Source organism: Rhodococcus sp. 14-2496-1d, assembly GCF_002259365.1.
In the GTDB taxonomy this organism is placed as follows: domain Bacteria; phylum Actinomycetota; class Actinomycetes; order Mycobacteriales; family Mycobacteriaceae; genus Rhodococcoides.
In genome coordinates, this window is record NZ_NPFV01000003.1 from 1 (window position 1) to 57,671 (window position 57,671).

52 protein-coding genes and 1 pseudogene (1 of these 53 running past the window's edge) are annotated in these 57,671 nt (G+C 66.0%); 13 read left to right on the forward strand and 40 right to left on the reverse strand.

Annotated features, from left to right (window positions below; all coding sequences use genetic code 11):
• Positions 1-1,872, forward strand: a pseudogene (locus CH296_RS00805) (hypothetical protein); the annotation flags it as partial.
• 171 nt (positions 1,873-2,043) lie between these two features.
• Positions 2,044-2,997 (forward strand): HAMP domain-containing protein, encoded by a 954-nt coding sequence (locus CH296_RS00810; RefSeq protein WP_094683798.1) that lies wholly within the window; start codon positions 2,044-2,046, stop codon positions 2,995-2,997.
• Positions 2,998-3,012: 15 nt separating this feature from the next.
• On the opposite strand, the gene CH296_RS00815 is transcribed toward CH296_RS00810, so the two are convergent.
• Both CH296_RS00815 and CH296_RS00820 read right to left on the reverse strand, forming a co-directional pair.
• The gene (locus CH296_RS00815) at positions 3,013-3,942 is read right to left on the reverse strand and encodes an SDR family oxidoreductase (RefSeq protein WP_094683799.1); all 930 of its coding nucleotides are present in this window, start codon (positions 3,940-3,942) and stop codon (positions 3,013-3,015) included.
• A 122-nt stretch (positions 3,943-4,064) separates the two neighbouring features.
• Positions 4,065-4,904 (reverse strand): helix-turn-helix transcriptional regulator, encoded by an 840-nt coding sequence (locus CH296_RS00820; protein WP_032397483.1) that lies wholly within the window; start codon positions 4,902-4,904, stop codon positions 4,065-4,067.
• Positions 4,905-4,979: 75 nt separating this feature from the next.
• Between CH296_RS00820 and CH296_RS00825 the strand changes: the two genes are divergently transcribed.
• Positions 4,980-5,705, forward strand: coding sequence for an SDR family NAD(P)-dependent oxidoreductase (locus tag CH296_RS00825; protein WP_094629812.1), 726 nt, complete (start codon positions 4,980-4,982; stop codon positions 5,703-5,705).
• Between the two features lie 15 nt (positions 5,706-5,720).
• Here CH296_RS00825 and CH296_RS00830 read toward each other — a convergent pair whose 3' ends face one another.
• Together CH296_RS00830 and CH296_RS00835 are read right to left on the reverse strand one after the other, a co-directional pair.
• Entirely contained in the window at positions 5,721-6,221 is a 501-nt protein-coding gene (locus CH296_RS00830) for a metallophosphoesterase (protein ID WP_094683863.1), read from the reverse strand.
• Between the two features lie 23 nt (positions 6,222-6,244).
• On the reverse strand, positions 6,245-9,520 hold the full coding sequence (locus CH296_RS00835) for an error-prone DNA polymerase (protein WP_094683864.1): 3,276 nt from the start codon (positions 9,518-9,520) through the stop codon (positions 6,245-6,247).
• Positions 9,521-9,660: 140 nt separating this feature from the next.
• Here CH296_RS00835 and CH296_RS00840 point away from each other — a divergent pair, with 140 nt between their 5' ends.
• Positions 9,661-11,790 carry an MMPL family transporter gene (locus tag CH296_RS00840; RefSeq protein ID WP_094658288.1) on the forward strand — a complete coding sequence of 710 codons (2,130 nt, stop codon included), beginning with the start codon at positions 9,661-9,663 and terminating at the stop codon, positions 11,788-11,790.
• A gap of 34 nt (positions 11,791-11,824) precedes the next feature.
• On the forward strand, positions 11,825-13,825 hold the full coding sequence (locus tag CH296_RS00845) for an SDR family oxidoreductase (RefSeq protein WP_094683800.1): 2,001 nt from the start codon (positions 11,825-11,827) through the stop codon (positions 13,823-13,825).
• 10 nt (positions 13,826-13,835) lie between these two features.
• On the opposite strand, the gene CH296_RS00850 is transcribed toward CH296_RS00845, so the two are convergent.
• From CH296_RS00850 to CH296_RS00865, 4 genes are read right to left on the reverse strand one after another with little or no spacing between them, the layout of a single operon-like run.
• Positions 13,836-14,345: a hypothetical protein gene (locus tag CH296_RS00850; RefSeq protein WP_094683801.1), complete on the reverse strand. Its 510-nt coding sequence runs from the start codon at positions 14,343-14,345 to the stop codon at positions 13,836-13,838.
• A gap of 9 nt (positions 14,346-14,354) precedes the next feature.
• The gene (locus CH296_RS00855) at positions 14,355-15,119 is read right to left on the reverse strand and encodes an alpha/beta fold hydrolase (RefSeq protein ID WP_373557262.1); all 765 of its coding nucleotides are present in this window, start codon (positions 15,117-15,119) and stop codon (positions 14,355-14,357) included.
• Between the two features lie 22 nt (positions 15,120-15,141).
• The gene (locus CH296_RS00860; protein ID WP_094629814.1) at positions 15,142-16,716 is read right to left on the reverse strand and encodes a DNA polymerase Y family protein; all 1,575 of its coding nucleotides are present in this window, start codon (positions 16,714-16,716) and stop codon (positions 15,142-15,144) included.
• The gene (locus tag CH296_RS00865) at positions 16,713-17,525 is read right to left on the reverse strand and encodes a hypothetical protein (protein WP_179277596.1); all 813 of its coding nucleotides are present in this window, start codon (positions 17,523-17,525) and stop codon (positions 16,713-16,715) included. Before CH296_RS00865 ends, CH296_RS00860 begins: the two co-directional genes overlap by 4 nt.
• A 205-nt stretch (positions 17,526-17,730) precedes the next feature.
• Between CH296_RS00865 and CH296_RS00870 the strand changes: the two genes are divergently transcribed.
• Complete coding sequence (locus CH296_RS00870; protein WP_254924055.1) at positions 17,731-18,954, forward strand: serine/threonine-protein kinase; 1,224 nt, start codon at positions 17,731-17,733, stop codon at positions 18,952-18,954.
• A gap of 8 nt (positions 18,955-18,962) precedes the next feature.
• On the opposite strand, the gene CH296_RS00875 is transcribed toward CH296_RS00870, so the two are convergent.
• The 6 genes from CH296_RS00875 to CH296_RS00900 all read right to left on the reverse strand — a co-directional run bounded on the left by CH296_RS00875 (position 18,963) and on the right by CH296_RS00900 (position 24,573).
• Positions 18,963-19,652, reverse strand: a complete 690-nt coding sequence (locus tag CH296_RS00875) for a response regulator (protein ID WP_373557263.1) — start codon at positions 19,650-19,652, stop codon at positions 18,963-18,965.
• The gene (locus CH296_RS00880) at positions 19,631-20,767 is read right to left on the reverse strand and encodes a sensor histidine kinase (RefSeq protein ID WP_179277597.1); all 1,137 of its coding nucleotides are present in this window, start codon (positions 20,765-20,767) and stop codon (positions 19,631-19,633) included. Before CH296_RS00880 ends, CH296_RS00875 begins: the two co-directional genes overlap by 22 nt.
• 7 nt (positions 20,768-20,774) lie before the next feature.
• Positions 20,775-21,476, reverse strand: a complete 702-nt coding sequence (locus tag CH296_RS00885; protein WP_256980287.1) for a hypothetical protein — start codon at positions 21,474-21,476, stop codon at positions 20,775-20,777.
• Positions 21,477-21,565: 89 nt separating this feature from the next.
• The gene (locus tag CH296_RS00890; RefSeq protein WP_094683803.1) at positions 21,566-22,573 is read right to left on the reverse strand and encodes a MerR family transcriptional regulator; all 1,008 of its coding nucleotides are present in this window, start codon (positions 22,571-22,573) and stop codon (positions 21,566-21,568) included.
• 66 nt (positions 22,574-22,639) lie between these two features.
• A complete protein-coding gene (locus CH296_RS00895; RefSeq protein ID WP_032397495.1) occupies positions 22,640-23,287 on the reverse strand; it encodes a response regulator transcription factor in 648 nt (215 codons plus the stop codon).
• Positions 23,284-24,573, reverse strand: coding sequence for a sensor histidine kinase (locus CH296_RS00900; RefSeq protein WP_373557266.1), 1,290 nt, complete (start codon positions 24,571-24,573; stop codon positions 23,284-23,286). Before CH296_RS00900 ends, CH296_RS00895 begins: the two co-directional genes overlap by 4 nt.
• A gap of 264 nt (positions 24,574-24,837) precedes the next feature.
• On the opposite strand from CH296_RS00900, the gene CH296_RS00905 reads away from it, so the two are divergent.
• A complete protein-coding gene (locus CH296_RS00905; RefSeq protein WP_256980288.1) occupies positions 24,838-26,220 on the forward strand; it encodes a PspC domain-containing protein in 1,383 nt (460 codons plus the stop codon).
• The gene (locus CH296_RS00910) at positions 26,217-26,468 is read left to right on the forward strand and encodes a hypothetical protein (RefSeq protein ID WP_094683806.1); all 252 of its coding nucleotides are present in this window, start codon (positions 26,217-26,219) and stop codon (positions 26,466-26,468) included. The genes CH296_RS00905 and CH296_RS00910 overlap by 4 nt, the downstream gene beginning before the upstream one ends.
• A 5-nt stretch (positions 26,469-26,473) precedes the next feature.
• Here the strand turns inward: CH296_RS00910 and guaA are convergent, their stop codons facing one another.
• From guaA to guaB, 4 genes are all read right to left on the reverse strand, one after another.
• On the reverse strand, positions 26,474-28,063 hold the full coding sequence (gene guaA / locus CH296_RS00915) for a glutamine-hydrolyzing GMP synthase (protein ID WP_032397497.1): 1,590 nt from the start codon (positions 28,061-28,063) through the stop codon (positions 26,474-26,476).
• 30 nt (positions 28,064-28,093) lie between these two features.
• A complete protein-coding gene (locus tag CH296_RS00920) occupies positions 28,094-29,848 on the reverse strand; it encodes an FAD-dependent oxidoreductase (RefSeq protein WP_032397498.1) in 1,755 nt (584 codons plus the stop codon).
• 186 nt (positions 29,849-30,034) lie between these two features.
• Positions 30,035-31,174 carry a GuaB3 family IMP dehydrogenase-related protein gene (locus tag CH296_RS00925; protein WP_032397499.1) on the reverse strand — a complete coding sequence of 380 codons (1,140 nt, stop codon included), beginning with the start codon at positions 31,172-31,174 and terminating at the stop codon, positions 30,035-30,037.
• Between the two features lie 57 nt (positions 31,175-31,231).
• On the reverse strand, positions 31,232-32,755 hold the full coding sequence (guaB, locus tag CH296_RS00930; protein WP_176459332.1) for an IMP dehydrogenase: 1,524 nt from the start codon (positions 32,753-32,755) through the stop codon (positions 31,232-31,234).
• A 298-nt stretch (positions 32,756-33,053) separates the two neighbouring features.
• On the opposite strand from guaB, the gene CH296_RS00935 reads away from it, so the two are divergent.
• Positions 33,054-33,458 (forward strand): DUF5319 domain-containing protein, encoded by a 405-nt coding sequence (locus CH296_RS00935; RefSeq protein WP_032378069.1) that lies wholly within the window; start codon positions 33,054-33,056, stop codon positions 33,456-33,458.
• Between the two features lie 84 nt (positions 33,459-33,542).
• Here the strand turns inward: CH296_RS00935 and CH296_RS00940 are convergent, their stop codons facing one another.
• From CH296_RS00940 to CH296_RS00950, 3 genes are all read right to left on the reverse strand, one after another.
• A complete protein-coding gene (locus tag CH296_RS00940; RefSeq protein ID WP_052050144.1) occupies positions 33,543-34,553 on the reverse strand; it encodes an anti-sigma-D factor RsdA in 1,011 nt (336 codons plus the stop codon).
• Positions 34,546-35,124 carry a sigma-70 family RNA polymerase sigma factor gene (locus CH296_RS00945; RefSeq protein ID WP_032397500.1) on the reverse strand — a complete coding sequence of 193 codons (579 nt, stop codon included), beginning with the start codon at positions 35,122-35,124 and terminating at the stop codon, positions 34,546-34,548. Before CH296_RS00945 ends, CH296_RS00940 begins: the two co-directional genes overlap by 8 nt.
• Before the next feature lie 136 nt (positions 35,125-35,260).
• The gene (locus CH296_RS00950; RefSeq protein ID WP_052050147.1) at positions 35,261-36,088 is read right to left on the reverse strand and encodes a hypothetical protein; all 828 of its coding nucleotides are present in this window, start codon (positions 36,086-36,088) and stop codon (positions 35,261-35,263) included.
• 718 nt (positions 36,089-36,806) lie between these two features.
• Here CH296_RS00950 and CH296_RS00960 point away from each other — a divergent pair.
• The gene (locus CH296_RS00960) at positions 36,807-37,100 is read left to right on the forward strand and encodes a WhiB family transcriptional regulator (protein WP_027496361.1); all 294 of its coding nucleotides are present in this window, start codon (positions 36,807-36,809) and stop codon (positions 37,098-37,100) included.
• 65 nt (positions 37,101-37,165) lie between these two features.
• Here CH296_RS00960 and groL read toward each other — a convergent pair whose 3' ends face one another.
• The gene (groL, locus tag CH296_RS00965) at positions 37,166-38,779 is read right to left on the reverse strand and encodes a chaperonin GroEL (RefSeq protein WP_032397502.1); all 1,614 of its coding nucleotides are present in this window, start codon (positions 38,777-38,779) and stop codon (positions 37,166-37,168) included.
• A 97-nt stretch (positions 38,780-38,876) separates the two neighbouring features.
• On the reverse strand, positions 38,877-39,176 hold the full coding sequence (gene groES / locus CH296_RS00970) for a co-chaperone GroES (protein ID WP_008718149.1): 300 nt from the start codon (positions 39,174-39,176) through the stop codon (positions 38,877-38,879).
• 533 nt (positions 39,177-39,709) lie between these two features.
• Here groES and CH296_RS00975 point away from each other — a divergent pair.
• Positions 39,710-41,338 (forward strand): Hsp70 family protein, encoded by a 1,629-nt coding sequence (locus CH296_RS00975; RefSeq protein WP_094683808.1) that lies wholly within the window; start codon positions 39,710-39,712, stop codon positions 41,336-41,338.
• Here CH296_RS00975 and tsaD read toward each other — a convergent pair.
• The 8 genes from tsaD to glmS form a co-directional block, all read right to left on the reverse strand.
• On the reverse strand, positions 41,323-42,360 hold the full coding sequence (tsaD, locus tag CH296_RS00980; protein WP_032397503.1) for a tRNA (adenosine(37)-N6)-threonylcarbamoyltransferase complex transferase subunit TsaD: 1,038 nt from the start codon (positions 42,358-42,360) through the stop codon (positions 41,323-41,325). The genes CH296_RS00975 and tsaD overlap by 16 nt on opposite strands.
• Positions 42,357-42,848: a ribosomal protein S18-alanine N-acetyltransferase gene (rimI, locus tag CH296_RS00985; RefSeq protein WP_032397504.1), complete on the reverse strand. Its 492-nt coding sequence runs from the start codon at positions 42,846-42,848 to the stop codon at positions 42,357-42,359. Before rimI ends, tsaD begins: the two co-directional genes overlap by 4 nt.
• Positions 42,845-43,516: a tRNA (adenosine(37)-N6)-threonylcarbamoyltransferase complex dimerization subunit type 1 TsaB gene (tsaB, locus tag CH296_RS00990; RefSeq protein ID WP_094645369.1), complete on the reverse strand. Its 672-nt coding sequence runs from the start codon at positions 43,514-43,516 to the stop codon at positions 42,845-42,847. The genes rimI and tsaB overlap by 4 nt, the downstream gene beginning before the upstream one ends.
• 52 nt (positions 43,517-43,568) lie before the next feature.
• The gene (tsaE, locus tag CH296_RS00995; protein WP_094645370.1) at positions 43,569-44,078 is read right to left on the reverse strand and encodes a tRNA (adenosine(37)-N6)-threonylcarbamoyltransferase complex ATPase subunit type 1 TsaE; all 510 of its coding nucleotides are present in this window, start codon (positions 44,076-44,078) and stop codon (positions 43,569-43,571) included.
• Positions 44,071-45,090 (reverse strand): alpha/beta fold hydrolase, encoded by a 1,020-nt coding sequence (locus CH296_RS01000; protein ID WP_032397507.1) that lies wholly within the window; start codon positions 45,088-45,090, stop codon positions 44,071-44,073. Before CH296_RS01000 ends, tsaE begins: the two co-directional genes overlap by 8 nt.
• Positions 45,091-45,093: 3 nt before the next feature.
• On the reverse strand, positions 45,094-46,296 hold the full coding sequence (alr, locus tag CH296_RS01005) for an alanine racemase (RefSeq protein WP_094683809.1): 1,203 nt from the start codon (positions 46,294-46,296) through the stop codon (positions 45,094-45,096).
• Positions 46,297-46,376: 80 nt separating this feature from the next.
• Positions 46,377-47,810 (reverse strand): NAD(P)H-hydrate dehydratase, encoded by a 1,434-nt coding sequence (locus CH296_RS01010; RefSeq protein ID WP_094683810.1) that lies wholly within the window; start codon positions 47,808-47,810, stop codon positions 46,377-46,379.
• 8 nt (positions 47,811-47,818) lie between these two features.
• On the reverse strand, positions 47,819-49,681 hold the full coding sequence (gene glmS, locus CH296_RS01015; protein ID WP_032397509.1) for a glutamine--fructose-6-phosphate transaminase (isomerizing): 1,863 nt from the start codon (positions 49,679-49,681) through the stop codon (positions 47,819-47,821).
• Positions 49,682-49,779: 98 nt separating this feature from the next.
• Here glmS and CH296_RS01020 point away from each other — a divergent pair, with 98 nt between their 5' ends.
• The gene (locus CH296_RS01020) at positions 49,780-50,640 is read left to right on the forward strand and encodes a dienelactone hydrolase family protein (protein WP_032397510.1); all 861 of its coding nucleotides are present in this window, start codon (positions 49,780-49,782) and stop codon (positions 50,638-50,640) included.
• A 22-nt stretch (positions 50,641-50,662) separates the two neighbouring features.
• Here the strand turns inward: CH296_RS01020 and CH296_RS01025 are convergent, their stop codons facing one another.
• Genes CH296_RS01025 through CH296_RS01055 form a run of 4 tightly spaced genes read right to left on the reverse strand, consistent with a single transcriptional unit; the run spans position 50,663 to position 53,113 of the window.
• Positions 50,663-50,932: a hypothetical protein gene (locus CH296_RS01025; protein ID WP_143546293.1), complete on the reverse strand. Its 270-nt coding sequence runs from the start codon at positions 50,930-50,932 to the stop codon at positions 50,663-50,665.
• The gene (locus tag CH296_RS28725; RefSeq protein WP_179277598.1) at positions 50,929-52,386 is read right to left on the reverse strand and encodes a hypothetical protein; all 1,458 of its coding nucleotides are present in this window, start codon (positions 52,384-52,386) and stop codon (positions 50,929-50,931) included. Before CH296_RS28725 ends, CH296_RS01025 begins: the two co-directional genes overlap by 4 nt.
• Entirely contained in the window at positions 52,383-52,811 is a 429-nt protein-coding gene (locus CH296_RS01050; RefSeq protein WP_094683816.1) for a hypothetical protein, read from the reverse strand. Before CH296_RS01050 ends, CH296_RS28725 begins: the two co-directional genes overlap by 4 nt.
• Positions 52,808-53,113 (reverse strand): type VII secretion target, encoded by a 306-nt coding sequence (locus tag CH296_RS01055; RefSeq protein WP_094683817.1) that lies wholly within the window; start codon positions 53,111-53,113, stop codon positions 52,808-52,810. The genes CH296_RS01050 and CH296_RS01055 overlap by 4 nt, the downstream gene beginning before the upstream one ends.
• Before the next feature lie 151 nt (positions 53,114-53,264).
• On the opposite strand from CH296_RS01055, the gene CH296_RS01060 reads away from it, so the two are divergent.
• Positions 53,265-54,305 (forward strand): LLM class F420-dependent oxidoreductase, encoded by a 1,041-nt coding sequence (locus CH296_RS01060; RefSeq protein ID WP_032397514.1) that lies wholly within the window; start codon positions 53,265-53,267, stop codon positions 54,303-54,305.
• 4 nt (positions 54,306-54,309) lie between these two features.
• Here the strand turns inward: CH296_RS01060 and glmM are convergent, their stop codons facing one another.
• From glmM to CH296_RS01085, 5 genes are all read right to left on the reverse strand, one after another.
• A complete protein-coding gene (glmM, locus tag CH296_RS01065) occupies positions 54,310-55,665 on the reverse strand; it encodes a phosphoglucosamine mutase (protein WP_094683818.1) in 1,356 nt (451 codons plus the stop codon).
• 106 nt (positions 55,666-55,771) lie between these two features.
• Positions 55,772-56,296: a 30S ribosomal protein S9 gene (rpsI, locus tag CH296_RS01070; RefSeq protein WP_032397516.1), complete on the reverse strand. Its 525-nt coding sequence runs from the start codon at positions 56,294-56,296 to the stop codon at positions 55,772-55,774.
• Positions 56,293-56,736 carry a 50S ribosomal protein L13 gene (rplM, locus tag CH296_RS01075; RefSeq protein WP_032397517.1) on the reverse strand — a complete coding sequence of 148 codons (444 nt, stop codon included), beginning with the start codon at positions 56,734-56,736 and terminating at the stop codon, positions 56,293-56,295. The genes rpsI and rplM overlap by 4 nt, the downstream gene beginning before the upstream one ends.
• Before the next feature lie 199 nt (positions 56,737-56,935).
• Positions 56,936-57,277: a TraR/DksA C4-type zinc finger protein gene (locus CH296_RS01080; protein ID WP_052050160.1), complete on the reverse strand. Its 342-nt coding sequence runs from the start codon at positions 57,275-57,277 to the stop codon at positions 56,936-56,938.
• 124 nt (positions 57,278-57,401) lie between these two features.
• Positions 57,402-57,671, reverse strand: the 3' portion of a protein-coding gene (locus CH296_RS01085; protein ID WP_032397518.1) for a WXG100 family type VII secretion target. Its footprint extends 12 nt past the window's final position; only the last 270 of its 282 coding nucleotides appear in the window; its start codon lies off the right edge, out of view; it ends in the stop codon at positions 57,402-57,404.

Consider the following 57,671-nt stretch of genomic DNA (forward strand, 5'->3'; position numbering starts at 1 on the left):
GCGGAGTTGACCGCCCCGGAAGCTGCCGCTGCGTGGCAGTTGCTCGAGGAGATGGCCGACACCTTGTGCCCGAAAGATCCGCGCGGGAAGAAGGAACGCCTGTGTGATGCATTCATGGCCCGGATGCACGGTGAACCCCGCTTGGCATGCCTGTGCCGACGGGAGGACTGCCCCAAAGCGGGAGCAGCATTGCCCGATCGGCGGGTGCCGTTGACGATGGTCACCGTCGACATCGCCACCCTGATCGGGTTGCTCGCGAACCCGGCGTATCTGGCCGGGCACGGTTCGATCGATCCTGATCTCGCTCGGGAGTTGGCGCGCAGCAGTCAGTGGCAGATCCTGCTCACCGAAGCGGTCACCCTCGCCGAGAAACTCGGACTGGCCGTGCAGAACCCGGAAACCGGGGAATGGGAACGAACACCGAAAAAGCAGACGCAGGAACAGGACCCAGGGTCGGCAGCGACAGCGGACACGGGCACGGACGCCGACTCAGGGACAAACACCGCGTCGGGAACACGCGCTACCGAGACCCACAGCCGCACCGACAGCAACCCGGAACCCGAGTCCGAGTCCGAGACCGAGACCGAGACCGAGACCGAGACCGAGACCGAAACTTGCACGACCACATGTGCTCCCGTCGACGTCGACACCGATGCGACCACTGCCCCGGAGGTGGAACCGGCGAACGGATCCGTCACCGCTGCATCGCCGACACCCTCGCCATCTCCGACCAGCACGCCGGTAACGAACACGACCACCTCGCCCTCACTCTCACCTTCGCCCTCGCCCTCGCCCTCGCCCGCATCAGCACCACCGACAGCGGCGGGATCTGCGTCCGACCCGGAAACAGATCCCGACCGTGACTCAGATCCAGCAGTCGTGCATGCAGCATCGGCACGAGGTGCGGTCGGCACATCGAGTTCGACACCCGTCCCGACCGGAGAACCACCTCGAACACCGGATCCGGCACCTGCACCAACACCGATGCCGCCCAGCACTGCACCCGATCGAACCCGAACTCCTTCTGCTTCGGATCGACCCGAGCAACTCAGGACGGTCCCGCCGACACCTGGACTACCGCCGGCGACGAACAACGCAGCGACCACTCCAGGCGCAGACACATCCTCACCTGTACCCGACGGCGGCGACAACCAGCGACGGACGCAATCACTGACCTCCGCCGCAGCGCTGTTCTGTACCCACACTCCCGTCGGCCGGGGCACACGGCACAGCTCTGCCCTCGGTCTGCCCGCCAGCGACCCGGGCTCGACACTCCGGCCGAACCGAACCGTCCACAGAGCAGGCCACACACCCGGGGGCCTCTATCTCGGCAACGCCTCCCTTGCCGCCGCACTCGAAGCCGCCATCGCCGCAGACCCCACCCTCGGAAACTCGGTACCCCGCGACCCACTCACCGACCGCGCCCTGATCTACCGACCCGACGCCCTCACCACCGCAGCCGTCCGCCTTCGCGACAAACACTGCCGCTTCCCCGGCTGCCACCGCCCCGCCGCCCGCTGCCAACTCGACCACATCAACCCGTTCGACCACAGCAACCCCGTCGGCGGCGGCTGGACCACCGTCAACAATCTGCAGTGCCTCTGCGACTACCACCACGCCGTCAAGACCGCCGGCTACTGGAAAGCCGTCATGCTCCCCGGCGGAGCGATCCTGTGGACGTCGACATCGAAGACCACCCGAATCACCCTGCCCGCCAACGGCACCGCCGTCCCGATCCTCGGTAACGACCTCAGACCACACATCCCCACCCAACCGAGAAACTCCGGCATCATCGCCTACCCCCACCCACCCGACCACCGGAAGTCGGAATCACCGTCGGACAGTCAGGACACCGAAACCCCGCCCTTCTGAAGATCGAACTTTCGTGAAGGCCTTGGGGACCCGTGCCGGCGCTCGCCTCGAGGTCAGGAACCCGAACCCACGTGCACGAACACGATGAACCGTCGGCCCCTGGCCGAACGACGACATCGGTCCGTGCGGCCTGCAGAATGGTCGGCGCTCGTCGACCGGCATACTCGAGAAATGAGCAATTCACGTGCAAGAGCTCGCCCCCGGGCACTGTCGTTGCACGGCCGCATCAGAGTGTTGACGATGAGCGTGGCAGCACTGGCAGTCGCAGTGAGTGCTCTCGCGATCTATCTCGTCGCAGAACAGGCCCTCCGCTCACAGATCGTGGACCGCGTCGAACGCAACAGCGACGCTCTCATTGCCAGCGCCGCATCCGGCGTTCCGGCGGGTCTCTTCGGCTTCGGTATAGAAGACACCGAAGGCACCGCGGTGAAAGCAGCGCTGGTGACGCCCGACGGCACGTTGGTGACGTCGACGACTGGCACCGAGCCCTTCACCAATTCCGACGGAGTTCTGGACGACGCGGAGAAATCTGTCGTGGACGGCACCGTCGAGCAATCGCTGCGCGAGGTACGAGGCTATTACCTGTCGGCAGCACGCACCGGCTCCGGCGGAACGATCATGGTGGCCGAATCGCTCAATGAAGCGTCACCCTTGCTGGCCAAGCTCACACTCGCACTCGTCATCGTCGGAGCATTTCTCGTCGCGCTTGCCGGCGTCGCCGGTGCAGCCGTGGCCCGTACCGGCCTCAGGCCGGTACGCCGACTTCGCGCGGGCACCGAACGTGTGGCCCGGACCGGGGACTTCGAGCCCATCGATGTCAACGGTGACGACGAACTGGCTTCACTGGCCAACAGCTTCAACGAGATGTTGGCGTCCCTGTCTCGTTCGCGAGCACGACAGGGGCAACTGATCGTCGACGCAGGAGCGGAACTGATGGAGCCCCTGACGGCACTGCGTACGAACATCGACCTACTGATGTCGCTCGACGGGCCCGACGCACCGTCGATGTCCGAACACCAGCAGGACCGACTGCGCGTCGAGGTCATCGCTCAGATGGACGTCATCATCGGATTGGTACACGATCTCGTCGATCACGCCAGGGAGCCCGCGCCGACACCCCAGTGAGGACCTTCGAGTGGATCAGGACGAGAGCCGCACCCCGGTGAGCTGTTCGGACACCTCCCAGAGTCGGCGTGCATCGTCCATGCTGCGCATCGGCTTCCACATGCCGACCTCGGTCGGTGGCCCGCCGATGACTCGTTTCGGGCCGAAGAACTGATCCCCACCCGCGGCTCCACCCGCGGCTGCAACCAATCCCGGCCGTGCTGCACTGTCCACCGTGCCCGCGATGCCGACGCGGGCAAGAACGCCGATCAATCGTCTTCCTGCCGAATCTTTCGGGCGCCCCAATTCCGGTTGTGCCGCAAGCAGATTGGTCGGCGAAACTCCGGGGTGAGCGATGTTGCTGGTGATTCCCCAGCCGCCGGCCCTGCTGCGCGCCTCGAGTTCGCGTGCGAACAGAGCCACCGCGAGCTTCGATTGACCGTAGGCCTTCATGACGTCGTAGGAACGCTCCCAGTTGAGATCGTCCCAATTGATGGTCGCCGACCGTGCCGCAATGCTCGTCTGATAGGTGACTCTCGCATCACCTTTGCGCAGCAGCGGCAACAGACCGAGGGTGAGCGCGAAGTGGCCGAGGTGATTGGTGCCGAACTGCAGCTCGAAACCATCCTGGGTGACCTGGCGTGCAGGTGGCTGCATGACACCGGCGTTGTTGACGAGTATGTCGATCGCCCGTCCATCGGATGAGAAATCGTTCACCAGAGCGGAAACGGATTCCAACGACGACAGATCCAGCGCCCGAGTGGCGACCTTCGCTCCCGGCACGGCGGCTCGGATCGATTCGGCGGCCCGCTCCCCCTTGGTGGCCGAGCGCACCGGCATCACGACCTCGGCACCGGAGCGGGCGAGCTGCGTGGCGATGACCGTTCCGATCCCGTCGCTCGCTCCCGTGACGACGGCCACCTTGCCCGTCAGATCGCGAAGGGATGTGTGTGCTGTTCGGCTCATGACAAGCTCCTGTGTCGGTGTTGATCGTGTGGATTCGACCTGCAGAACCCATGTTCGACGATTGCCGCGGGCTCATCCAGGACTTGCCGATCCACTGATACGACCGCCACCGTCGAATCGCGTCAGGACAGAACCTGAGTTCCCACCACCGCGAGCAGTTCCAATTTGGCGTAGCTCTCGCTGCCGGGCACTGCCGTGTACACCAGCAGTCGATGCGCCTGCTCGGGGTCCAGCAGTGTCTGGCAGTTCAGTTGCAGCAGGCCGACCGTCGGGTGCAGAAACCGCTTCGACTCGGGTGGGTGAACTCCCACTTCGCGCTTCGCCCACAGGGTTCGAAACTCCTCGCTGACCTCGAGCAATTCTGCGGACAGGTGCGCAGCTCTCGAGTCGGGTCCGCGAAGAGTGACGATCTCGCGCAGCCCCGACGCGTACACCCGAGACAGCACCGCACGCTCTTCGGGCGGGTACGACTGCCGGGCCTCGGGGTCGGTGAACCATCGGTATCCCAGGCTCCGGTTCGGCCCGGTGCGCAGCGACGCATCACCTGTCAGTGCCGCACCCAGCGGCGTCTGACGCAGCGTCTCTCCGATTTCGGACACGATCTCGGCGGGCGTGTCGTTCAGGCGGTCCAGAATTCGGAGCATTCCCGGGCTGACGTGCTCGCTCGACGAACCGCGGGCGGGAGGATTGTGCCCGGCCAATCGAAACACGTGATCACGCTCACCGAGCGACAGATGCAGTCCCTGCGCGATCGAGGCGATCATCTGCGCCGACGGAGCGGGTCCGGTAGCCCGTTCGAGTCGTGCGTAGTAGTCGGTCGACATGTGGCACAGCTCGGCCACCTCTTCGCGGCGTAGGCCCTGGGTCCGTCTGCGCTGCCCTCGCGGCAGCCCGACGTCCTCGGGTTGCAGAGATTCGCGCCTCTGCCGGAGAAACACTGCCAATTCCGATCGATCGATCACCGCGGAGCCCCTTCCGGTCGAACGCGGTTGCCTCTGCCGCAATTGTGCCCTCTCCGCGATGGCTATTGTTCAACGATGAGCGCTCCCCTGACCATCGTCACCGGTGGAAGTCGCGGAATCGGTGCCGCCGTATCCCGACGGCTGGTGGCCGACGGGCACGATGTGGTGATCGGCTATCGCTCCGACGCCGCCGCCGCTGAAGGGTTGGCCGCCGAGCTGTCGGCATCCGGCCGAACCGTGATCGCCGTACGCGCCGACACCACCGACGAGCAGGCGGTGATCGATCTGTTCGGCGCCGCCGGCGAGATCGGAGCTGTCACCGGTCTGGTCAACAACGCCGGTTCGGCACGCGCAGTCGGGCTGCTGGTCGACAACGACATCGAGACCATCAGAGCAGACCTCGACGTCAACCTGGTCGGTGTGCTCACCTGCTGCAAGTACGCGATCGCGGCGATGGTCGAATCGGGTGGCTCGATCGTCAACATCTCCTCAGCTGCCGCGACTCTGGGCAGCCCCGGCATGTACGTCCACTACGCGGCGGCCAAGGCCGCCGTCGACACGCTGACAGTCGGTCTGGCGAAAGAAGTTGCTGCGCAGAACATTCGCGTCAACGCGGTGGCACCGGGCATCATCGAGACCGACTTCCATCGCGATCGACAGCGACCACAGAAGATGGCGTCGAGCATTCCCCTCGGCCGCCCCGGTGCGCCGGACGAGATCGCCGGAGCCGTGTCCTGGTTGCTCTCCGATGATGCGCGATACGCGACCGGAACCGTCGTCAGGGTGGCCGGCGGAATGTGAGTACTTCGGTCGTGACTACCGAGGGGCGATGCGATGCAGCTCCACGTTCGTCAGCGCACCGCCCTCGGCTGTGGCGGTCATGTACGTACAGAACGGTTGGCGGCGCCGATCCGTCGGTGAACCGGGGTTGAGCAGCCGAAGACCGTTGTCCGCGAACGTGTCCCACGGGATGTGACTGTGCCCGAACACGAGCACGTCCGTCTCCGGGTACGCCGCGGCCATGCGTCGTTCACGTCCCGTCGCAGCTCCGGTCTCGTGGATCACGGTGAACCGAACCCCGCCGAGCACGACGTCGGCGCGTTCGGGCATCAGCGCGCGCAACTCGTCACCGTCGTTGTTCCCCCAGCACGCGACCAGACGACGCGACCGCCGTGACAGCTCCTCGAACGATGCGAGGTCCACCCAATCACCGGCATGGATCACGACATCCGCGTCGTCGACGGCCGCCCACACCTCGTCGGGCAGGTCGCGTGCACGCTTCGGGAGATGAGTGTCGGCGATCAGCAGCAACTTCACCCGTCGATTGTGCACGTCGCCCTTCATCGGAAGTCCCTCGATCTGGACGCAACTCGGAGATCCATCAGTTGCAGATGATCGGCAACCACGGTCACCGCACCCTCGGCGTTCTGTACCTTGCCGCGAATCAGCAACGCCGGAGCCGTGATTGCCAGCTTGCGGTACTTGGCCCACAACCCGACCGAGCACACCACGTTGACCATGCCGGTCTCGTCCTCGAGGTTGATGAACGTGACGCCTCCGGCCGTGGCCGGCCGCTGGCGATGCGTCACCGCACCGCCGACGAGCACTCTGTCTCCGTCGGGGATCTGCAGCAGTCGATTCGCGGGAACCACGCCGAGCGAATCGAGCCGATCTCGAAAGAACTGGGTGGGATAGGAATCCGGTGACACACCGGTTGCCCAGACGTCGGCCGACGCCAGATCGAGGTCCGTCATGCCGGGTAACGCAGGCGCTTTCGTCGACGCTCCGATGCCGGGGAGCAGACCGGGCCGCTCCCCCGCCACCGCACCCGCAGCCCACAGTGCCTCTCGACGGGTGATGCCGAAACACCCGAGTGCGCCTGCCGTGGCCAGCGCTTCCGCCTGCGCCACCGACAGTTCGACGCGTCCCGTCAGGTCAAGGAACGAGGTGTACGGCCCATGTGCGTCTCGCGCGTCGACGATCTTCTGAGCCAGAGCAGTACCGATGAACTTCACGTCCGCCAACCCCATCCGAATCTCGAGCCCGTTTCCCTCCAGGTTCGCATGACCGAGACTGGCATTGACGTCGGCACCGTGGACCAGCACGCCGTGTCGCCTGGCGTCGGCGACCAGAGATTGCGGTGAATAGAAACCCATCGGCTGGGCGCGCAGCAGTCCGGCACAGAACGCCGCCGGGTGATGCAGCTTGAACCAGGAGGAGTAGAACACCAGTGAGGCGAAGCTCTGCGAATGGCTCTCGGGGAAGCCGAAATTGGCGAAGGCCGACAGCTTCTCGTAGATTCGGTCGGCAGCTGTACCGGTGATGCCGTGCAGGTCGCGCATCCCGTCGTAGAACCGTCCCCTCAGCAGTTCCATCTTCTCCGGTGACCGTTTCGATCCCATGGCACGGCGTAGTTGATCGGCGTCGGCGGCACTGAAACCCGCAACATCGATGGCCATCTGCATCAGCTGTTCCTGGAACAGCGGCACACCGAGTGTTCGATCGAGCGCCTTCTTCAGCGACGGATGCTCGAAGATCACCGGCTCGAGTCCGTTGCGGCGCTTGATGTACGGGTGCACCGAACCACCCTGGATCGGACCGGGACGGATCAGCGCGACCTCGACCACCAGATCGTAGAAGTTGCGCGGCTTCAGACGCGGCAGAGTGGCCATCTGCGCGCGGGACTCGACCTGGAACACCCCCACCGAATCGGCTCGCTGGAGCATCTCGTACACCTCGGGCTCGGACAGATCGATCGAGGCGAGTTCGATGTCGATGCCCTTGTGCTCGGCGATCAGGTCCATCATGTAGTGCAGCGCCGAGAGCATACCGAGTCCGAGCATGTCGAACTTCACCAAACCCACTGCGGCACAGTCATCCTTGTCCCACTGGAGCACACTGCGGTTCTCCATCGTCGCCCATTCCACCGGGCAGACATCGGCGATCGGACGATCACAGATCACCATGCCGCCGGAGTGAATGCCGAGGTGACGTGGGAAGCCCTCGATCTGACGGGCCAGGTCGAGAACGGAGTCGGGAATTCCGTCGCCGTCCTGATCACCGATTCCGGACCAGCGGGTGATCTGCTTGCTCCACGCGTCCTGTTGTCCCTGCGAAAAGCCGAGCGCACGCGCCATGTCTCGTACCGACGACTTGCCGCGGTAGGTGATGACGTTGGCCACCTGGGCGGCATGGGTGCGGCCGTACTTGGCGTAGACGTGCTGGATCGCCTCTTCTCGACGATCGGATTCGATGTCGATGTCGATGTCGGGCGGCCCGTCGCGCTCGGGTGCGAGGAACCGCTCGAACAGCAGCTTGTTCGCCACCGGATCGACGTTGGTGATGCCGATCGCGAAGCAGACAGCCGAGTTGGCCGCCGAACCCCTTCCCTGACAGAGGATGTCGTGAGTCTTGCAGAAGTGGACGATGTCGTGGACCACCAGGAAGTAGCCGGGGAATTCGAGCCTCTCGATGATGTCGAGCTCGTACTCGAGCTGCGAATAGGCGGCCGGGTTCGCCGACTGCGAGCCGTACCGACGGGTGGCTCCCTCCAACGTGAGTCGACGCAGATAGCTGATCTCGGTGTATCCGTCGGGCACATCGAACGGTGGCAGGCGCGGCGCGATCAGCTTCAGATCGAACGAACACTCACGACCGAGCTCGACGGCACCGCGCACCGCGCCCGGATAGTGACGGAACAGTTCGGCCATTTCCGCCCCGGACCGTAGATGTCCACCGCCGGTCGGTGCCAACCAACCGGCAGCCTCGTCCAAGCTGCTCCGTGCGCGCACAGCCGCCATCGCCATGGCCAATCTCCTGCTACGCGGCCCGGCGTAGTGCGCGGCCGTGGTGGCGATCGTCGGAAGGCCGTACCGCTGCGCCAGAGTCGCGAGTGCGTCGTTGCGCTCGTCGTCGTCTGCGACGCCGTGCCGGGTGAGTTCGACGGTGACACGATCGGATCCGAACCGGTCGACGAGTGTGCGCAGCGCGGCCTCTGCTGCCTCCGGACCACCACGCGAGAGCGCCTGGCGAACATGCCCCTTCCGACAACCGGTGAGAATCTGCCAGTGACCGCCCGCCGATTCGGTGAGTTCGTCGATGTCGTACTGCGGCTTACCTTTGACCCCGCCCGCCAGGTGCGCAGCGGCGATCCGACGCGAGAGCCGGCGATACCCCTCCTGTCCGCGAGCGAGCACCAGTAGGTGGGTGCCGTCGGGATCGGTCTCTCCGGCTCGGGATCGATGGGTGTCCAACGAGAGTTCGGCACCGAACACGGTTCCGATACCGAGAGCTCTGGCTGCCTCGGCGAACCGCACGACCCCGTAGAAACCGTCGTGGTCGGTGATGGCGATGGACTCGAGGCCGAGGCGTACCGCTTCCTCGACCATCTCCTCGGGCTGCGAGGCACCGTCGAGAAAACTGAACGCCGAGTGCGCGTGCAATTCCGCGTAGGGAGTCACCGACAGAGTGGGCTTGTCGATGGTGCGGTCGTAGACGTCCCTCTTTCGTGACCACGCCGGGCTGTCACCTCCGTCACCCTCGGCCACGGGCTTCGGGCGTCCGGACAGGACTCGTTCCATCTCCGACCACGTGGGTGGTCCGTCGTTCCATCCCATCGAGACCACCTTCCCTCACGTCGCCACCTCATCGAACACTTGTTCTAATGAGAACACGGGGGTCCGACACGGATCAACTAGAGTCGAATCGCCACTGACCCTTTTTCGCCGAATCCCTTTCACAGAGCCGGAGCACAGACGTGACGCGTTGGGCCTCGTTCGTCGTATCGCACAAACGATGGGCACTCGCAGTTGTCGTCGCCGTCGTCGCCGTCGGCGGAATCTTCGGACTCGGCGTCTTCTCGAAACTGAGCGAGGGCGGCTACGCCGACGCAGGCAGCGAATCGTCCGAGGTCGCACGGCTGGTGCAGGGCATAGGCCAACCGACCCCCGACATCGTCGCGATCTACACCGCCCCCGAGGGCCGGTCGATCGACGACATCGGACCACAGGTGCAAGCGACGCTCGACGAGTTCAGCAGTCGATACACCCTCGGCAACGTCGCCTCGTACTGGAGCGCAGACCCGATCAGCAAGGAATTCCTGGTCTCCAAGGACCGAACCAAGGCGTTGGCCACGGTGTACCTCGGCGCGAACTCGGGCGTCACGTTCAACACCTTCGGCGAGCTTCCACCACAGCTCGAAGTGCCCGGCATCGAATCTCAGTTCGCCGGCGCGACGGTGGTGGGAGTCTCGCTCAGCGAAACCCTCGAACGCGACCTGATCCGCTCCGAGATCATCGCTGTTCCCATCACACTGCTGCTGCTGATCTTCATCTTCGGCGGCGTGATCGCCGCAGCGGTTCCGGTCTTCGTCGGCATTCTGAGCGTGCTCAGTTCCCTGGCCATCCTGCGGGTGCTCACCGAGTTCACCGAAGTCAGCTCGTTCTCGATCAACGTCGCGTCGTTGCTGGGATTGGGCCTGGCCATCGACTACGGACTGTTCATCGTCAGCAGGTTCCGCGAGGAACTGCGCGGTGGATCGACGCCGATCGACGCGACAATCCGCACCGTCGCCACCGCAGGCAAGACCGTCGTCTTCTCCGGACTGCTGCTGATCTGCGCATTCGCCGGGATGCTCGTCTTCCCGCAGGCAGTGATCCGATCTCTCGGGTTCGGGGCCATGGCCGCAGTGGCGAGTGCAGCCGTCCTGTCACTGACCGCGGTTCCCGCCCTGCTCGCCATTCTCGGTACCCGCATCAACTCCTGGACGTGGTCGCGCACAGCGTCCGACCGAGGCGATGCACGCGCACACAAGTTCTGGGGCGGCGTCGTCACCCGCGTCATGAAGCATCCGGGCATCGTCGCTGCCGTCATCGTCGCCGGCTTGCTGATCATCGCCACCCCGATCCTGAAGGTATCGCTCGGAGAGGTCGACTACACGGCGCTGCCGAAGGACAACCCTGCGCGCATGGCGTTCGAGACTCTCGGCTCCGACTTCGAATCCACCGGCGAGGGCGCAACCGTGGTTCTGCGCGGCCTGGACGGCGTCAAGCCTCAGGGCGCACCGATTGCGGCGCTCACCTCCGCCGTGGAATCCACGCCCGGTATCGCCCGAGCCGAATTCCTGGGCTCGAAGGACGATTTCGTGACGCTGCAGGCGTCCTACAGCGAACCGACCGGCGGGCTGAGCGAGGCCGAATCCCAATCCGACGCAGTGGCGGCGCTGCGCGCGATCACTCCTCCGGACGGTACCGAGATCCTCGTCGGCGGCGGACGAGCCAACGTCGACGACGGCAATGCGGCGATCGCGAAGTGGCTACCGGTGATGATCACGATCATGGTCGTCTCGACGCTGGTGTTGTTGTTCCTCGCATTCGGATCGATCGTGTTGCCGATCAAGGCGGTCCTGATGGCCGGACTGAGCCTGGCCGCCACCTTCGGCGCACTCACGTGGGTGTTCCAGGAAGGCCACGGAGCCGGCCTGCTCGGCGTCACCCCCGGTCCGCTCGAATCGACGTTCGTTGTTCTCATTCTCGCGGTCATCTTCGGCTTGTCGACCGACTACGAGGTGTTCCTGATGTCGCGCATGGTGGAGGCTCGCGCGGCTGGAGCGAGCACCGAGGAAGCGGTGATCTTCGGCGCTCAACGCACCGGACGCATCGTGACCGCGGCGGCGCTGATACTGATCGTCGTCACCGGGGCCTTCACCGTCTCGGGTCTGTCGATCATGAGGTTCCTCGGCGTCGGAGTCATCCTGGCGCTGATCATCGACGCCACCATCATCCGGATGTTGCTGGTTCCGTCCCTGGTCAAACTCATGGGCGAGGCGAACTGGTGGGCACCGGCCTGGATGAAGAAAGTGCACGAAAAAGCAGGTATCGGGCACTAGCACCGGAACTTACCTTGGAGTAAGGTCGGCTCGCATGGCGAACTACATCGTAACCGGCGGTACCGGGTTTCTCGGGAAGAACGTCCTGCCCCGATTGCTCGAACGTGATGCGCTCGCCGCGATCCACGTGCTGGTGCGTCCGGGATCGGTGGCCCGTCTCGAGCGATTGGCACAGCACCTCGACGGCGGCGACCGAATTCACCCGCTGGTCGGCGATCTCACCGAGCCGGAGCTCGGACTCCGAGACGTGCCTGCCGACATCGACCACATCCTCCATCTCGGAGCCGTATACGACCTGACCGCAGGCGACGAGCAAGCCCCGACCAACGTCGCCGGAACTGCCTCGGTGATCGGCCTCGCCGAGAAGACCGGGGCCCGCCTGCACCACATCTCGTCGATCGCCGTTGCGGGCGACTATCGAGGAACGTTCTCCGAGAACGACTTCGACCTCGGCCAGAATTTTCCGACTGCCTATCACCGCACCAAGTTCGAGTCCGAGAAGTTGGTCCGCGACAGCGCTGCGGACTGGCGGGTGTATCGGCCTGCCGCGATCATCGGGCACTCGGAGACCGGTGCCATCGACAAGGTGGACGGACCGTACTTCTTCTTCCCGTTCTTCGCGGAGCTGGCCAAGCTGCCCTCCGTCGTACCGATCACGGTGCCGAAGATGGGCGCTACCAACCTGGTTCCGGTCGACTACGTCGCCAACGCCATCGTCGAGCTCGTGCATCGAAACACCGCTCCCGGCAGCGTGTTCCATCTGGTCAATCCGACGCCTCAGTCGATGGCAGAGGTCTACGCCGCGTTCTCGTCGGCAGCGGGATCTCGCGCGCGAATTGTCGACGTGCCAGGAGCGCTGGTCGCTCCCGTGGTCTCCCCCAAGTCCAGGGCCGTGCGCAAGCAACGCGACGCCGCCCTTCGTGATCTCGGAGTACCTCCGGTGATGCTCGAACACCTGACTCTGCCCACCGTGTTCGAGTCGGCATCGACACAGAAAGCGTTGCAGGGCAGCTCGATCACGCCTCCACCGCTGCGGACGTACGCCGATCGAGTGTGGACTCACTGGCGGGAGAACTTCGATCCCAAGCGCAACCGCCGAAACGACCCACGCGGGCCGCTGTTCGGCCGTCACATCGTCATCACCGGTGGCTCGTCCGGAATCGGTCGTGCCAGCGCCGAAGCAGCTGCCCGCAAGGGTGCGGTGGTCATTCTGCTCGCGCGCGGTCAGGATCAACTCGACGAGGTGGTCGAGCACATCCGCGAATCGGGCGGCACCGCCTACGGTTACTCGTGCGACGTCACCGACAGCGAATCGGTGGATCAGACCGTGAAAACCGTTCTGAGCGAACACGATCACGTCGACATGCTGGTGAACAGCGCCGGACGATCCATCCGCCGCGCACTCTATCGATCCACCGATCGATTGCACGACTACGAGCGCACCATGGCCGTCAACTACTTCGGGGCGATCCGTTTGGTGCTGACACTGTTGCCACACATGCGTGAACGTCAGTTCGGGCACGTGGTCAACATCTCCAGCGCTGCGGTCCTCGGACACCCGCCTCGGTTCTCGGCCTACGTGGCCAGCAAGGCCGCGCTCGACGGCTTCACCGATGTGGCTGCCGCAGAGACACTCTCGGATGGAATCACCTACACCACCATTCACATGCCCCTGGTGGACACACCGATGATCACCCCGACGGGAGACAAGAACGTCGGTCCGGTGTTCTCACCGGAGAAGGCTGCCGCGATCGTCATTCGCGCACTGAGCGACAAGCCGAAGCGAATCGACACTCCACTGGGAACACTCGGGCAATTCGGTGCCATGTTCGCCCCCAAGGGCAAAGACCGCACGATGCATCAGCACTACCGAAAATTTCCCGAATCCGCGGCAGCCAAGGGTGAAACGCCGGTCACGATCGAGGACGGGAAGGTGCCCTATCGGGTGCGTCCCTACGATCCGAAGGCTCCGAGCGCACGCATCGGCAAGGTGATCCGACGCGTCGGAAGACTGGTCCCCGGCACCAGTTGGTGACCGGCAGAACTCAGCGCAACAGAGCCTTTGCCCACACCCGCAGAAATCCCTGACTCAGGTACGTCAGAGTGCCGATGGCGAGTGTCCATTTGACGGTGCTGACCACGGTGGTGGCGCGGACGACGGTGTCGGCGATCCGTTCTCGGTTGTCGACCAACACCAGTCCGACGACGTTCTCGATGTAGTCCCCGGCGGCGGAGGCAACGGGAGCGACGGCCAATGCCGTCGTCACTGCGGGGCTCAGCTGAGTCTTCTCCGCCAGGCTCCTCGCGCCTGCACGCAGCGCGACGGCATAGATCGCGGGATGTACGAAGTCGGGCAGATAGTGGCTGCGGAACCGAGCGATCTCGGTCTCGTCCATGCTCGCCAGGATCTGCCAGTAACGCTGGGCGGACCACGCCGTCTGTACGGCAAGCACTTTCGGAGCTGCGGGGCCGAGCAGTCGGGCGATATTGGCCTGGGATACGACGAACAGCGCCGACCAGCCCAGCATTCTGCGATCGAGCACGCTCAGAGACATGCACGGATCCTAGTTCGTCAGAAACGGCAGAACTGCTGCCTCGAACGCCGAGTATCCGTCGCGATGGATGCTGTGCCCGGTGCGGAACGCCTCGACGCGGCAGGTCGGAATCTCGGCGACCATCGCGGCCAGCCGGTCCGGATCGACCATGCCGCCCGGACCTCCTCGAAGCACCAGCGTCGGAGCCGTGATGTCGGCCAACGACGCCCACCACTGCGGATTCGGTCGACGGAACTGCTCGAGAGCAGTGGTGGTCATCGAGCGATCGAAGGCGAGTACCGCGCGGGGGTGCAGAACGACGCTGGTCGCTGCGTGCCAGAGTTCGGTCACCGACGGCATCCTGCCGGTCAGCGTCGGCGGAGCGTCCCCCGGCCGAATCGGTATCGGAAGCTCCTCGAGGACCAGACGGCGGACGAGCTGCGGGCGACGCTGCGCGACGAGCGAGACCGCGTATCCGCCCAGGGAATGCCCGACGAGATCGACTTCGTCGAGCTCGAGGTGGTCGATCAACGCCATCAGGTCTGCCCCGAAGGAATTGAATTCGTACGTGGACGTGTGCGCACTCTTGCCGTGTCCGCGCAGATCGACGGTGATCACTCGGCTGCCCTGTGCGGTGAGTGCACGGGTGAACCGATCCCAGGTTGTGCTGTCGCCGCCCATTCCGTGCACCAGCATCACCGGTACCGAATCCGAGTTGGCGTGCCCCAGCGGGGTGAACGAGCGATACGCGATGTCGACACCATCGAGGTCGACCGTCTCCGACATCATCTGCATTCTCTCGACGGTAGCGGTGCCGCTATTCGTAGATTCCTTCCACCCGCCACCGACCCTCGTCGAACACCAGCAGCAAGGCCCTTTCGTCGTCGAGCACCACCTGGGCTCGCGCCGTCGGACCCGTCGCCGCGTGGCCACTGTCCCACCATCGCTCGTCCACCGGCCACGGCCCGGCCAGACCCGTCAGTTCCCATTCCTTGGTGCCCCAGCGCAATCGCGACGGCGGTGCATCGAACACACCACGATCGGTGACGCCGATTCCGGTTCCCGACCGATTCATCAGCGTCACCGTCGGACGTGTCTCGATCACTGCCGCCGGAGCAGGCTCCGGGAGCCGTCCCGGCCAGGGATCCGACGGATCGGACATCGGCACCAGTTCGTCGCCGAGTGGACGCAGGGTGATCCGTTCGGCCGGCCCGCGGCCGCCGCTGAGCACACCACCGAGCACCGATTCGCCGCCGAGCAGACCCTGCACACGCACCAAGGCCCGACGCGCCCTCTCGTCCTCGTCCCCGACACTGCCCCACAAACCCAGCTGCAGCTCACCGGCGGCCACCACTTCGATGGGTTCGAGCCGTAGCACGGTGATCGCGGACGTCGGCTTGTTCTCGCTGCGCCCGGTGATCCAGCCGTCGAGCTGCCAGCGCACGCGGTCGGCTGTTCCCTCCGGCGTCAACGGCTCGGCGCAGCGCCATATCCGCGACAGATTCTCGCCGTTACCGGTACTGGCGTGCACCAGCAGACGAGTGCACGCAACGGCAGCGGCAGCGAGCTTGGTGTGCAACTGCTCGGCCAACCCGCGCCCGGCGAACGCAGCTGCGTCGACCCGATCGATCGGCGGATCGCACAGGTACTCCACATCCAGGTCCGGCGGCAGAGCCCTGGCCGACGGCGGACGTTCGGGCTCACCTCGAGCACTGCGATGCGCCAACACGGCATCGGTACCGAAGCGCGACGCGACATCCCCGGGAGACAGGGCCGCGAAGTCGCCGATCGTTCGTAGACCCAAGCGTCGCAACAGATCCACCAGCTCACCGCGATCGGCCGCGGACATGCTCGGTTCGGCCGAGAGTTCTGCCACCGGCAACGGTGCGAGAAAGCCTGCACCCCCGCCGCGCGGCACCACCTGCGCATACCGCGCGGCGACGACCGCGGTGGACAGCTCGTCGGCGATACCGATCTGACATTCCACACCGGCAGCCGACGCTTCGTCGATCAACCGTTCCGCGGCCCGATGTTCGGTACCGAAATACCGTCCGACGCCGCGAGCAGAGAGAACCAGCAAGCCCGGTCGCAGCACTTCGACTCCCGGCGCGATGGCGGCGACGGCCGAGACCACGGGCTCGAACAATCGCGCATCACGATCGGTATCGGCGAGAGCGACGTGCACATCCGGGCACCGCGCCTGCGCTTCCCGACGGCGCAGGCCGCGCTTGATACCCGACGCCCGTGCCGTCGCCGAGCACGCGACGACCCGATTGGCCGAGGTGACGACCACCGGATGCGTCGCAGGGAGATCGGCCTGAGCAGCTGCTGCAACAGCGGGCCAATCGGGACACCACAGTGCAAGAACACGGCTGGAACGATCGATGCTCATGTCGAGACCGCGATCGACAACGGATTCTGTTCGCGCTCCTCGGCATGCCACTCGATGCGGCCGTTCTCCGAACGCAGGTCGAGTCGAACGGTGCGGGGCCGCATCGCCTTGCCGCGAGCGCACACCGACAATCGGACGCCGCGTAGTCGGCCGCGGCCCAGCTCCAGGCCCGTGCCGAGGCCGTCGTATCCGTGCACCGATGCGTCCAGTCGTAGCTCTGCCCCGTCCCAGTGCCCATCGGTCACCAGCAGCGTCGCCCCCTTGCTCCGCGCTCTGGCCACCACGGCCCTGGCCCGAGTGGGCGAGACCGACAGACCGCCGAGACCGAGTACCACGAGATCGACACCGTCGAGCAGAATGGCCGCCACTTCCACCGGGTCGGGACCGGGATCGGGAATCAGAGCCAGCTTGCTCAGTTGTGCACCCATTTCCACCGCGGCCAGAATTCCGAAACGAGGCTGCCCGATGACGGCGACATGCCCGCCGGCACCGGTCACCGCGGCCACCAACCCGATCAGGAGCGAGCCGGCACCGGAAACCGAGGCCACCGTTCCACGTACCAGTCCACCGTGCGGCAGCACCTCGATCAGCGCGGACGGCACCGGAAGAACGGGCCGCTGACGGGTCGGACGCGGTGTCGACGGTTCCGGGTGCACCGGCTCGACGGGGTCCGAATTCTCGATACGCACCGATGCCGTTTCGCCCCGAGAAGGCACGGCGGCCATCCGGCTACGCAGCAACGCCACACGCTCCGGCAGCGACAACCCGTCGAGCACATCCGGCGTGACGGAAGCTCCCGATACAGTCATGTCACTCCCCTTCGCGGCGTAGAAAATCGAGCCGAAACTTCGGTGTCCGACGAACGCGGGAAGTGGCGTATTCGAACACAATTTCGATCTGCACTCAGTAAAGCCGCTCGGACGGCAACTCGTCAAGGTGATGCCGAAGCCCCTGGTAGATGCCTCCGTCGCTCGGCTGCGGGCACGTCCAGCCATCGTCAACTAACCTGTGGGCGTGACGGATCAGCAGCGTGTTCGACGGGGCGTCGGGCCCGACTACCTCCTGGCAGGCAGATACCGCCTGGCCGGCAAACTCGGCGGTGGAGGCATGGGCGCGGTATGGCTCGCCACCGACACACTTCTGCACCGCCAGGTGGCCGTCAAGCAGGTCACGTCCACCACTCGGTTGACCCCGGAGCAGGCCGTGGAAGTACGTAACCGGGCCATGCGCGAGGGTCGCATCGCAGCCCGACTCTCCAGTCCCCACGCCATCGCGATGCACGACGTCGCTCTCGTCGACGGTGAGCCGTGGTTGGTCATGGAATACCTGTCATCGCGCAGTCTCGCGCAGGCACTCGGCACCACCGATTCGCTACCACCGTTCGAGGTAGCTCAGATCGGCGCGCAGATCGCCGACGCCCTGACCGAAGCGCACGAGGCCGGGATCGTGCACCGAGACATCAAGCCGGGCAACATTCTGATCGCCGATCGCGGTAAGGATCTGGGCATCGTCAAGATCAGCGACTTCGGCATCTCCCGCGCCAAGGGAGACGTCGAAGCAGCCGACGACAGCGTGATCACCGGCACCCCGGCATATTTCGCACCCGAGGTCGCACGCGGACAGGATCCCACCGCGGCCAGCGACGTGTTCTCCCTCGGCGCAACGCTGTACACGGCCATCGAAGGCAAACCGCCGTTCGACATCGATCACGATTCGATCGCACTGCTGCACCGAGTTGCCAAGGGGCAGATCATCGCTCCCACCCGCAGCGGCGATCTCACGGGCCCGTTGCTGCACATGCTCGAACCCGATCCTGCCCGACGCCCCACCATGGCGCAGGCTCGCGACGAGATGATCGTCGCCGCGATCAGCAAGCGCGGCAGCATAGCTCAGCTGCGCGGGGTGCCTCTGACGTCCGCGGACGGCGTGGTCCCGGCATGGGCGAGGCGCTCGACACCGGTCTCCGAATCTCGTCGTCCGTCGAGGGAGTTCGGAAGAACCATCGCGGGCCTGCCGGCCGTGCAACCCGGTGAGAGCCAAGCCAATCCGGTCCCGTCGACGTATTCGCCACCGCCGTTCGATCTACCGCGAAAGAAGAAGAACCCGATCGAGCACGTCCTGATGCGCATCGAGGACGTCGTCGGCGACCGAACGTCGATTCCATCTACCGCGATCCTCGCAGCACTCGTGCTCGCCATCGTGGTCGTTTTCGTTCTGGTGATCGCACTCCTGCTGTAGACGAACCCTCAACGCGACTCGTGCACGACGATCGCGATCTGAACCCTGTTGCTGCACGCCAATTTCGTCAGAATCCGCGAGACGTAGGTCTTCACGGTCGCGACACTCATGTACAACTCGGCACCGATCTCCGCATTGGACTTCCCCGACCCGACAGCACCCGCCACCTCGCGTTCGCGATCGGTCAGGGACTCGAGCAGGGCCCGCGCCCGCGCGGTGGCGGAGTCGTGCGATCGAGCGTCCTGCTCGCGCCAGTGGGCAACCAAGCGTCCGACGGCGGTCGGCGACAGCATCGATTCCCCGGTTCCGACGCGATGCACCGCGTCGACGATGTCCCGCGGCGGCGTGTCCTTGAGCAGGAATCCGTTCGCGCCGACCCGCAGTGCCCGCAGCAGGTACTCGTCGGTATCGAACGTGGTCAACACCACGATGGCAGCCGTGAACCCCTCCGCGCGAAGCATTTCGGTGGCCGCGAGCCCATCGAGGACCGGCATCCGCACGTCCATCAGAACCACGTCGGGAGACAACGCGTGCACTGCCTCGATGCCACTGCGACCGTCGGCCGCCTCACCGACCACCCTGATTCTAGGATCCGAGCTCAGGATCAGCGACAAGCCCGCGCGGACCAACGCGTCGTCGTCGACCAGCAACACCGTGAGTACATCGGGACCGTCGGCTACTTCGGGCACGGCAACCACGCTTCCAGACGGTAGACCACTCCGTCGCCGCGACGCGCGATTCCGTACTCGATTCGTCCGCCTGCCAATTCGACACGTTCGCTCAGACCGATCATTCCCGACCGCGAACCGGGTACTGCCGCGAAACCCTCTGTACCGAGACCGTTTTCGAGCCACACCCGAAGCTCATCACCGGCCGTCGTAAGCCCGCAGCGCACCGGCAGGCCGGGCGCATGCTTTCTGGCGTTGGTCAGACCTTCCTGGATCACCCGATGAACGGTGCGGGAAACAGAGGGCGTCAGCGTTGCGCCGGAAGGCAACTCGTCGACGAACGACACCCGAGTACCGGCCTTCTCCGAATCCTCGATCAGTTCGCCGATGTCCGCCACCCCCGGCTGTGGACGCGCCGAGGCCGCGACACCCGATCGGAGCACTCCCAATATCTCCCGCAGATCCTCCAGGGCACCGTGTGCACCGAGTCTGATGGTCGATGCGATCGCCTCGACCTCTTTCGCACCGACGTCCGGCCGCACCTCCAGCGCTCCGGCATGAAGACTGACCAACGAGATCCGATGTGCGAGAGCGTCGTGCATCTCGCGCGCGATCCGCTCGCGTTCGAGTCCCCGAACGGTCTCGGCGCGCAGATTCGATTCGTGTTCCGCTCGCTCTGCCCGCTCTCGTAGAGAATCGATCACCTCGCGGCGCGACTTGACGACGATGCCCCACGCGGCCGGGATACTCAGAAAGGCGAGACTGGCCATCGCGGTGTACGCAATCGACTGTTCGACCCACAGAATCGTCCAGATCATCGACGCCGCGAGATGCAGTACCACCACCGCGGTGGTGACCCGCCACGACTTTCGAGTAGCAACGGTGAAGACGGCCACCAACTCGGCACCACCGACAGCGTCGGTCAGGATCGTGCACACCGCCAGCGCTACCGCGATCTCGATCGGCCACCGGCGACGCCACCACAACGACACGGCACCGACAACGCCGACGAGGATCGAGACGACCGTTCGCGTGGTGGTCATCCCCTCGGTGCCTGCGGCCACCGACAGCACCAACAGCAGCGCGAACGCGATGGCGGCGACATCCCATGCGCGTTCCCGATGCCGTCGAAGCAGAGTTGTCATCGAACCGTCACGATCGAACCAGGGGACGCCAGTACTGGCTCGTCTTCTTGTCTCGCACCACGACGCCGAGTCGGTCCAGTTCCGTACGTAATTCACGCGCATCGGACGCGGCCTTCTTCTTCAGGGCCATCGCGCGGGCTTTGAGCACCGCGTTCACTTCCGGTGCCAGACCGGGAGTTTCGGGTACCCACAGGCGATAGAGATCGGCATAGGGATCGCCGGTCGCGACCGACCAACCTCGCTTCTCGAACGCCGCCTCGATGGCATCACGCTTCTCCTCGCTCGGCACCCGCACCAGCTGACGCGAGGCACCGTCGAGCAGAACCAGTTCCTTGCCGTCCACGAAGACTGTGCCGACCTCGGACTTCGAGATCGTGGCGGTCTCGCCTCTCTCGGTGATACGTACCTGCACCTCCGACACCGCCACCCGTGCAGTGTCGTAGAACGCGGCCGCCACCAGAGCCAGCCCGAGCAGTACTCCCAGCCCGATACAGACGTACCGCACCCACCACTGCGACCACGAAGCGATCAACTCCAGCGGACCCTGAAACGGTATCCAGGTGAGCGATGCTCCCCAGGAAGACACATAGGGCAGCCCGAACCCCAGTAGTCCCCCGATGATCACGGCACCGGCGATCAGGAAGAGCCGATCGCCGCGGGAGAACCACAGCACCGCCGGTGGCGTCTCCCCGAGCATCTTGTCGTCCATACCCTCACGGTATCGAGAGTGGGAGCAAGTACCCAGTCATCGAAAGTCGATACTTCTGCACCGACTTCCGAACGACCGCCGACCGTCGATCAGCCGAGAACGGGCATCACCAGTGTCGTCAGAGCGCCGTCGACCGCCGACCGCACCAGCATCGGACGGTCAGGAGCGGCGATATCGAGCATCAGGTCCGGTCCGACGGCCGATGCGACCGCAGCCTGCAGGACGGCCGCGTCGAAGAACACCGTCATGTCGGAACCGGTCACCCGAGCGGGGACCGCGACACCCTCGACCGTCAGGCCGTCCTGGCCGGCGTCGATCCGCAGCGTACCGCTGTCGAGAGGAACGAAATCTCGTTGCACCACAACCCTCGTCGCGGTCGGAGCCAGACCGTCGATGATCGTGCGCCAGTCGGGAAAGTCGCCGTCGACCAGATCCACAGTGTGCTGGACGCCTTCGGACTCGAACACCATCGCGTCGTCGGTTGCCGTCAGCACACAGTTTCCCGACGCGGGTAGCGTCCCGAGAGAGCCGACCGATGCGATACGGGACCAGGCTGCGCCGGGTGAGCTCTGTGCCACGAGGCTTCGGGTGGTGAGTCGATACCGATCCGTCGCGGTGAGGGTGACAGTGCCACCGTCCACCTCGACCAGCACACCCCGCAGCACCGGAAACTCCTCGCCCGTTCCGGCTGCAGACGCGACCTGCTCGACCGCAGACGCGAACTCGACGGCAGAAAGTGTTGCTGTGCAATATCTTTCGTCGAACAATCGGCGGATCGAGATCGCGGCCTCGGCGGCTGCCCGCGCGCGTGCGACGAGGTCGTCGACGTGCCGATCCACGATGTCGACCGCTGCAGCTCCGTCGCCGGCGAGTGCGGAGGCCACCTTGTCCAGTGGCATGCCGATGTCGCGCAACTGTCGAATGATGTTCGCTCTCTCGAACTGTGCACGGGAGTAGTAGCGATAGCCGGACTTGGCGTCGATGAAAGCCGGGACGAGCAACGCACAGTCGTCGTAGAACCGTAGAGCACTGGGGGTGAGTCCGCTCGCGCGAGCGAACGCACCGATGGTCAGGAATTCTTCCGCCGAATCAGTCATGGTGAAATCCTGAGGCTTCGGGTTGGTCGAAGGTCAAGCGTGATCCCGTGCCCGGATGTCGGGTGCCTAGTCGATTCGACGCTTGTGCGCCCATCGCGTGAGCGCATTCCTGTTGGACTGCTGAGTCTTTCGGAGAACGTTCGAGGCATGGGTCTCGACGGTCTTGACGGAGATGAACAGATCCTCGGCGATCTCACGATAGGTGTACCCGCGTGCCAACAACCGCAACACCTCCAGTTCACGGGGCGTCAGCGAATCCAGTTCCGGATCCAGCGGGGGCTCCGGGGCAGCGCTGCGACCGGTGAACGAGTCGAGGACGAACCCGGCCAGACGGGGGCTGAAGACGGCATCTCCCCCGGCGACGCGTCGAACACCGTCGGCGAGCTCCGAGCCGGAGATCGTCTTGGTGACGTACCCCCTCGCCCCGGCACGGATGACGGCGATGACGTCCTCGGCGGCGTCGGACACACTCAGGGCGAGACAGACCGGCCCCTCGGAGATGCGGTTCAACACCGCGACGCCGCCGCCGTCGGGCATGTGCACGTCGAGCAACACCACGTCCGGCTTCGTCGATTCGATGCCCGAGACCGCCTCGGAGACGCCTCCGGCTTCCCCGACGACGTCGATGTCCGCCTCGCGAGCGAGTTCGGCTCGCACACCGGAACGGAACACCGCGTGGTCGTCGACGAGGAAAACGCGGAAAGGTTCGGTCACGTCGACTGCTCCTGCTGGGTGGATTCGGAAGATTCGGTGGTGACGGAGGCTCCGTTGCGAGGCATGAAGATTCGCACTTCGGTTCCCTTGCCGACGGTCGACCGTACCTGCACCGTGCCACCGCGGCGCTCGATGCGTCCCCGAATGGACTTCGCCAGTCCCTGTCGATCCTCGGGTACCTCGGATTCGTCGAAGCCGGTACCGCGATCGCGGACGAAAACGCTGACCTGTTCCGGTTCGGTTTCGGCGAACAGATCGATATTGGTCTCACCGGAATGCTTGGCCGCGTTGACGAGCGCCTCTCGCGTGGCACCCAGCAGCGCGGTGAAGCTCTCACGGGACAGGCCCGACTCGATGTCGTCGGGCAGTAGGTGCACGTCGCCGACAGTGATGGGTCGAACCGTCGCTCCGTGCTGATCCTCGACCTCACCGGAGATGGTCTTGAGTGCGTCGGCCAAGCTGGAGTTGTCGGTGTCTCCGCCGTCGAACAGCCATTTGCGCAGTTCGCGCTCCTGCCCGCGCGCCAACCGCATCACCTCGTGCGGCTGATCGGACTGTTTCTGGATCAGGGCCAGTGTCTGGAGTACCGAATCGTGCAGGTGCGAGGCGATTTCCTCGCGCTCGTCGTTGCGGATGCGTGCAGACCGCTCGGCACCGAGCGCGCGCCAGGTGCGCAACCAGATGGGAACCGTCAACAGGCCGACGCCGACGAGAGTGACCACCACCGCCAGCAGTGACGAGCGCAGCGCGGCCAGATCGACGCGGGCGAGCACCACCACGGCGAGGCCGAGCACGATCAACGTCGCTCCGCCGACGACCCTCGCCCAACTCAACACGCTCGGATGCTTGGGCAGGCCGAGAGCAGTTCGTGGTCCCTCGGAATCGAACTCACGCCAGACCAGGGCTGCACCGATCACCACGACAATGACCGGCACGATGACCGATGCAGCGGTACCGCTGAGCAGCCAGGCGAGCCCGACGGCGAGGCCGAGACCGATGGCAGCCAACCCGAGCGCACGCTGGCGTTCGGCAGCACTCGGATGCGCAGTGTCCTCGCCCGCGGGCGTGAACATCCAGATCAATCCGTATGCGGCGATTCCGGCACCGGCGGATGCGGCGAGCAGCGCGAACGCCACCCGAACCTTGAACACGTCGACGCCGAGATGGTCGGCGAGCCCGCCTGCCACGCCGCCGACGATGCGTCCGCCGCCGCGGCGTTGGTAGGGGGCAGGAGCGGAGCCTGCAGAAGCGACAGGAAAAGCAGGAGCGGAGCCTGCAGGAGCAATGGGGGGAACGGGGGCGATGGGCACGGCTGACGTGGTGTGGGTGGCCGTCGCGTCGCCTGCCGGGGACGGTGTGTTCCTGGCGGCGTCGACGGGTGGATTGTCGACAGGGTGCACGCCTTCGATCCTGGCACGGATGCGGTGGTGGTCGCATCAGGGTTCGCCCTGATGTTTTTCGTGGCCTCGTCGAGGTGGGCCCGATGTCGGGGACGAAGATCAGGGGTATCCCTGATGTGTTCGGTGGTCGTGGCGGAGACGATGGTTGGCATGAGCAACGTGACCGTCTCGGATCAACTTCAGCAGATGTGGCGCACCCGTCCGCACCGCTTGCCGCAACGCGGGCATGTGGCGGGTGTTGCGGCCGGTATCGGCTATCGCTACGACGTCGACCCCGTTCTGATTCGGATCGCGTTCGTCGTCTCCACCTTGTTCGGCGGTACCGGCATCGTGCTGTATCTGGCGGCGTGGCTGGTGCTCAGCCGCGCCGGTGACACGGCGTCGGGTGCGGAGTCGCTCGTCGGGCGTGGCAACAGCTCCGATTCGACGACCAAGATGGTGGTCGTGGCGGTGGCGTTGGTCATCGCGGTGTCGACGATCGGCCCTGTGGGTGTCGGACTCGGGGGTTCGGGGCTGATCTCTCTGGTGGCGATGCTCGGTGGACTGTGGTTGCTGCACCAACGGTGCCCGGAGCCGCCGCCGTACATGCGGACGGCGGAGTTCTCCCGTAACCGCTACGCCCCCATGCCTTTCGGCTCCAACACGTCGGCAGAACAGTGGACGGCCGCGCAGTATCGTCCGCCGCAGTTCCAGTACGAGCGATACACGCCGTACACGACTCTGCCGAAGAGCTACGTTCCGACTCCGAAGACCGTCGAGCACTCCGGCTCCGACACCGACACAGACGCGCACACCGTGAACCTGAGCAAGGCAACCGCACCCGTCGAGAAGCCGACCGAGACGCCGACCGACATGCACACCGTGACTCCGCCGTCGTGGGACCCGCTCGGGGTTGCGCCGTTCGCCTGGGATCTTCCCGAACCGACCGGGACATTCCCGCCCGCGGCGATCGAACGGAAGCGTCGATCACGGTGGACGGCAAGCTTTCTCGGCCTGGCCCTGCTCGCTGCCGGCATCACCGCGGCGGTCGGTGCCGCAACCGGTGGCGACTGGGCCTCGCCGGGCCGCGTCGGAGCCGTCGCTCTCGCCGTCGTCTCCGTCGGACTCGTGGTCGGCGCATTCCTGCGCAAGGGCTACGGATTGCTGGTGATCGCGGCACCTCTGGCCGGCTTCGTCGTCCTGGCGTCGGCGGTCGATCCGATGGACATGGGCGAGAGTGCGTCGGGAACCCAGCGCATCGCACCGACCGCCGTTGCCGATCTCGCGGACACCTACGACGTCGGTATGGGTGAACTGGACCTCGACCTCACGGGCCTCGCCCTCACCGAGAACCGCACCGTCGAGATCGACGTGGCGCTGGGCAGTGCGTCGGTGACCGTGCCCGATTCGATGAACGTGATCGTGCAGTGCGAGGCGGCGTTGGGTTCGTGCCCCACCGACACACGGTTCGGCCCGGGAACGAGCAGTGATGATCCGGTACTGACGATCGTCGGCGATCTGGCACTCGGCGAACTGAAAGTGGGGAACCGGTGAAGAAGAACGAGACCGACCGTGTCGTCCGCGACGACGACTCCGCAGGCGAGGATCGCAACTCGAACCGACGCGGCCCCTCGGCACTGCTGCTGCTCGCCGGGCTGGCCACCATGGTCGTCGCGGTCGCAGCACTCATCGGCCAGGGAGCGATAGCGGCACTGGGCGACGTCCAGTTCCGCTGGGTGTTCGTCGTCGTCGCCGTGGTGGTCGGCTTCGCGCTACTGCTGGGCCCCAGCAAGAAGAGCTGAGTCCGCTACTCCCACTCGATGGTGCCCGGCGGCTTGCTCGTGACGTCGAGAACGACTCGGTTGACCTCAGGAACCTCGTTGGTCACCCGAGTGGAGATCGTTTCGAGCACGTCGTAGGGCAAACGAGTCCAGTCCGCCGTCATGGCGTCCTCGCTCGAGACCGGACGCAGCACGATCGGGTGGCCGTAGGTACGGCCGTCGCCCTGCACCCCGACACTGCGTACGTCGGCCAACAGCACCACCGGGCACTGCCAGATCTGCTGATCCAAGCCCGCAACCGTAAGTTCTTCTCGGACAATCGAATCGGCATGACGGAGCGTGTTCAGACGGTCGCGGGTGATCTCACCGACGATGCGAATCGCCAGACCCGGTCCTGGGAACGGCTGCCTGCCGACGATGTCCTCGGGCAATCCCAGTTCTCGTCCGACGGCACGCACCTCGTCCTTGAACAGTGCGCGAAGCGGCTCGACCAGGGCGAACTGCAGATCGTCCGGCAGCCCGCCGACATTGTGGTGGCTCTTGATGTTGGCAGTACCGGACCCGCCGCCGGACTCGACGACATCCGGGTACAACGTGCCTTGCACCAGAAACTCGACCGCGTCGCCGTGCTCGGCGTTCTCGCCCAGCACCTCGGCCACCGCGCCTTCGAAGCTTCGGATGAACTCGCGGCCGATGATCTTGCGCTTCTCCTCGGGGTCCGAGACACCCTCGAGTGCGCCGAGGAAGGTGTCGACTGCATCGACGGTGACCAACTTGGCACCCGTCGCGGCGACGAAATCCTGCTGCACCTGCTCACGCTCGCCGGCGCGCAGTAGTCCGTGGTCGACGAAGACACAGGTCAGACGGTCACCGATCGCCCGCTGCACCAGCGCCGCCGCCACTGCGGAGTCGACGCCGCCCGAGAGGCCACAGATGGCCTTGCCCGTCGGGCCGACCTGCTCCTGCACGGCGTCGACCAGAGCGTCGGCGATGTTGGCTGCAGTCCAGTCCGGCGCAATACCCGCCGTCTCGTGCAGGAATCGGCTGAGCACCTGCTGCCCGTGCGGGGAGTGCAGAACCTCGGGGTGATACTGCACGCCCGCCATACGCTTGCCCTCGTTCTCGAAGGCAGCGACCGGCGCGCCTGCGCTGGTGGCGGTGACGGTGAAGCCCTCCGGGGCCGCGGTGACGGCATCACCGTGACTCATCCAGACCGGCTGCGTGGCGGGCAGACCGTCGTGCAGACGACCGCCGTCCACGCTGAGTTGGGTGCGGCCGTATTCCCGCGTTCCGGTGTGTTCGACGGTTCCGCCGAGGGCCTGGGCCATGGCCTGGAATCCGTAGCAGATGCCGAACACGGGGATGCCGAGGTCGAGGAGCGCGGAATCGAGCTCGGGCGCACCCTCTGCGTAGACGCTGGAGGGTCCGCCGGACAGAACGAGCGCGACAGGGTCCTTCGCCGCGATCTCCTCGGCAGTGGCGGTATGCGAGATCACCTCGGAGTACACATTGGCCTCGCGCACACGGCGGGCGATCAACTGCGCGTACTGGGCGCCGAAATCGACGACGAGAACCGGGCGTGCGTGTGCGGGATCGTGTGCAGAGGAGTCGGTCACCGGGTCAGTCTAGTGGGACTGCCGCAGTGGTCATGCAACACCCGAATGCTCGACGGGCATCGCCGACGAACCCGACCGGATCTCGACGATCGGCAGTCGCAGACCACCCGGAGCATCCACCGGCACGACCGGGGAGTTCGGGGCGATCGGATCGAGGCGCTGGTACGGCAACCCCTGCGCCGGACGGAGATCCAGCTCGCCCTTGTTCGGCCACAGCGCGGCCGAACGCTCGGCCTGCGCGCTGATCGTCAGCGACGGGTTGACTCCGAGATTGGCCGATACGGCAGCGCCGTCGACCACACTGAGCGTCGGGTAGCCGTGGACGCGATGGTAGGGATCGATGACGCCGTGCTCGGGATCCGAGGCGATCGCGCAGCCACCGAGGAAGTGGGCCGTGAGCGGAATGTTGAACAACTCTCCCCACGTACCGCCTGCCACACCACCGATCTTCTTGGCGATGCGTCGGGTGGCGTCGTTGCCCTCCGGGATCCACGTCGGGTTGGGCTCACCGTGCCCCTGCTTGCTCGAGATCTTGCGGCCGAAGGCTCCGCGCTTGGTGAACGTGGTGATCGAGTTGTCCAGGTTCTGCATGACGAGCGCGATGATGGTGCGCTCGCTCCAGTGCCGGACGTTGACGACGCGGACGAACTGAATCGGATGAGCGATCATCGCGAACACGAATTTGAGCCACCGCGGGATCCTTCCGCCGCCGTCGGTCATCAGTGTCTGCAGCATGCCCATCGCGTTCGAGCCCTTGCCGTACCGGACCGGTTCGATGTGTGTGCTGGGACTGGGGTGGAACGAGGACGTGATGGCCACACCGTGCGTGAGATCCATGTTCGGATCGACCGCCAGCTTCGCGGCCCCGACGATCGACTCGGAGTTGGTGCGGGTCAGTTCCCCGAGCGTGTCCGACAGACGGGGCAGCGCACCCGTGTCCTTCATCTTGTGCAGCAGGTTCTGCGTACCCCAGGTGCCCGCAGCGAGAACCACATTGGCCGCACTGTAGGTCTTGCGGCCCTTGCGCAGCCGGGCACCGGTTCGTTCGGTGTCGACGTCCCAGGTCCCGTCGGATCGGGGAACGAGACCGGTGACGGTCGTCATCGGGACGATCTCGGCTCCTGCGCGCTCGGCCAGGCCAAGGTAGTTCTTGAGCAGGGTGTTCTTGGCTCCGTGGCGGCAACCGGTCATGCACTCGCCGCATTCGATGCATCCGGTGCGCTCGGGGCCTGCTCCGCCGAAGTACGGGTCCGGGACCGTCTTGCCCGGTTCTTCGCCGAAGAACACTCCCACCGGTGTCTGGATGAAGGTATCGGCGACACCCATGTCCTCGGCGACCGACTTCATCACCTCGTCGGCGGGGGTCATGTGCGGGTTGCGGACGACACCGAGCATGCGGGTGGCCTGGTCGTAGAACGGGGAGAGCTCACTGCTCCAGTCGGTGATGTGCGCCCACTGCTTGTCCTCGAAGAACGGTGCCTGGGGCTTGTAGAGGGTGTTCGCGTAGTTCAGCGAACCGCCGCCGACTCCGGCACCGGCGAGGATGAGGCAGTCGCGCAGCAGGTGCACCCGCTGGATGCCGTAGAGGCCGAGCTTCGGTGCCCACAGGAAGCGCTTGAGATCCCAGCTGTTCTTCGCGAAGTCCTTGTCCTCGAAGCGTTGTCCGGCTTCCAGGATGCCGACGCGGTATCCCTTCTCCACCAACCGAAGCGCGGTGACGCTTCCGCCGAAGCCCGAACCGACGATCAAGACGTCGTAATCCGTTGCGCGAACAGCTGAACCCATGGTGACCTCCGCTACATCCGATGCTGTCGAACAGTATGCACACCCCCATGTGACTACCGCCACAACCGATTCTAGCTGTTACGAGAGGTATCACCAACACAGGGTCGGCTTACGTGGACGACATGCAGCAGAAAGGGCGCGCACCCCTGAGTGAAAGGAGTACGCGCCCTGTCGGAGCAGTGTCGATCAAGCCCTGACGTTCAGGCCCACCTTCTGGAATTCCTTGAGATCGGAGTACCCGGACTTCGCCATCGACCGACGCAGCCCGCCGACGAGGTTGATCGAGCCGTACGACTCACGCGACGGTCCGTTGAGCACCTGATCCAGGCTCGGCCGCTCCCCCGCCGACATCGGCAGCAGCGCCCCGCGCGGCATGGACGGATGCGCCGCGGCCGACGGCCAGTACCAACCTCCGCCGGGAGCCTCCGCGGCGACGGCAAGCGGAGCACCGAGAACCGCAGCATCGGCCCCACAGGCGATGGCCTTGGCGAGGGCACCGGAGGTGGTGATGTCGCCGTCGGCGATGACGTGCACGTAGCGCCCGCCGGTTTCGTCCAGGTAGTCCCGACGTGCCGCGGCCGCATCGGCGATGGCGGTGGCCATCGGAACGCCGATGCCGAGCACCTCACCGGTGGTCGTGCCACCTTCGACCGAGCCGTATCCGACGATGACGCCTGCAGCGCCGGTGCGCATCAGGTGCAGCGCGGTGCGGTGATCGCTCACGCCGCCTGCGATGACGGGAACATCCAGCTCCGCGATGAAGGTCTTGAGGTTCAGCGGCTCGTCCTCACCGTGAGCCACGTGCTCGGCGGAGATGATCGTGCCCTGGATGACCAGCAGATCGAGACCCGACGCCACCAGGGCGGGGGTGAGCGAGCGAGCGTTCTGCGGGCTCACCCGAACGGCGACGGTCACCCCGGAGTCACGGACCTGACCGACGGCCGCGGCCAGCAGATCCGGCCGAAGCGGTGCCGCGTGCAGTTCCTGCAGGAAGGCGATAGGTGCGTCCGGATCGAGATCGGTCTCGGCGATGTGGATCAGCTGATCGAGCTTCGCCTGCACGTCCGCGTGGCGCGCCCACAGTCCTTCACCGTTGATGACACCCAGCCCACCCTGGCGACCCAGCTCGATCGCGAACTCGGGCGAGACCAGAGCATCGGTCGGATGCGCCAGAACGGGAATGTCGAAGCGGTACGCGTCGAGCTGCCATGCCGTCGACACCTCCTTCGACGACCGGGTACGACGGGACGGCACGATATCGATGTCGTCCAGCTGGTAGGTGCGGCGGGCTTCTCTGCCCATGCCGATTTCAACGAGGTCGCGCACGCGCGCACCTTTCTACTTCGAGAGCGAATCGAATCGGCCGAGGAAGGGCCGAGGCGACTATCGGGTGGTGTAGTTCGGGGCCTCTGCGGTCATCGTGATGTCGTGCGGGTGGCTCTCCTTGAGCCCGGCCGCAGTGATCTGCACGAACTGAGCCTTCTGCAGGTCCTCGATCGAGGTGGAACCGGTGTACCCCATCGCGGCGCGCAGACCACCGGTGAGCTGGTGGATGACCTGGGTCAACGGTCCGCGGTACGGGACGCGACCTTCGATGCCCTCGGGCACCAATTTGTCCTCGGCCAGCACGTCGTCCTGGAAGTAGCGGTCCTTGGAGAACGACTTCGCTCCCCCTCGCCCCTGCATCGCGCCGAGCGAACCCATGCCGCGGTAGCTCTTGAACTGCTTGCCGCCCACCAGAATCAGCTCGCCCGGCGACTCTGCGGTTCCGGCCAGCAACGATCCGAGCATGGCGGTCGACGCACCCGCAGCGAGCGCCTTGGCGATGTCGCCGGAGAACTGCAGACCGCCGTCGGCGATGACCGGCACACCGTGCGGCTTGCACGCCGCGACGGCTTCGAGGATGGCGGTGATCTGCGGAGCGCCGACGCCTGCGACAACGCGGGTGGTGCAGATCGATCCCGGCCCGACGCCGACCTTGACCGCGTCCGCACCCGCCTCGACGAGGGCGAGTGCGCCCGCTCGGGTGGCCACGTTGCCGCCGACGACCTGTACGCGGTCGCCCACCTCGGCCTTGAGTTTGCTGACCATCTCGAGTACCTGCGAATTGTGGCCGTGCGCGGTGTCGACGATGATGACGTCCACCCCGGCGTCGGTCAGAGCCATCGATCGAGCCCAGGCGTCCTGCCCGACGCCCACCGCGGCACCGACCAGCAGGCGACCGTCACGGTCCTTGGTGGCATCGGGGTGCTGCTCGGTCTTGACGAAGTCCTTCACGGTGATCAGGCCGGTGAGCGCGCCCTTGCCGTCCACGATCGGCAGCTTCTCGATCTTGTGGCGACGCAGCAGACCGAGCGCCGCTTCCGCGGTGACGCCCTCCTGCGCGGTGATCAACGGTGCCTTGGTCATGACGTCGGCGACGCGGCGGTTCTGATCGACCTCGAACCGCATGTCGCGGTTGGTGATGATGCCGACCAGCGCGCCGGTCTCGTCGGTGACGGGAAGACCGGAGATCCGGAAGCGCGCACACATGGCGTCGACCTCGGCCAACGAGTCGGTGGGCTTGCAGGTGACGGGGTCGGTGACCATCCCGGCCTCCGAGCGCTTGACCGTCTCGACCTGGGACGCCTGATCCTGCAGCGACAGGTTGCGGTGCAGTACGCCCATACCGCCGGCGCGGGCCATGGCGATGGCCATCCGCGCCTCGGTGACGGTGTCCATGGCGGAGCTGACCAGCGGTACCCGCAGGCGGATCTCGCGGGTGATCTGGCTGGAGGTGTCGACCGAGCTGGGAATCAGATCCGAAGCGGCCGGCAGCAGCAGGACGTCGTCGAACGTGAGGCCGAGCATCGCGACCTTGTTGGGATCGTCGCCGCCTGTGCGGACGTGGGCTCCGGGACTACTCATACGAATCTGGCCCTCCCTAGAGCCTGGTTGCACTTCGGCGCGGCGTGCGGCCGGTGAGAGCTCGCAGGCGCACCGCAATGCGGTGTTGGAGAACGGATGGAGTTTCGGCACTTGCACTCATCTGTTCAGCGCCGTGAACCATGGTATCGGCTAGGGCACAACCAGTGCGAATGCCTCCCGCTGTGAGTGGCTTCGAGCACCGAAATCGCAGTCCGCAGCATTGTCGGCGGCGGTCGCGTCCGGCATGTCGCATTCGAACAGCTGGCGCAGACCCACAAGTCCTGCGTACCGTGGAGGTGTGCGCGATCAACTGCCTCCCGGTCTACCCCCGGATCCGTTCGCCGGAGACCCAGCCGACCCGTCGGCCGCCCTCGACGCCATCGAGCCCGGCCAACCCCTCGATCCTCAGGAGCGGCTCGCCGTCGAGGAAGACCTGGCGGACCTGGCTGTCTACGAGGCACTGCTCGGCCACCGCGGCATCCGCGGACTGGTCGTGTGCTGCGAGGACTGCCAGCAGGACCACTACCACGACTGGGACATGTTGCGGGCGAACCTTCTGCAGCTTCTGGTCGACGGAACCGTCCGTCCGCACGAGCCCGCCTACGACCCCGTCCCCGACGCCTACGTGACCTGGGATTACTGCCGCGGGTTCGCCGACGCTTCGATGAACGACGCGTTGCACGGCGACGGATTCGACAGCTGACCCTTTCCGCATCTTCACACGAAGAAGCCCGACACGATCATCGTGTCGGGCTTCTTCGTCGTTCGGTGGGGAATCGAAACCCGGTCAGCTGCCGCCGGACGGAACCGACATGCGGTCGCGGTTCTCCGACGAACTGCCTCCAGCGGTCGCTGTCGGCTGATCGGGCTCCTGTACCACCGTCGGCGTGACATCGGTGGTCGTCGTCGGACTCGGGGTCGTCGTGGTGGGCGGAACCACGGGTGTCGTCGTCGGAGCCGGAGTGATCGGCACACCCGTGGTGTCGGGTGCGACCTGATCCACCGGAGCCTGTGGCAACACGACCTCCGAGCTGGGCACCGGAGCCGGGATCACATCGGCAGGCGGCGGGACGGGCGCGGGGAGCGTCAGAGCCTGCAGTTCCTGCAGCAGACGCGCCAGCCACTGATCGAGCTCGGCTCGCTGCGCGTCGTCGAGCACAGCGGAACTGCTGTTCGACGCACCGTCGAGCAGTGCGCGAGCGGCAGTGGTGTCCCCGGAGGACAGAAGATTTTCCGCCTCCTGCAGTTTGGACGTCGTATCGATCTGCGCCACGGTCGAATCGGCCTGCTCGGAGAAGACGACCGACTTGACGCTCCACAGCGGATCGTCCGGTGTCGAGTTGTACGAGATGACCACCAGGCCACCCATCACGACGGCGATCGCGGCTGCGGCTCCGGCGATGGGACGCAACAAACGCATCCGTCCACCGCGGTTGGCCGAGCTCGAGCGAGCCATGTCGGCGGCGAGCTTCTCGCGTTCGACCGAGGCGACGACCACGTCGAGGGAGGGTCCGGCCGGCATCGCCGGCGTGACCACGTCTGCTCGCCAATTGGCCAACAGTAGGGCGAGTTGGTACTCGTCTGCGTCATCGGTGGCAATCGGTCCGTCACCACTGATCGCGTCGATGAACGCATCGTCACGACGTACGGCGACGAGGTCCACTGGACCACCGTCTGCGCCGATGTCGGCATAGGGATCGTTCTGCTTCGGTCCAGTGGAGTTCACGTGCTCACCGATACGCGAGATTCCGCGACGCGGGGTCTCACCGGGGCCACCGTGACCATTGTCCCTAGCCATACATTTCACCTGCTCTCACAACTTCGTTCTTCAGTTTTGCGATAGCTCGGTGCTGAGCCACGCGGATAGCGCCTGCAGTGCTGCCGACGGCGGCTGCTGTTTCCTCGGCCGACAATCCGACTATCAGTCGGAGCACCAGAATCTCGCGGTGCTTGGCGGGCAAGGTGTCCAGCAGTGCAGTCATCTGTCGACTCGACTCGGATTCGAGAGCGCGTTGCTCCGGTCCGTGCTCCATCGACACGACATCTGGTACTTCGGCGGCCGGGTCCGATTTGTTACGCGAGGCGCTGCGATGGGCGTCGGCGACCTTGTGAGCCGCGATGCCGTACACGAATGCCATGAACGGACGACCTTGGTCCTGGTATCGCGGCAAGGCGGTCATGACTGCCAAACAGACCTCCTGCGCCACGTCGTCGGCCGAAAGCTGACCGCGTTCGGCCGAACCGACCCGTGCCCGGCAGTACCGAACGACGAGTGGTCGGATGAACTCCAAGACCCGGGACAGAGCCAGTCGATCGCCTTGCGCTGCGGCAACGACGAAAGAGTCAAGCTCCTCACCCGCACTGTTCATCGTCGACAAATTTCCCCGCGTTACAGGTACGCACCCGCCTGGGAGCGCTTCCACGTGGTGGTGGAACGAGACCAAGGATAGCGACACCACCCGGTCACAACCGAACCAATCGGTCCGACTCCGACCCAGGTCCTGGTCAACCGACCGTCGAACCACCCAGGCGATCGATGGCGGCAGCCAAGTCGCCGGAGGCGATCATCCCGGCATCGACCCCGCCTGTTCCCTCGCAGAGCATCGTGGCGGCCCAGCGCAGGGGTAGCAGACCTGCCATCTCCGCAGCACAGGCCACCTGGACGGCCGACTCACGGGCACGGGAGGTCTCACCGGCACAGCTCAGTGCGGCCGCAACCACCAGGTCGGTCTTGACGATGTGCCGTAACGAATCGGCATCGTTGGCGAGAGCTCGAGCGGCCTCGGCGTGTCGGACTGCCTCGGGTCCGTCGCCGCGCATCATCGCCAACTCGGCCGCCACCCACGCCGCCCGCAGTGCCGGGCGCCACGATCCCCGACCGACGTGGCCGTGCCGCTGGCCCGCACTGCGGGCCAGGAGGGTGTCCGCGAGGTGAAACCGTCCGCTTCCCAATGCATCTGCGGCCAGGCCGGTCAGCGCATCGCTACGGGCCTGAACGGAGTCCTCGGATTCCGACGGCCCTACGAGACCGACGAGAATGACAGCCATGCCGTCGAATCGGCGGGCTCGCTCGTGTTCGCCCACCTGACGCAGCCACGACGCTCTGGTCGAGGCGTGCAGCGACCGAAGTTCCGGGCCACGGGGCCGATGCCTCCGAAGCTCGATTTCGGCGGCGCTGTATCGACCCTGGCCCGCCAACGCGACACTGCGAAACCAGCTCTCTCGCGAATCGGTGGCGGCCGGGAGCGGAAATCGGCCGGGGTTGCTGCCGAAGGCAGCGTCGAAGAGTTCGGACTGCGTCGCGGTGAACAGCGAGCTCTGCTCTGATGGCACGGACGCAAGGGTAGGGCCTGAGCCTGCGCCGAACCGCGCCCGAGTCCTACCGATTCGTGGCGACGTTATTACGTGGGGCGAATTCGCTATCGGACCGAAAGGGGCATCGGCGCATCGTTTCCTGTGCGCAGAAAGCAGTTTTCAAGGAATTAACAATGTGAACACGGGCCGATTCGAAGACGAGAATCTGAACGCTGTGTGGCGAATAGGTTAATCGGCACACTCGATCGCACATTCGGCTCACGACGCACAGCCTGCCGAATCCGCGCCCACTCGAACGTCGCCCCGCGATCCACGCGATCGTCTCGGACACTCCGTGCGGGCTCGGTCGAGGGAACCGACGTCGAGCCCGAGGTGTTGATCCGGACTACGCTCGGCACCACCGACACTGCTGTGATCAGCAGAAATACCGACAACAAGGTTCGGTCGGATCCAGCTGGAGTCTCGTCGAACCGCCGCGGGACGTCTGCGTCGGAGCGCACCGCATCGGCAGCCGCACAGCCTGTGCACTCTCATCGTCTCGCGTGTCGGCGGATTCTTCAACAGGAAGGACACGCATGCGGGTGAGTCGAAGTAAATATCGCCCGTGTTAATTCTTTGCCCCATAACTATGCATTTGCCCACGACAGAGAACTATTGACTCGATTTCGTCGATCCACATAACGTTGTCGACATTCGGATCACGAATCCGAGAAGCCACACCACCCTAGGAGTTTCCATGCCGCAGCCGAATCACCTCCCTGGGCCGAACGCCGACATTTGGGATTGGCAGATGCACGGCCTGTGCCGTGGCGTCGATTCGTCCATGTTCTTCCACCCGGACGGCGAGCGGGGCCGGGCACGAGCACAGCGCGAGATGCGAGCCAAGGAAATGTGCCGCAGCTGCCCCGTACTCGCTCAATGCCGTACACACGCTCTCAACGTCAGCGAGCCCTACGGGATCTGGGGCGGGATGTCCGAGACCGAGCGGGAACTGCACGCTCGTCACAATCGCCGCCGCATCGCGGTGTAGTCACCCCAACACGAGAAAGCCCCCCAACCCGTTCGGGTTGGGGGGCTTTCTCGTGTCACCGAATTTCAGTGAGCGTGTCCGTGTCCGGCAGCAGGCTCGGAAGCCTCTTCCGGCTTCTCCACGATCGCACTCTCGGTCGTCAGGATCATGCGTGCAACCGACGCGGCGTTGACCACTGCGGAGCGGGTCACCTTGACCGGATCGACGACGCCGTCGGCCAGCAGGTCGCCGTACGTCAGCGTCGCGGCGTTGAATCCGTGGCCCTTCGGCAGTTCTGCCACCTTGCTGACGACGACGGAACCGTCGATGCCCGCGTTGGAGGCGATCCAGAACAGCGGTGCGTTGAGCGCGGTGCGCACCACGGCCACACCGGTGGCTTCGTCACCGGTCAGGCCCAGGTCGTCGGCCAGAGCCAACGCTGCCTGAGTCAGAGCCGAGCCGCCGCCGGGGACGATTCCCTCTTCGACCGCAGCCTTGGCCGCAGCCACGGCGTCGTCGACGCGGAACTTGCGTTCCTTGAGCTCGGTCTCGGTGGCTGCGCCGACCTTGATGACCGCGATGCCGCCCGAGAGCTTCGCCAGACGCTCTTCGAGCTTCTCGCGATCCCACTCCGAATCGGTGCTCTCGATCTCACGACGGAGCTGACCGACGCGCGCATCGATGTCGTCCTGCGTGCCCGCACCGTCGACGATGGTCGTGTCGTCCTTGGTGACGACGACGCGACGAGCGCGACCGAGCAGCTCGAGGCCGGCTTCCTTGAGACTCAGACCCACATCGGCGGTGATGACCTGACCGGCCGTCACGACCGCGAGATCGTCGAGGAATGCCTTGCGGCGATCACCGAAGAACGGTGCCTTGACCGCAACGGCCTTGATCGTCTTGCGGATGGAGTTGACGACCAGCGTCGAGAGAACTTCACCCTCGGTGTCCTCGGCGATGATGAGCAACGGCTTGCCGCTCTCGGCAACCTTCTCCAGCAGAGGCAGAAAGTCCGGAAGCGATGTGATCTTCTCGCGGTACAGCAGGACGTACGCGTCCTCGAGAACTGCTTCCTGCGCGTCGACGTCGGTGACGAAGTACGGCGACAGGTAGCCCTTGTCGAACTGCACGCCTTCGGTGACCGACAGCTCGGTCAGCAGCGTCGAGGACTCCTCGACGGTGACGACGCCGTCTGCGCCGACGCGAGTGAGCGCCTCGCCGACGAGCTCACCGATCTCGGGGTCACGCGAGGACACGGTGGCGACCTGAGCGATCGCCTGCTTGCCCTCGACCGGGGTTGCGGCGGCGAGCAGGGCCTCGGCGACCTTGTCGGCCGCCTTGGAGATGCCGGTACCGAGCGCGATCGGGTTCGCGCCCGCGGCGATGTTCTTCAGACCGCCGCGCACGAGCGCCTGCGCGAGGACCGTCGCGGTGGTGGTTCCGTCGCCTGCGACGTCGTTGGTCTTGGTGGCGACGCTCTTGACCAGCTGCGCGCCGAGGTTCTCGAACGGATCCTCCAGGTCGATCTCACGAGCGATCGAGACACCGTCGTTCGTGACGGTCGGACCGCCGAATGCCTTGGACAGGACGACGTGGCGTCCCCGTGGCCCGAGCGTCACCTTGACTGCGTCGGCCAACTTGTCGACGCCGCGTTCGAGTGCGCGGCGCGCTTCCTCGTTGAATTGGATTTGCTTTGCCATGTTTCGGTGTTACTCCTTCGAGCAAAGAAACTCGATCGAACGCACACCGCCCCGGGACCGACACGAAAATCGGATACCGGGGCGGATGCGTTATGGCCTACTTGGCGATGACAGCCAGCACGTCGCGTGCCGACAGAATCAGGTACTCCTCGCCGGCGTACTTGATCTCGGTGCCGCCGTACTTGCTGTAGATGACGGTGTCACCTTCTTTGACGTCGACCGGGATGCGGTTGCCCTTCTCGGTGACACGGCCTTCGCCCACGGCGACGACGGTGCCCTCCTGGGGCTTCTCCTTGGCTGTGTCGGGGATGACCAGACCGGAGGCGGTCGTCGTCTCGGCCTCGTTGGCCTGGACGAGGATCTTGTCCTCGAGCGGCTTGATTTTCACGCTCGCCACGTTGAGCCCTCCAAAGTTATGGGGTACGCGCCCGGGGTCGGATCCCCGGACAGCTGTGTGTATGTACTTCTCGTGCGGTTCTGACAATCACGGCCTGAACTCGTTCCCGTCGTCGCGGGTGCCGGGACTTCGCTCGGTGCCAACTAGCACTCTATACACGAGAGTGCCAGCACTCAAGGGCTGGGTTCGCCAGGTTCGCGGCGCGGTGGTCGCACGGGTGGGCACGAGGGCGATCGCCCACCGCTTCGCGCAACCACGCACATCCGACGACTGCTGAATCGGGGCCCGAAACGCCGAACACCCACGTCGTTTCTCGCTGTTTTCCCGGACTCCGTGAAGTCTCCGAAAGGCCAGGTAGGAGGCCATGAACAGTCATCGGGTAACGGACCGAGCGGCCTATTACACTCGCGCCGGAGCCCGAAGTAACGTTACGATAACGGAGCTGTACGAACGATAACGATCGGCAGCTGTGCCGCGACAAGGCACTCAGGGCAGTCGATTTCCGACAGATACACAGGGGCGGGAGGTGAAGCATGCGGGTAGGAGTGGGCATATCCACCGGATCCGAGGTCGTGTGCGCAGCCCTCGTCACCGTCGACACCGACGGTTCTCGCACGGTCGAGTACCGAACGGTCTCGGCCGACCGTCAAGCCAACACCGACATCGGCGATCTGGTCACCTCGGCCATAGAACTCATGGCCTCCCTGATCCCCGGCCACCGGTCCCCCGACGCGATCGCCGTCACCTACCGCACGGAGGAGCACGCTGCGGGCATTCGCGCGGCGCTGGCCCACACCACTCGTGACGTTCGACTGGTGCCGGAGTCCGCAGCCGCGTCCGCGCATCTGGCGACCACCGGCCTGATCGACCGGTACGACACGATCGCGCTGGTCGATCTCGGAGCCTCGGGCATGTCGGTCACCGTCACCGATCGGACCGCCGAGACGGTACTGGCGCACGGCCGGTCGGACGCCGTCGCCGGCGACGCACTCGACGTGCTCGTCAAGAACCTCGTGCAGGACATGACCCGTGACAATCTTCGGGACGACATCCGCGACAACCGAGGAATCGGCTCCGCGAGGTACCGATCGATCAAGGAACGCCTCTCCCAGGAGGACGAGGTCCGCATCGAGCGTTACAGCGGAATCCCGCTGACGGTCACCCGTGACGCGTTCGAAGCCGCCGTGACCCCGATCTTCGACACCGCCGCTCGGTTCGTCCGGCGGGTGTTCGACGAGAGCACTCACGAACCCGAGGTCATCGTGCTGATCGGCGGAGGGGCGCACATTCCCCTGCTCGCGTCCACGCTCACCGACATGTTCCACGCCCCGGTCGTTCGACTGCCGGAACCCGACGCCGTTCTTGCCGTCGGCGCTGCTGCCGTCGCCGCATCGGCCGTCGGTGGTGGGTACCAACTCGTCTCGGCCACGCACAACACCGCGAGCCGGATGAGCCGATACTCCGGTGCGATCGCGGCTGCCGTCGTCGCGGGCGGACTGGTACTCGCCTACGGTGTGCAGACGATGGCACCGGCCGAAGATCCCAACGTCTCACCGGCCGGAAGTACCGCCCGCGACGCGACCGAATCGAGCGACGCCGGTACGCCGGTCACCGAGGGCTGGTCCCCCGACGAGAACCTCCCCACCGCTGGGCTCGCCCCGGGCGATCGGTCCGACCCGACGGCAACCTCCGTCGACGGCGACGGATCGTCGGCTCGGTTCACGACCACCGCTGCGCCGACCAGCACCCCGACGCTGCGGCCGGCCCCCGATCTCCCGCAGATCGAATGGCCGATCGATCCCACGTCGAATCCTGCGTCCCCGGATGTCACCACCGCAGTTCCGATCGAACCGCCGACCTCGGTCACCACGATTCCGGGTGGGCCTTCCGAACCGATCGAGTCTTCGGACCCGAGCGATACGACCGAGATCGTGCCGGTACCGACGACCGAGGTCACGCCGGTGCCGACCGAGTCGATCGGCGCGCCGACCACCGATGTCAGCGGTTCGGAGCCCACGCCGGAACTGACGGCACCACCGACGGTGTGGTCACCGCCTGCACCGGCCCCCTCGAGTGAGCCTCTGTCCGCGGCCGTGCCGTCGACAACCCGTTCGTCCGAGACCACCGCCGCGTCCACGCAGGCCCCTCAGCCGGGCACCTGACTGATCGCGACCGACAGGCCGGGATCGGTCACTGCGGTCAAGGCCGAAGGCTGTGCTCCGCCCGCGACCAGGTGCGCGCCCAGTGCCGCGATCATCACCCCGTTGTCGGTACACAGTCGCGGCTTCGGAATTCTGAGCGTCAAACCTTGCTCGGCACAACGGCTTTCGATCAGCGAACGGATGCGAGAGTTGGCGGTGGCACCCCCACCCAGAACTATCGTGTCGACGTCGACGTCGGTCGCCGCACGGACGGCCTTCATCGTCAGGACATCGGCGACGGATTCCTGGAAGGACGCGGCGATGTCCGCGACCGGAATCGGATCTCCCGCGCGCTGCCGGGCCTCGACGAACCGGGCGACAGCCGTCTTGACCCCGGAGAACGAGAAGTCGTAGCGGGCGTCGCGTGGGCCGGTCATTCCTCGGGGAAACGCGATCGCGGCCGGATCACCTTCGCGCGCAGCATCATCGAGGGCCGGACCACCCGGATAGCCCAATCCCAGCAGTCGTGCAACCTTGTCGAAGGCCTCCCCGGCTGCGTCGTCGACGGTGGTCCCGAGCTCGGCGATCGGCCGAGACAGATCGTCCACGTGCAGCAGATGAGTGTGACCACCCGAGACCAACAGTGCCACGCACGACGGCATCGGCCCGTGCTCGAGCGTGTCGACCGCGACGTGCCCACCGAGGTGGTTCACCGCGTAGAAGGGCACACCCCAGGCCGCGGCGTAGGCCTTGGCGGCGGCAACCCCGACCAGCAAGGCCCCTGCCAACCCCGGTCCGATCGTCACCGCGACGGCGTCGGGACGCTCGATGTCCGCGGCTGCCAGAGCCCGCCGCATGGTCGGCACGATGGCCTCGAGGTGCGCGCGCGACGCCACCTCGGGCACCACTCCGCCGTACCGCGCGTGTTCGTCGACACTCGAGGCCACCTCGTCGGCCATCAGTTCGCACGTGCCTGCCCCGCCCCACCGGACGATCCCGACTCCTGTTTCGTCGCAGGAACTTTCGATACCCATGACGATCATCGGGCCGGTCCTTCCGTCTTCTCGAACCGACGCATGGTGAAGGCATCGGCCCCGCTCGGTTGGTAGTACTTCGCCCTGGTGCCCACGATCTCGAACCCTTCGCGTCGGTACAACTCGATGGCAGGCTCGTTGTCGGTGCGGACCTCGAGAAAGACCGGCCCACCGTGCTCGTCGGCCACGCGCAGCAGTTCGTCGAGCAGTCGCCCGCCGATTCCTCTGCGGTGATGCGCCGGATCGACACCGATGGTGTGCACCTCGGACTCTCCGACGACGAACGCTCCGCGGCTCGGCTGCCCCAACAGAGAGATGCCTGCGTAGCCGACGACCTCACCGTTCTCCCGCGCCGTGACGTAATGATTGTGTGGTGCCGCCAGTTCCGCGATGAACGCATCCTCGGCCCACGGGTCGTCACCCGGGAACAGCACGGTCTCGAGGTACGCGCACCGAGCAGCGTCCGCCGCCGTCATCGACTCGATCGACACCGTCACTTCGCAGCCTTCGCTGCGGCGCGCTCGTCGAGCGTCTTGGCGTCGGGGCGGCGCAGGTACAACGGGACGAGCGGGCCCGGGACGATACCGCTGCCGATATCGGCGGCAGCAACCGCAACCAATCCGGCTGCGGACGGCGCCTGCACATCACGAATCGGAAGTTCGAATGCCGCAGCATGCGGGGCCGATCCAGCGACCGCGTCGACTCCGAGACTATCGAGCTCGGCCGGGGCGACAACGTCGGGTCCCGCCACCCGCACGCCGGCTTCGTAACGCGCCCAGTAGATTTCGCGTCGGCGCGCATCGGTCACCACCAGAAGCGACCCGGGCTCGGAGACATCTGCGGCGATGGCGTCGAGACTGCACACGCCGTATACCGGAAGACCGAGTGCGTCCCCGAACGCCGCAGCCGTCGCCATTCCCACCCGTAGGCCGGTGTAGGGCCCGGGGCCCACGCCCACGACGACGGCACCCAGTTCGGCTGCGGTGATGTCGGCCTCGGCCAGGCACTCGACGATGTTGGGCGTCAGGATTTCAGCGTGCGATCGCGCGTCCACTCGAACCCGGGTGGCGAGCGTCGTGGTCGCTGCACCGGCCGTGGACTCGGTCAGGCTCACCACACCTGCGGTGACGGCGGGGGTCGAGGTGTCGACGGCAAGTACAAGCACGATATTTCAGATTACCCGTCACCGGGGATTCGGCCGCACACCCGGTACCCGGTCAGGATCGATCTCGCGGATCCGCCCGGCCGGGCACCCGACTCACCGTCGCGCGGCGAACATCGGAGTCCGGATCACGCGTCAGACGAACCGACACATGGCCGTCCGTCAGCTTCTCGACCAATCCCTCGCCCCACTCGACCACGACGACGGCGTCGGTGAGGTCGGTATCGAGGTCGAGTGCATCGAGTTCGTCGACGGCCGACTGCCCCGTCATCCCGAGCCGATAAGCATCGACGTGGACCAGCGCAACCGGCGGTAGCCCACGGGGCCGTGGGCCGGGCCGATGCTCTCGCGCGATGACGAACGTCGGCGAGGTGACGCGGCCCTGCACACCGAGTCCGGCCGCGATCCCCTTGGTCATGGCGGTCTTTCCGGCCCCGAGCGGGCCGTCGAGGATCACCAGATCGCCTGCGACCAGAACGTCCGCCAGTCGCGCACCGAACTCGGCGGTGTCTGCGGCAGTGACCAATTCGACGTCCACCGGCAAGGTCAGCGGCTCGTCAGACAACGCCCCACCGTCGCTTCTTGCCCGCGGCCTCCGTCGCCCGTGCCACGAGCCGCTGTATCGCGCCGTTGACCTGTTCGGGGAATTCGAGTTGAACCAGGTGCCCACCCTGGCGCACCCGCACCATCTCCGAACGCGGCAGGGCCTGAGCGAGAGCCTCCGAGCTGGCGAACGGAATGATCCAATCCTCGTCCCCGCACACCACCGACACCGGAATGTTCTCGAATTCCAGCAGCGCTTCGGACTCGTCGTGCAACTCGAGCGTCTCGAGGAAGTTGACGATCGTGACGACGGAGGTGTCGTCGATCATCGACTGCGAGAACGCCACCAACCGCGGCGAGACCCGGGTGCCGTACGACGCCGCGCGCAGGACCGGCGAGATGAGCGCACGTACCGCGCCGCGGCCGAACTGCACCAGGCCCGGTGACGTCCGCACTGCCGCGCGGAACGCATCGACCGCCGGGTTCTGCAGACTACGACCCACCCCGGACTGCGCGAGACCGGCAGCAGTCGTCGAGATCAGGACCGCTCCGATGACTCGCTGCCGCAGAACCTCCGACCGTTGCCGCGCCATGGACAGGATCGACATGCCGCCCATCGAGTGCCCGACCAGAACGATGCGTCCGCGTGGTACCACCGAGCGGATCACCGCATCGAGATCGAGGCCGAGCTGGCCGATGGTGCAGCTCTCCGGGCTCGGTACCCCGGAACGCCCGTGACCGCGCTGGTCGTAGAAGACCATGCGCACTGTCGAACCCCACTGCTGTTCGAGCGCCCGCCGTTGGAAATGCCAGGACGACATGCGCAGGCAGTAACCGTGGACGAAGATCACGGTGGTCTCGGCGTCCGCCGGACCCACCTCGCGCACCGCGAGGGGTACACCGTCGTCCGCCGTGACGATGCTGCCCCGGTCTGCGTCCATCAGGTCGAGGTTCTCGGTGGCCAGCGGGTCCTTGTTGGACCGGAACGCCGTCTCGCGCACCACAATTGCAATACTCTCCAGCAATCCGAGCATGATCTAGATCGTCGCCTCCCCTGAGCGAGCGCCGACGAACCGTCGCCGAACACGTCCACGAACGCCGGTCACGACTTCGTAGCTGATGGTCTCGAGCGCGTCTGCCCAATCCTGGGCGTGCGCCTCTCCCCTGTCCCCCGGTCCGAACAGTAACGCTTCGTCGCCGACTGCGACACCCGAGTCACTGCCGCCGAGGTCGACGACGAACTGATCCATGCACACGCGCCCGACGGAGGGATAGCGACGACCTGCGATGGTCACCTCGAACCGCCCGCTGAGGCGGCGGACGACCCCGTCGGCGTATCCGAGAGCGACGAGGGCGACCACGGTGTCGGCGGGAGCGGTCCAGGTGTAGCCGTAGGACACAGATTCACCTTCGCTCACCTTCTTGATGTTCGCCACCTGCGCCGTGAGAGTCATGACAGGGTGCAGTTCGAACGTTCCCAGTTCGGGCACCGGGGACAGGCCGTACAGAGCAATACCCGGGCGGACCATGTCGAAACCGAGATCGGGTCTGGTCAGCGCCGCTGCCGAGTTGGACAGGTGCACGACGGCGGGAGGGGTTCCGCGCCGGGTGGCTCGCCGCACCGCGTCGCGAAGCCGCTCGGCCTGGGCGTCGTTGGCGGGGTGAGCCGGTTCGTCGGAGCAGGCCAGATGCGAGAACATTCCGGTCAATCGCACAGCGCCCTCCGCGACCGCGAGCGCAGTAGCGTCGAGAACGGCGTCGAGATCCGGTTCCGCGACCCCGTTGCGATTGAGCCCGGTATCGATCTTGAGCGAGAGATCAGCGGTGGAACCGACCCTGCGTGCAGCGTCGACCACGGCGTCGAGCTGGGCAGCCGTGGATACCCCGATCCCGACCTGCCCGGCTATCGCCGCTGCGAAATCGGAGTCCGTTCGGTGCAACCACGCCAACACCGGGACGGTCACACCAGCAGCACGGAGCTCGAGGGCCTCACCGATGGTGGTGACGCCGAGCTCCTGCGCCCCCGCGGCGACCGCGGCGCGTGCTACCTCGACGGCACCGTGGTTGTATCCGTCGGCCTTGACGACCGCCATCACGGCGGCGTCCCCGGCGAACTGCTGCAACACGCGGACGTTGTGCGCAACTGCGTCGAGGTCGACGGTCGCGACGGCACCCGAACCCGTCCGAGGATCGGTCTCCTCGTCGCCACAACCGATACTCACAACATTCGATAGTGCCATCCGAGCCGCGGATACGACGGATCAGGGTGCCACAACCCGTGACACATCCGACATCGAACGTGGGCCACGCACGACCGGGGTCACATCGTGAGCGAGCGCACGGTTCGGATGGCGTCGCGGATGGACTCGCACAGTGGGCTCGCAGAAATGGGTGCCGCGAACTCTCCGTCCGACCCGTGAGCCGCACGGGCCGCGGCCAGTGCGTGGACCTTCGCGCCGCAGGCAGCCGCAGTGGACGGTGCCATACCCGACGCGAGCAGGGCCCCGAGGATGCCCGACAGTACGTCGCCCGAGCCCGCGGTCGACGCCGCCGACCCTCCGGCGTCGCTGACGAACGTGGTGCCGTCCGCATCGGCGACGATCGTCGCTCGTCCCTTGAGGAGCACGGTGACGCCCCAGCGCGCGGCGAGATCTCGGACCGATCCCACTCGGTCGGGTGCCGGGTCGGATCCGGTCAGGCGGGCGAACTCCCCGGCATGCGGGGTCAGCAGAGTCGGTGCCGCACGTCCGGCGACCCAGCGCTCGTTGCGGGCGAGGACCGTGAGCGCGTCCGCGTCGACGACGACGGGCAGATCCGTGTCCAGAACTCGACGCACGATCTCCGCCGACTCCTCGTCGGTGCCGAATCCGGGACCGACCACCCACGCCTGCACCTTCCCTGCCGCGTCGAGATTCGGGGCGGACACGACCTCCGGGTAGTGCGAGACAACCTCTGCGCCTGCGGTTCCCACGTAGCGGACCATTCCGGAGGTCGCCGCGACCGCCGCTCCCACACAGAGCAGCGCGGCACCGGGGAACGTGTCGCTGCCGGCCAGAACACCCACAACCCCCTGCGAGTACTTGTCGTCGGTAGCTGCCGGGATCGGCCATATCCGTCCCACGTCGACCGGCTCGAAGGACGTCATCGCCGGAGCCGGCAGCTCCAGGCCGATGTCCACGAGTTCGATTCGGCCGCAACGAGGTACGGCCAGCGCGTGAACCGGCTTGCGCGCACCGAACGTCACCGTCACAGCGGCCGTCACGGCAGGCCCCGGTGCCGCACCGGTCTCCGCGTCGACTCCACTGGGCACGTCCACGGCCACGATCGGAGCAGTGATCTGCTCGACCACCGCAGCAGCATCGGGCCGCAACGGGCCCTTGCCGGAAATGCCCACGATGGCGTCGACCACGAGATCGGCAGGTCCGCACCTGCTCACCACGCGTCCGCCCGACGATCTCAGGGCCGCGAGACCCTCGGGGTGCACCCGCGTCGGATCGAGAAGGAGTGCCGACACCGAGACGCCGCGCCGACGCAGGAACGCCCCTGCCCACAGACCGTCGCCGCCGTTGTCGCCGGTACCGACCAGAATCGTCACCCGCCGCCCCACGACGCCGCCCGTACGCACGGTCAGCTCGCCTGCCACGACCGCGGCCAATCCGTACGCGGCCCGGCGCATCAGCACGCCGTTCGGCAGGGAATCCAGCAGCGGCGCTTCCGCGTTTCGAATCTGCTCGGGTGTGTAGTAGCCGCGCATGCCGATCGCTACTCGACGGTGACGGACTTGGCCAGGTTGCGCGGCTTGTCCACGTCGTAGCCGCGTGCCTGGGCGACCTCGGCGGCGAAGACCTGAAGCGGGATCGTCGACAACAGCGGCTGCAACAGCGTCGAGGCCGCCGGGATCTCGATCAAGTTGTCCGCGAAGGGCCGCACTGCCTCGTCGCCTTCTTCGGCGATTACGACCGTTCTCGCCCCACGCGCCTGAATCTCGCGAATGTTGCTCAGCATCTTCGAGTGCAACACCGCCCGACCCTTGGGCGAAGGCATCACGACGATCACCGGGACACCGTCCTCGATGAGCGCGATGGGACCGTGCTTGAGCTCGCCCGCCGCGAAACCCTCGGCGTGCATGTACGCGAGTTCCTTGAGCTTGAGCGCGCCCTCGAGAGCAACGGGGTATCCGACGTGTCGGCCGAGGAACAGAATGGTCGTGGCCGTCGAGAGCTCGCGCGCGAGTGCCCGAACCGGTTCGACCGTCTCGAGCACCCGCTGCACCAACTCGGGCATCGCTTCGAGTTCGGCGAATTCGCGCGCGACCTCGTCGGGGTACTTGGTGCCGCGTGCCTGCGCCAACGCCAGTCCGACGAGATAGTTCGCGGTCACCTGGGCGAGGAAGGCCTTGGTCGACGCGACGCCGATCTCCGGACCGGCCCGCGTGTAGAGCACAGCGTCGGCCTCACGTGGAATCTGCGAGCCGTTGGTGTTGCACACCGCGAGAACCCGCGCCTTCTGGTCCTTGGCGTGCCGAACGGCTTCGAGTGTGTCCGCAGTCTCACCGGACTGCGAGATGGCCACGACGAGGGTCGAACGGTCGAGAACCGGGTCGCGGTACCGGAATTCGCTGGCCAGTTCCACCTCGACCGGCAGCCGGGTCCAGTGCTCGATCGCGTACTTGGCCAGCAGGCCGGAGTGGTACGCGCTACCGCAGGCCACGACGAACACCTTGTCGACGTCGCGCAGCTCCTGGTCGGACAATCGCTGCTCGTCGAGCACGATTCGACCGTTGTCGAAGTGACCGAGCAACGTATCCGCCACAGCAGCGGGCTGCTCCTGAATCTCCTTGAGCATGAAGTAGTCGTGGCCGCCCTTCTCGGCGGCTGCCAGGTCCCAGTCGATTCGGAACGGACGTCCCTGCGCCTCGTTGCCCTCGAAATCGCTGATGTCGTAGCCGTCGGCGGTGATGACGACGACCTGATCCTGACCGAGTTCGACGGCGTCGCGGGTGTGCTCGATGAACGCAGCGACGTCGGACCCGAGGAACATCTCACCCTCGCCGACACCGAGTACCAGGGGCGTCGAGCGACGAGCCGCGACGATCGTGTCCGCGTGATCGGAATGGGTGAACACCAGGGTGAACGCACCCTCGAGGCGACGCAGAACTGCTTTCGCGCTGGCCACGAAATCGCCGGCCGTCGGGCCGTCGGCGTATGCCCGCGAGACGAGATGGACGGCCACCTCGGTGTCGGTGTCGGACAGGAACTCGATTCCGACTGCTTCCAGTTCCGCACGCAGCGGACCGAAGTTCTCGATGATGCCGTTGTGCACCACCGCGACGGTGCCGGACGCGTCCCGATGCGGGTGCGCGTTGCGGTCGGTGGGACGGCCGTGCGTCGCCCAACGGGTGTGTCCCATTCCGGTGGTGCCGACGAACGTGTCGGTGCCGATGTCGTCCAGTTCCGCTTCGAGATTGGCCAGGCGACCGGCCTTGCGCTCGACTGCCGTCGCTCCCGCGCCGTCGAGAATTGCTATGCCCGCAGAGTCGTAACCCCGATATTCCATACGCCGAAGCGCCTCGACCACCACACCCAGAGCTGGGCGGTGGCCGACGTAACCCACGATTCCGCACATGGACAATCAGGGTACTCGGCGGGGCGCGCACGACCCATTCGCTCGGGTGGACGTGTCCCCGTCACCTGACGCGCCGCGGTTCGGTAGCGTCATCTCTCGTGGCGAAACCGAAGAAGCTGGCATCTGCTCTCTCCAAGCGCGGCCCGCACAAGGTGCTCCGAGGCGACCTGGCCCTCGCCGGGCAACCCGGTGTCGTCTATACCCCCGCCGAGGGCTTCGGCCTGCCCGGCGTGGCCTTCGCACACGGCTGGATGCTGCGCCCCCAGCACTACACCGACACCCTGAAGCATCTCGCGTCCTGGGGCATCGTGGTTGCGGCACCGGATACCGAGCGCGGGCTCGTACCGTCCCATCGCGGTCTTGCCACCGATCTGGGCACTGTGCTCGACATCATGACGGGCGTCCGATTGGGCCCGGGCAACATCAGCGTGCATCCGGACAAACTCGCCACGGCCGGTCACGCGATGGGGGCAGGCACCGCAGTTCTCGCCGCCTCCCGGCGATCCGACATCAAGGCCGTCGCCGCGCTGTTCCCCGCTCCGACGGCACCCTCGTCCGAGGACGCCGCCGCGGGCCTCACCGTGCCGGGACTCGTCGTCGGAGACAATTCGAACGCCGACTCGCTCACCGACAACTCACTCGCGCTCGCCCAGGCCTGGAACGGACCGTCCATTCTGCGGCGAGTCGACGGCTCGACGGCGGACGGATTCGTCGAAGGCCGCCGGATCCTCGGCGCACTCGGCATCAACAAGCCCGACCGCAAGACTCAGCAACGCACCCGCGCCGTCCTGACCGCCTTCCTGCTGTTTCATCTGACCGGCGACTCCGACTACGAAGAACTGGCCGGAACCGCAGGAGACATCGACGGCACCCGAGCGGTCGATCCACATGCACCACTGGACGAGCAGCCCAAGCCCAAGGCCACGGCTTCGATCAAGGCGTTGCTCGGACGGGGCTAGCCCCCATCGTCACCGAACGGTGTCACACCAGCCACGATCGCGGCCCGTCGTTGGGGTCGGTCTCGACACGCGGTGGGGGTTCTCGCCGGTCCAGGTGAGCCGGTTGCAGCACCGAGCCCGACCTCGGCTCGACGTCGGAGTCCGCTCCGCTCACCTCGGCCGAACGTCGGTCGTCTCGGTCGACCGAAGGAGCCTGCGCCCGGCTCAACGCCTCGGCCGCCCGCGACATCGCGGCCCGGTGCTCGTCGCGTATTCGATGCAACTTCCGTCGCCACCCAGTGTCGGTGCTCACAGCGCCCCTGCTTCGCTCAGGCCCGCACCCGTGCTCGGGGCGGCGGGCTGTGCATCCTCCACCGGTCTGTGGGCAGCCACCGGGTGTTGTTCGGCAGGCTGCTCGAGGTCGGGCGATTCGGGTGAGCACTGCGCCTGCACATCCGAATCGGCTTCGGACGGAAGCACCGGCTCGGTCGCAGGGACCGGCTCGGGGTTGGGCACCGGCTCGGTCGCAGGCACCGGCTCGGATGGGAGCACCGATTCCGCCGCAGGGACCGGCTCGGTCGCAGGCACCGGTTCGGACGGGTGCACGGGTTCGGACGAGAGCACGGGTTCGGACGGCAACGCCGAAGCCGGAGCCGGTACGTCCACCGCGTCGGCGACTCCGGGAATCTCGACGATCTCGGGTAGGCCGAACGGTCCGATTCTCATCTCGAACGAGCGTGTTCCGAGTCCGGGAGTCTCGAGTTCGAGGGACACCACACCGTCGTGTTCGAGCGCGATGCGGGCCCGATGCCCATCGAGCTCGGCCTCGAGATGACCACGCTCGTCGCCGGGCGTGGGCGACGCCTGCCCGGGCGGCGGCAGCGGAGCCGGCTCGGGTCGCCGGTCGCCAGTCCCGTCCGGAGCAGCGTCCTTCGTGTCGTTCTCACCGGCCCGGCTCTCGACTGCGGTGTCGCCGGAACCGTCGAGATCTCGACCGTCGATCGTCTCGGTCAGAGCATCGTCGATCCGGTCGACGATGCCGGCGACGACTCGATCCACGAGCCCGTCCAGAGAATCCCCCACCTCGTCACCGGCGGGGTTGTCAGCGGTCGGATATCCGGCCGAAAGCACGGTGTCTGCGCCGGCCGGTCCGTGGCCGCCCGGCACTGACGCCGCCGGTCCGACCGCAGCAGGTCCGACCGCCGCAGGTCCGGCAGCAGGTCCGACCGCCGCAGGTCCGACCGCGGCCGAACCGACGGCTGCAAGTTCGGCTCCGGAAACGGCCGGTGCAGAACCGATCTCGGCCGGACCCAGGTCGACGGACGAGCCGTCGGGCCGCGGCCACAGCGCCGACGCCCCGGGTTCCATCGCCCAACTGCTCTCGTCGACTTCGCCGAACGATGGCTCGTGAACACTTCCCAGAACGTCCACCACCAATGCCAGACATCTTTCGACGGCGACGTCCGTGGCAGTACATGCTGCGAGGACTGCCTCGCACGTACCCTGCACCCGCGGTACGAACTCGGTGTCGATCCATCGCCTGCAGCGTTCGGTCACCTCGGCGGCGAACTCGTCGGAGACATCACCGCCGAGCGCCCTGTCCTTCAGATCCTCGAACGCAGACGCCAATCGCGGGAACACCGCCTCTCGATCTACCGGGAGGCACTCGATTCCCGACGCAACGACGATCGCGTCGATCTGGTCGACATCTTTGCCGTCCACCAGCTCGATGTCGATGCCGCCGACGAGCTCGGCCTTGTCGGTCACGGCGTCACGGCGTCACGGAGAACGTCGACGGCCGCACACATCGTTTGATGAGAGTCCTCGATCGACGCCAGGAACTGAGAAGCCTTCTCCTGTTCGGCCGAGAGGTAGGTCCGAACCGCCTCCCCCGCATCACCGTGCCACCGCAACTGAAGGACCCGGCGGAGTTGCACCTGCTCCTCGAGTTGATCGGTGAGTACGGCGGACACCGTCCCGACGGCGTCGGCATCGGCTCCGAGCGCGCCCAAGTTCAGTCCGCGCTGCTCGTCGTACCTGGCGCACACGTCCTGATATCGCGGGACGTCGACGCCCGGAACGCGGCTCGCCAGCGGCAGGAAGCGCTCGAAGTACAGCAGTCCTTCTGCGTTGGCATCGAGAATGTCGTCGATCGACGCCCCGTCACCGGACGAGGCCGACGGAAGTGTCACCGGTGTGACTCGATCGCGTACGAGGCGGAGTCGTCCTGTTGCTCGTACTCGTTCATCGCGGTGGTGAGGGCTTCGGAAATGTCCTCGACCGAGGACCGCCAGGCCCTGACGGCACGCCCGAGCCCGAGGTGCGCCTGGGAATAGGCAGCACCCAGGTCACCGTAGTTCCGTCCTGCCCCCGCGGTACCGAAGCCTGCGTCCGCCACGGAATCGGCTGCGTCGCCGAGCGCCTCCGCCGACAACGCCAATGAATCCGCCACGCCGCGAACTCGGTCCACGTCCACCCGAACCCCATCGCTCATACGTTCCCGTCCCCCCTCGCAGTGCCCCTATCTCACTATGACGTGCGCCGACTCACATCGGTTCCGCAGAGAGCGGTAACGTCCCGATGTGAAATGTCAGTAACAGGTACCTGAAGTGGCTGCACCAGCTGCTCACCGAACGAGGAGTCCCATGCACATCGGAACGATGCTGAACTACAGCGGTGGTTTCAACGAGACCGTCGCCGAGGTGGCCGAGCTCGAGAAGGCGGGTCTCGACATCATTTTCGTGCCCGAGGCCTACTCGTTCGACGCCGTCAGCCAACTCGGGTTCCTCGCGGCCAAGACGAGCACGATCAAGATCGCGTCCGGCATCTTCCAGATCTACACCAGGACTCCGTCACTGACCGCCATGACCGCCGCCGGTCTCGACTACGTCTCCGACGGCCGGTTCGTACTCGGACTGGGCGCGTCGGGACCACAGGTCGTCGAGGGCTTCCACGGCGTCAAGTACGACGCACCCATCGCCCGAACCCGCGAGGTCATCGAGATCTGCCGCCAGGTCTGGCGCCGTGAGAAGGTGCAGCACCAGGGCAAGTACTACCAGATTCCACTGCCCGCCGACCGGGGAACCGGCCTGGGCAAGCCCCTGAAGCTGATCAATCACCCTGTGCGCGACCGCATTCCGGTCGTCATCGCCGCGCTCGGACCCAAGAATGTCGAACTCACCGCCGAGATCGCCGAAGGTTGGCAGCCCATCTTCTACTTCCCGGAGAAGGCCGCCGACGTGTGGGGCGAGTCGCTCGCCGCAGGCAAGGCCAAGCGTGACCCGTCACTCGGCGAACTGCAGGTCTTCGCGAGTCCCACCCTCGCCATCGGCGAGGATGCGGAGAAGTACCTCCCCTGGGTCAAGCCACACCTGGCGCTGTACATCGGCGGCATGGGAGCCAAGGGCAAGAACTTCTACAACTCCTTGGCCCAGCGATACGGGTACGAGGCCGAGGCCGAGAAGATCCAGGACCTGTACCTGGCAGGCAAGAAGGAGGAGGCCGCCGCGGCCGTGCCCGACGAGCTCGCTCGCGCGGTCAACCTCATCGGCCCGGAAAGCTTCGTCAAGGAGCGAGTGGCAGCTTTCGCCGAGGCCGGTGTGACCACTCTCAACGTCGCGCCGCTCGCCGAGAACACCGCAGGACGCGTCGCGCAGCTGACCGCACTGCGCGAACTCACCGCCTGAGACGTCAGACCGACGCGACCCGGCCCGCCAGCTCTTCGGCGAGCCGGGTCGCGACGTCGAGTTCGGACGCTTCGACCATCACACGCACCAACTGCTCGGTACCGCTGGGGCGCAACAGAACTCGCCCCGATTCACCGAGTTCCCGTTCGGCCGACGCCACCGCGTCCGACACCGACGGTGCCGACGCCACCGCTGCTTTGTCGGACACGCGCACGTTGATCAGCACCTGCGGCAGGGTCCGCATGGCCGACGCCAGATCCGCGAGCGAACGCCCGGTCTGCGCCATCCGCTCCATCAGTCGCAGCGCCGTGGCGATCCCGTCTCCGGTCGTTCCGACCGCGGGCAGCACCACGTGTCCACTCTGCTCGCCACCGAGCGCGAAGCCGCCGCGGCGCAACTCCTCGAGTACGTACCGATCTCCGACCGCGGTGGTGCGCAACGTGATTCCGGCCTCGCGCATCGCAATGTGCAGACCGAGGTTGCTCATCACCGTCGCGACCAACGTGTCGTCGGTCAAGTGGCCCGCGTCGTGCATCGCGATGGCCAGTACCGTCATGATCGCGTCGCCGTCCACCACGGAACCCGACGCATCGACGGCGAGGCATCGGTCCGCGTCGCCGTCGTGCGCGATCCCGAGGTCGGCTCCGTGCTCGACGACGGCCTTCTGCAAGCCCTCCAGGTGCGTCGACCCGCACCCGTCGTTGATGTTCAGACCGTCGGGTTCTGCATTGATCGCCACGACCGTCGCACCGGCCCGCCGGTAGATCTCGGGCCCGACGACCGAGGCGGCACCGTGCGAGCAATCGACCACGACGGTCACGCCGTCGAGTCGATGCGATACCGATCCGGCCAGATGTTCGGTGTAGCGCGCCGCGGCGTCGTGCGCGAGTTCGATACGGCCGATCGCGGCACCGGTGGCGTCGTAGGGCTGTTCGTCGTTCCGGGAGCGCCCCTCGGGATCGAGGGCAGCTTCGATCCGGTCTTCGACGTCGTCGTCCAGCTTGTGTCCACCGGCAGCGAAGATCTTGATTCCGTTGTCGGGCATCGCATTGTGGGACGCCGAGATCATCACGCCGAGCGCCGCGTCGTATTCGGCGGTGAGGTAGGCGACTGCGGGTGTGGGCAGTACGCCGACGTCGATGACGTCGACACCCGACGCGGTGAGTCCGGCGGACACGGCTGCGCTCAGCATCGCCCCACTCACCCGCGGATCACGACCGACCACTGCGACGGCCCTGACGCCGTCGACGTTCGGTGCCAACACGGCGGCTGCGGCTCGCGCGATCCTCAACGCCAGCTCAGCGGTCAGAACCCCGCCCGCAAGTCCCCGAACTCCGTCGGTGCCGAACAATCGCGCCATGAACCAAGACCCCTTCGAGCGGAGAGAATGTGGTGGAAAATGCCTCGAGGGCAGGCGTCCGATACTGCTGGATGCCTGCCCTCGAGGATGAAACGGGTAAGACGCGTCAGCGCTTGGAGTACTGCGACGCCTTACGGGCCTTCTTCAGGCCGTACTTCTTGCGCTCGACTGCACGCGCGTCGCGCGTGAGGTAGCCCGCGGCCTTGAGCGGCGGGCGATCGTCGGGTGCGAGCTCGATCAGTGCACGCGAGATGGCCAGACGCAGTGCGCCTGCCTGTCCCGACGGTCCGCCGCCGTGCAGCAGCGCAACGATGTCGAAGGACTCTGCGCGGTCCACCAGAACGAGCGGAGCCTTGATCAGCTGCTGGTGCACCTTGTTGGGGAAGTAATCCTCGAGGGTACGGCCGTTGAGCTTGAATCCGCCGGTGCCCGAGGACAGCCGAACGCGAGCGACGGCTTCCTTACGGCGACCGACGGTCTGGATCGGGCGATCGAACACGATCGGGGCCGGAGCGGCTGCGGCTTCGATGTCCGAGACGACCTCGGGATCTTCGACTGCCACGAACTCGTCGGCGGCGATCTCTTCGATGTTCTCCTGCGACGTCACGTCATTTCCCTCCGGCGCCGTCACTGGGACACCTGCTTGATCTCGAACGGAACGGGCTGCTGAGCGGCATGCGGGTGGTTCGGTCCCGCGTAGACCTTCAGCTTGCTCGCGATGGCATTACCGAGCTTGTTCTTGGGGATCATGCCGACGACGGCCTTCTCCACGAGACGATCGGGATTGCTCTCGAGGACCTGACGGGTCGAGCGCGACTTCAGACCGCCCGGATGGCCGGAGTGGTGGTGGTGGAACTTGCCGTCGAGCTTGTTGCCGCTGATGGCAACCTTCTCGGCGTTGATGATGACGACGAAGTCGCCACCGTCGACGTTGGGTGCGTAGGTGGGCTTGTGCTTACCGCGGAGCAGAGTCGCGGCCTGGACGGCGAGGCGTCCGAGCACGACGTCCGTGGCGTCGATCACATGCCACGTCCGGGTGGTGTCCCCGGCCTTCGGGGCGTAAGTAGACACAGAAAATTCCTGTCTTCATGATGTCGCTGCTGGCCAAGACGAGTGGATGCCCTCGGCGGCCAGTTGAGACCCGAGGACAAGAGCTCGATACGCACAGAAGTACGCGGCGAGCCCATACACGCCAACGGGGAACGATACCGGGAGCGGACGCCCAGGTCAAAACACCTCCGCTCGTCGACGCCTCGACTCGTCGACCTCGTCAGCGCAAGCGCACACACTGCATGCATCGACGGGCAGCGGGAAGAGCCTCGAGCCTGATCGCCGGGATCTCGCTTCCGCACCGCTCGCAGGAACCGTAGGTTCCGGCCGTGAGCCGCGAGACCGCCGCGTCGATCTCGCGGATCTCCGACTCGGTGTCGGTGATCAGCGCGGCGATCTTCGCTCGCTCGAACGCGATCGTCGACCCCTCGGGATCGTGCTCGTCGTCGTCGGTGGTCAGCCGCGATCCTTCGATCACCGACGCCAGTTCGGCCCGAAGCGACGCCAGTCGACGGTCGGCACGAGACCGCTCGGCCCCCAGTACTGCTCCGACGTCCGTCACCGAACCAGTAGACACCCGGACCGCCGTCGTGACCAGTTTCTCCGGCTCACGAGAACCGAGCTCGATGAAGACGGAAGCCCCGACCGAGGTCTCGGTCGGGGCTTCCGCTCGTCGTGACGACGGGTCAGCGAGCCATCCGCGCCTTGTTGGCCATCTCGACGCCGTGCATCGTCTCGCCACCGGTGCGGGCGGCCGCGACGAGGCTCGACAGAATGAGGTTGAGCTCGTCGGATGCAGAGCTCCACTGACGCTGCAGCTCGTAGTAGGACGTCATCGCGTCGCCCTCCCACGACTGGTAGAGCCGCTTCGCGGTGCTGTCCACGTCCCCGAGAAGGTCCTTGGTCACGTTCGCCTGCTTGTTCATCGCCTCGGTCAGCGCCGCGATCTGCGCGAA

Excerpts from the sequence above, each read along its gene's own strand:
- CH296_RS00920 (WP_032397498.1), bottom strand. The coding sequence starts at position 29,848 with ATGGGTTCAGCTGTTCGCGCAACGGATTACGACGTCTTGATCGTCGGT.
- CH296_RS00890 (WP_094683803.1), bottom strand. The coding sequence starts at position 22,573 with ATGACTGATTCGGCGGAAGAATTCCTGACCATCGGTGCGTTCGCTCGC.
- CH296_RS00940 (WP_052050144.1), bottom strand. The coding sequence starts at position 34,553 with ATGGCTAGGGACAATGGTCACGGTGGCCCCGGTGAGACCCCGCGTCGC.
- CH296_RS00825 (WP_094629812.1), top strand. The coding sequence starts at position 4,980 with ATGAGCGCTCCCCTGACCATCGTCACCGGTGGAAGTCGCGGAATCGGT.
- CH296_RS01010 (WP_094683810.1), bottom strand. The coding sequence starts at position 47,810 with ATGCGCGGCTACTACACACCCGAGCAGATTCGAAACGCGGAAGCGCCG.
- CH296_RS00845 (WP_094683800.1), top strand. The coding sequence starts at position 11,825 with ATGGCGAACTACATCGTAACCGGCGGTACCGGGTTTCTCGGGAAGAAC.
- CH296_RS00880 (WP_179277597.1), bottom strand. The coding sequence starts at position 20,767 with ATGACAACTCTGCTTCGACGGCATCGGGAACGCGCATGGGATGTCGCC.
- CH296_RS00850 (WP_094683801.1), bottom strand. The coding sequence starts at position 14,345 with ATGTCTCTGAGCGTGCTCGATCGCAGAATGCTGGGCTGGTCGGCGCTG.
- CH296_RS01000 (WP_032397507.1), bottom strand. The coding sequence starts at position 45,090 with ATGCTCGGATTGCTGGAGAGTATTGCAATTGTGGTGCGCGAGACGGCG.
- CH296_RS00835 (WP_094683864.1), bottom strand. The coding sequence starts at position 9,520 with ATGGGATGGAACGACGGACCACCCACGTGGTCGGAGATGGAACGAGTC.
- CH296_RS00945 (WP_032397500.1), bottom strand. The coding sequence starts at position 35,124 with ATGAACAGTGCGGGTGAGGAGCTTGACTCTTTCGTCGTTGCCGCAGCG.
- CH296_RS00810 (WP_094683798.1), top strand. The coding sequence starts at position 2,044 with ATGAGCAATTCACGTGCAAGAGCTCGCCCCCGGGCACTGTCGTTGCAC.
- alr (WP_094683809.1), bottom strand. The coding sequence starts at position 46,296 with ATGGCACTATCGAATGTTGTGAGTATCGGTTGTGGCGACGAGGAGACC.
- CH296_RS01060 (WP_032397514.1), top strand. The coding sequence starts at position 53,265 with ATGCACATCGGAACGATGCTGAACTACAGCGGTGGTTTCAACGAGACC.
- tsaD (WP_032397503.1), bottom strand. The coding sequence starts at position 42,360 with ATGATCGTCATGGGTATCGAAAGTTCCTGCGACGAAACAGGAGTCGGG.
- glmS (WP_032397509.1), bottom strand. The coding sequence starts at position 49,681 with ATGTGCGGAATCGTGGGTTACGTCGGCCACCGCCCAGCTCTGGGTGTG.
- CH296_RS01055 (WP_094683817.1), bottom strand. The coding sequence starts at position 53,113 with ATGAGCGATGGGGTTCGGGTGGACGTGGACCGAGTTCGCGGCGTGGCG.
- CH296_RS00885 (WP_256980287.1), bottom strand. The coding sequence starts at position 21,476 with ATGGACGACAAGATGCTCGGGGAGACGCCACCGGCGGTGCTGTGGTTC.
- CH296_RS00960 (WP_027496361.1), top strand. The coding sequence starts at position 36,807 with ATGCCGCAGCCGAATCACCTCCCTGGGCCGAACGCCGACATTTGGGAT.
- CH296_RS00975 (WP_094683808.1), top strand. The coding sequence starts at position 39,710 with ATGCGGGTAGGAGTGGGCATATCCACCGGATCCGAGGTCGTGTGCGCA.
- guaB (WP_176459332.1), bottom strand. The coding sequence starts at position 32,755 with ATGAGTAGTCCCGGAGCCCACGTCCGCACAGGCGGCGACGATCCCAAC.
- CH296_RS00865 (WP_179277596.1), bottom strand. The coding sequence starts at position 17,525 with ATGACTGTATCGGGAGCTTCCGTCACGCCGGATGTGCTCGACGGGTTG.
- CH296_RS00905 (WP_256980288.1), top strand. The coding sequence starts at position 24,838 with ATGAGCAACGTGACCGTCTCGGATCAACTTCAGCAGATGTGGCGCACC.
- groL (WP_032397502.1), bottom strand. The coding sequence starts at position 38,779 with ATGGCAAAGCAAATCCAATTCAACGAGGAAGCGCGCCGCGCACTCGAA.
- CH296_RS00815 (WP_094683799.1), bottom strand. The coding sequence starts at position 3,942 with ATGAGCCGAACAGCACACACATCCCTTCGCGATCTGACGGGCAAGGTG.
- glmM (WP_094683818.1), bottom strand. The coding sequence starts at position 55,665 with ATGGCGCGATTGTTCGGCACCGACGGAGTTCGGGGACTTGCGGGCGGG.
- CH296_RS00860 (WP_094629814.1), bottom strand. The coding sequence starts at position 16,716 with ATGAGCATCGATCGTTCCAGCCGTGTTCTTGCACTGTGGTGTCCCGAT.
- CH296_RS00855 (WP_373557262.1), bottom strand. The coding sequence starts at position 15,119 with ATGCAGATGATGTCGGAGACGGTCGACCTCGATGGTGTCGACATCGCG.